The organism is Enterobacter cloacae complex sp. SHL009 (assembly GCF_049237205.1).
In the GTDB taxonomy this organism is placed as follows: Bacteria; Pseudomonadota; Gammaproteobacteria; order Enterobacterales; family Enterobacteriaceae; genus Enterobacter; species Enterobacter cloacae_M.
Genome location: NZ_JBMKIW010000004.1, coordinates 1 through 56682, shown reverse-complemented (window position 1 = coordinate 56682; position 56682 = coordinate 1). Strand labels below are relative to the sequence as shown.

57 protein-coding genes and 1 rRNA gene (1 of these 58 only partly in view) are annotated in these 56682 nt (G+C 56.3%); 16 read left to right on the top strand and 42 right to left on the bottom strand.

All coding sequences use genetic code 11. The annotated features are described in order from the left end of the window. Positions 1–231: the 3' portion of a MurR/RpiR family transcriptional regulator gene (locus ACOTZC_RS11330; RefSeq protein ID WP_045399628.1), read on the top strand. 540 nt of this gene lie to the left of the window's left edge; the window shows 231 of its 771 coding nt (coding positions 541–771); the start codon falls outside the window, past its left edge; it ends in the stop codon at positions 229–231. A gap of 17 nt (positions 232–248) precedes the next feature. On the opposite strand, the gene sseB is transcribed toward ACOTZC_RS11330, so the two are convergent. The 11 genes from sseB to trmJ form a co-directional block, all read right to left on the bottom strand. Beyond that, on the bottom strand, positions 249–1025 hold the full coding sequence (gene sseB / locus ACOTZC_RS11325) for an enhanced serine sensitivity protein SseB (protein WP_045399624.1): 777 nt from the start codon (positions 1023–1025) through the stop codon (positions 249–251). Between the two features lie 74 nt (positions 1026–1099). Further along, entirely contained in the window at positions 1100–2386 is a 1287-nt protein-coding gene (gene pepB, locus ACOTZC_RS11320; RefSeq protein WP_047173878.1) for an aminopeptidase PepB, read from the bottom strand. A gap of 60 nt (positions 2387–2446) precedes the next feature. Then, complete coding sequence (gene iscX / locus ACOTZC_RS11315; RefSeq protein ID WP_003860650.1) at positions 2447–2647, bottom strand: Fe-S cluster assembly protein IscX; 201 nt, start codon at positions 2645–2647, stop codon at positions 2447–2449. A gap of 1 nt (position 2648) precedes the next feature. After that, positions 2649–2984: an ISC system 2Fe-2S type ferredoxin gene (gene fdx / locus ACOTZC_RS11310; RefSeq protein ID WP_003860652.1), complete on the bottom strand. Its 336-nt coding sequence runs from the start codon at positions 2982–2984 to the stop codon at positions 2649–2651. 1 nt (position 2985) lies between these two features. Continuing rightward, entirely contained in the window at positions 2986–4836 is a 1851-nt protein-coding gene (gene hscA / locus ACOTZC_RS11305; RefSeq protein WP_163354076.1) for a Fe-S protein assembly chaperone HscA, read from the bottom strand. Positions 4837–4850: 14 nt separating this feature from the next. After that, positions 4851–5366, bottom strand: a complete 516-nt coding sequence (gene hscB / locus ACOTZC_RS11300; protein WP_024908642.1) for a co-chaperone HscB — start codon at positions 5364–5366, stop codon at positions 4851–4853. 79 nt (positions 5367–5445) lie between these two features. Continuing rightward, positions 5446–5769, bottom strand: a complete 324-nt coding sequence (gene iscA / locus ACOTZC_RS11295; protein ID WP_003860659.1) for an iron-sulfur cluster assembly protein IscA — start codon at positions 5767–5769, stop codon at positions 5446–5448. Positions 5770–5782: 13 nt separating this feature from the next. After that, on the bottom strand, positions 5783–6169 hold the full coding sequence (iscU, locus tag ACOTZC_RS11290) for a Fe-S cluster assembly scaffold IscU (RefSeq protein ID WP_003860661.1): 387 nt from the start codon (positions 6167–6169) through the stop codon (positions 5783–5785). Positions 6170–6193: 24 nt separating this feature from the next. Next, on the bottom strand, positions 6194–7408 hold the full coding sequence (iscS, locus tag ACOTZC_RS11285) for a cysteine desulfurase (protein WP_008502157.1): 1215 nt from the start codon (positions 7406–7408) through the stop codon (positions 6194–6196). A 119-nt stretch (positions 7409–7527) separates the two neighbouring features. After that, entirely contained in the window at positions 7528–8019 is a 492-nt protein-coding gene (gene iscR, locus ACOTZC_RS11280; protein ID WP_045399615.1) for a Fe-S cluster assembly transcriptional regulator IscR, read from the bottom strand. Between the two features lie 216 nt (positions 8020–8235). Next, entirely contained in the window at positions 8236–8961 is a 726-nt protein-coding gene (gene trmJ / locus ACOTZC_RS11275; RefSeq protein ID WP_111965142.1) for a tRNA (cytosine(32)/uridine(32)-2'-O)-methyltransferase TrmJ, read from the bottom strand. A gap of 131 nt (positions 8962–9092) precedes the next feature. Here trmJ and suhB point away from each other — a divergent pair, with 131 nt between their 5' ends. After that, positions 9093–9896, top strand: coding sequence for an inositol-1-monophosphatase (suhB, locus tag ACOTZC_RS11270; RefSeq protein WP_023308828.1), 804 nt, complete (start codon positions 9093–9095; stop codon positions 9894–9896). A gap of 59 nt (positions 9897–9955) precedes the next feature. Here the strand turns inward: suhB and ACOTZC_RS11265 are convergent, their stop codons facing one another. Both ACOTZC_RS11265 and ACOTZC_RS11260 read right to left on the bottom strand, forming a co-directional pair. Continuing rightward, positions 9956–10936, bottom strand: a complete 981-nt coding sequence (locus ACOTZC_RS11265; protein ID WP_126303535.1) for a nickel/cobalt transporter — start codon at positions 10934–10936, stop codon at positions 9956–9958. After that, entirely contained in the window at positions 10927–11565 is a 639-nt protein-coding gene (locus ACOTZC_RS11260) for a DUF1007 family protein (RefSeq protein WP_126303536.1), read from the bottom strand. The genes ACOTZC_RS11265 and ACOTZC_RS11260 overlap by 10 nt, the downstream gene beginning before the upstream one ends. A gap of 125 nt (positions 11566–11690) precedes the next feature. Between ACOTZC_RS11260 and csiE the strand changes: the two genes are divergently transcribed. After that, positions 11691–12968 (top strand): stationary phase inducible protein CsiE, encoded by a 1278-nt coding sequence (csiE, locus tag ACOTZC_RS11255; protein WP_045399600.1) that lies wholly within the window; start codon positions 11691–11693, stop codon positions 12966–12968. Here the strand turns inward: csiE and ACOTZC_RS11250 are convergent. After that, the gene (locus ACOTZC_RS11250; protein WP_045399597.1) at positions 12963–14108 is read right to left on the bottom strand and encodes a 3-phenylpropionate MFS transporter; all 1146 of its coding nucleotides are present in this window, start codon (positions 14106–14108) and stop codon (positions 12963–12965) included. The two genes, csiE and ACOTZC_RS11250, sit on opposite strands and share 6 nt — an antisense overlap. Positions 14109–14224: 116 nt before the next feature. Beyond that, a complete protein-coding gene (locus ACOTZC_RS11245; protein ID WP_045399594.1) occupies positions 14225–14716 on the bottom strand; it encodes a DUF2569 domain-containing protein in 492 nt (163 codons plus the stop codon). A gap of 149 nt (positions 14717–14865) precedes the next feature. Between ACOTZC_RS11245 and ACOTZC_RS11240 the strand changes: the two genes are divergently transcribed. Beyond that, the gene (locus ACOTZC_RS11240) at positions 14866–15288 is read left to right on the top strand and encodes a DoxX family protein (RefSeq protein WP_032667909.1); all 423 of its coding nucleotides are present in this window, start codon (positions 14866–14868) and stop codon (positions 15286–15288) included. A 53-nt stretch (positions 15289–15341) separates the two neighbouring features. Here the strand turns inward: ACOTZC_RS11240 and glyA are convergent, their stop codons facing one another. Continuing rightward, positions 15342–16595 carry a serine hydroxymethyltransferase gene (glyA, locus tag ACOTZC_RS11235; RefSeq protein ID WP_008502165.1) on the bottom strand — a complete coding sequence of 418 codons (1254 nt, stop codon included), beginning with the start codon at positions 16593–16595 and terminating at the stop codon, positions 15342–15344. Positions 16596–16899: 304 nt separating this feature from the next. On the opposite strand from glyA, the gene hmpA reads away from it, so the two are divergent. Further along, the gene (gene hmpA / locus ACOTZC_RS11230) at positions 16900–18090 is read left to right on the top strand and encodes an NO-inducible flavohemoprotein (RefSeq protein WP_023308834.1); all 1191 of its coding nucleotides are present in this window, start codon (positions 16900–16902) and stop codon (positions 18088–18090) included. A gap of 79 nt (positions 18091–18169) precedes the next feature. Here hmpA and glnB read toward each other — a convergent pair whose 3' ends face one another. From glnB to purL, 5 genes are all read right to left on the bottom strand, one after another. Beyond that, positions 18170–18508 (bottom strand): nitrogen regulatory protein P-II, encoded by a 339-nt coding sequence (gene glnB, locus ACOTZC_RS11225; protein ID WP_003860685.1) that lies wholly within the window; start codon positions 18506–18508, stop codon positions 18170–18172. 65 nt (positions 18509–18573) lie between these two features. After that, entirely contained in the window at positions 18574–19911 is a 1338-nt protein-coding gene (gene glrR, locus ACOTZC_RS11220) for a two-component system response regulator GlrR (protein WP_023308835.1), read from the bottom strand. Next, positions 19898–20635, bottom strand: coding sequence for a two-component system QseEF-associated lipoprotein QseG (gene qseG, locus ACOTZC_RS11215; protein ID WP_023308836.1), 738 nt, complete (start codon positions 20633–20635; stop codon positions 19898–19900). Before qseG ends, glrR begins: the two co-directional genes overlap by 14 nt. A gap of 1 nt (position 20636) precedes the next feature. Beyond that, the gene (gene qseE / locus ACOTZC_RS11210) at positions 20637–22064 is read right to left on the bottom strand and encodes a two component system sensor histidine kinase QseE/GlrK (protein ID WP_045355302.1); all 1428 of its coding nucleotides are present in this window, start codon (positions 22062–22064) and stop codon (positions 20637–20639) included. A 534-nt stretch (positions 22065–22598) separates the two neighbouring features. Next, a complete protein-coding gene (gene purL, locus ACOTZC_RS11205) occupies positions 22599–26486 on the bottom strand; it encodes a phosphoribosylformylglycinamidine synthase (RefSeq protein WP_421635771.1) in 3888 nt (1295 codons plus the stop codon). Positions 26487–26753: 267 nt separating this feature from the next. Between purL and mltF the strand changes: the two genes are divergently transcribed. Beyond that, positions 26754–28304, top strand: a complete 1551-nt coding sequence (mltF, locus tag ACOTZC_RS11200; RefSeq protein WP_045399587.1) for a membrane-bound lytic murein transglycosylase MltF — start codon at positions 26754–26756, stop codon at positions 28302–28304. On the opposite strand, the gene tadA is transcribed toward mltF, so the two are convergent. From tadA to murQ, 4 genes are read right to left on the bottom strand one after another with little or no spacing between them, the layout of a single operon-like run. After that, positions 28192–28698 carry a tRNA adenosine(34) deaminase TadA gene (gene tadA / locus ACOTZC_RS11195; protein ID WP_045399585.1) on the bottom strand — a complete coding sequence of 169 codons (507 nt, stop codon included), beginning with the start codon at positions 28696–28698 and terminating at the stop codon, positions 28192–28194. The genes mltF and tadA overlap by 113 nt on opposite strands. 56 nt (positions 28699–28754) lie before the next feature. After that, the gene (yfhb, locus tag ACOTZC_RS11190) at positions 28755–29390 is read right to left on the bottom strand and encodes a phosphatidylglycerophosphatase C (protein ID WP_023308841.1); all 636 of its coding nucleotides are present in this window, start codon (positions 29388–29390) and stop codon (positions 28755–28757) included. A gap of 3 nt (positions 29391–29393) precedes the next feature. Further along, the gene (locus ACOTZC_RS11185) at positions 29394–30755 is read right to left on the bottom strand and encodes a PTS transporter subunit EIIC (RefSeq protein WP_045399583.1); all 1362 of its coding nucleotides are present in this window, start codon (positions 30753–30755) and stop codon (positions 29394–29396) included. An 11-nt stretch (positions 30756–30766) separates the two neighbouring features. Beyond that, positions 30767–31660 (bottom strand): N-acetylmuramic acid 6-phosphate etherase, encoded by an 894-nt coding sequence (murQ, locus tag ACOTZC_RS11180; protein ID WP_045355297.1) that lies wholly within the window; start codon positions 31658–31660, stop codon positions 30767–30769. Between the two features lie 117 nt (positions 31661–31777). Between murQ and ACOTZC_RS11175 the strand changes: the two genes are divergently transcribed. Together ACOTZC_RS11175 and ACOTZC_RS11170 are read left to right on the top strand one after the other, a co-directional pair. Further along, positions 31778–32626 carry a MurR/RpiR family transcriptional regulator gene (locus ACOTZC_RS11175; protein ID WP_023308844.1) on the top strand — a complete coding sequence of 283 codons (849 nt, stop codon included), beginning with the start codon at positions 31778–31780 and terminating at the stop codon, positions 32624–32626. Between the two features lie 46 nt (positions 32627–32672). Next, complete coding sequence (locus tag ACOTZC_RS11170) at positions 32673–32933, top strand: YfhL family 4Fe-4S dicluster ferredoxin (protein WP_008502177.1); 261 nt, start codon at positions 32673–32675, stop codon at positions 32931–32933. Here the strand turns inward: ACOTZC_RS11170 and acpS are convergent. The 12 genes from acpS to rseD all read right to left on the bottom strand — a co-directional run bounded on the left by acpS (position 32930) and on the right by rseD (position 42385). Further along, positions 32930–33310 carry a holo-ACP synthase gene (acpS, locus tag ACOTZC_RS11165; RefSeq protein ID WP_047173869.1) on the bottom strand — a complete coding sequence of 127 codons (381 nt, stop codon included), beginning with the start codon at positions 33308–33310 and terminating at the stop codon, positions 32930–32932. The two genes, ACOTZC_RS11170 and acpS, sit on opposite strands and share 4 nt — an antisense overlap. Then, positions 33310–34041 (bottom strand): pyridoxine 5'-phosphate synthase, encoded by a 732-nt coding sequence (gene pdxJ, locus ACOTZC_RS11160; protein WP_047173868.1) that lies wholly within the window; start codon positions 34039–34041, stop codon positions 33310–33312. Before pdxJ ends, acpS begins: the two co-directional genes overlap by 1 nt. Before the next feature lie 75 nt (positions 34042–34116). Continuing rightward, positions 34117–34824: a DNA repair protein RecO gene (gene recO, locus ACOTZC_RS11155; RefSeq protein ID WP_023308846.1), complete on the bottom strand. Its 708-nt coding sequence runs from the start codon at positions 34822–34824 to the stop codon at positions 34117–34119. Positions 34825–34841: 17 nt separating this feature from the next. Next, positions 34842–35747 carry a GTPase Era gene (era, locus tag ACOTZC_RS11150; protein WP_023308847.1) on the bottom strand — a complete coding sequence of 302 codons (906 nt, stop codon included), beginning with the start codon at positions 35745–35747 and terminating at the stop codon, positions 34842–34844. Then, on the bottom strand, positions 35744–36424 hold the full coding sequence (rnc, locus tag ACOTZC_RS11145; RefSeq protein WP_003860711.1) for a ribonuclease III: 681 nt from the start codon (positions 36422–36424) through the stop codon (positions 35744–35746). Before rnc ends, era begins: the two co-directional genes overlap by 4 nt. A gap of 222 nt (positions 36425–36646) precedes the next feature. Next, positions 36647–37621: a signal peptidase I gene (gene lepB, locus ACOTZC_RS11140; RefSeq protein WP_023308848.1), complete on the bottom strand. Its 975-nt coding sequence runs from the start codon at positions 37619–37621 to the stop codon at positions 36647–36649. A gap of 15 nt (positions 37622–37636) precedes the next feature. Next, positions 37637–39436: a translation elongation factor 4 gene (gene lepA / locus ACOTZC_RS11135; RefSeq protein WP_109845519.1), complete on the bottom strand. Its 1800-nt coding sequence runs from the start codon at positions 39434–39436 to the stop codon at positions 37637–37639. A gap of 185 nt (positions 39437–39621) precedes the next feature. Then, positions 39622–40098 (bottom strand): SoxR-reducing system protein RseC, encoded by a 477-nt coding sequence (gene rseC / locus ACOTZC_RS11130; protein WP_045399436.1) that lies wholly within the window; start codon positions 40096–40098, stop codon positions 39622–39624. Further along, complete coding sequence (gene rseB / locus ACOTZC_RS11125; RefSeq protein ID WP_023308851.1) at positions 40095–41048, bottom strand: sigma-E factor regulatory protein RseB; 954 nt, start codon at positions 41046–41048, stop codon at positions 40095–40097. Before rseB ends, rseC begins: the two co-directional genes overlap by 4 nt. Continuing rightward, entirely contained in the window at positions 41048–41698 is a 651-nt protein-coding gene (gene rseA / locus ACOTZC_RS11120; RefSeq protein ID WP_008502186.1) for an anti-sigma-E factor RseA, read from the bottom strand. The genes rseB and rseA overlap by 1 nt, the downstream gene beginning before the upstream one ends. Positions 41699–41729: 31 nt before the next feature. Next, positions 41730–42305 carry an RNA polymerase sigma factor RpoE gene (gene rpoE, locus ACOTZC_RS11115; protein ID WP_006176728.1) on the bottom strand — a complete coding sequence of 192 codons (576 nt, stop codon included), beginning with the start codon at positions 42303–42305 and terminating at the stop codon, positions 41730–41732. After that, entirely contained in the window at positions 42302–42385 is an 84-nt protein-coding gene (gene rseD, locus ACOTZC_RS11110; RefSeq protein WP_223605340.1) for a rpoE leader peptide RseD, read from the bottom strand. Before rseD ends, rpoE begins: the two co-directional genes overlap by 4 nt. 344 nt (positions 42386–42729) lie before the next feature. Here rseD and nadB point away from each other — a divergent pair, with 344 nt between their 5' ends. Then, a complete protein-coding gene (nadB, locus tag ACOTZC_RS11105; RefSeq protein WP_047173867.1) occupies positions 42730–44349 on the top strand; it encodes an L-aspartate oxidase in 1620 nt (539 codons plus the stop codon). Here the strand turns inward: nadB and trmN are convergent. Continuing rightward, positions 44334–45071: a tRNA(1)(Val) (adenine(37)-N(6))-methyltransferase TrmN gene (gene trmN, locus ACOTZC_RS11100; RefSeq protein WP_045399428.1), complete on the bottom strand. Its 738-nt coding sequence runs from the start codon at positions 45069–45071 to the stop codon at positions 44334–44336. The two genes, nadB and trmN, sit on opposite strands and share 16 nt — an antisense overlap. Positions 45072–45203: 132 nt before the next feature. Between trmN and srmB the strand changes: the two genes are divergently transcribed. Continuing rightward, entirely contained in the window at positions 45204–46532 is a 1329-nt protein-coding gene (srmB, locus tag ACOTZC_RS11095; RefSeq protein WP_023344704.1) for an ATP-dependent RNA helicase SrmB, read from the top strand. Between the two features lie 50 nt (positions 46533–46582). Here the strand turns inward: srmB and grcA are convergent, their stop codons facing one another. Next, positions 46583–46966: an autonomous glycyl radical cofactor GrcA gene (gene grcA, locus ACOTZC_RS11090; protein ID WP_029741127.1), complete on the bottom strand. Its 384-nt coding sequence runs from the start codon at positions 46964–46966 to the stop codon at positions 46583–46585. A 314-nt stretch (positions 46967–47280) separates the two neighbouring features. On the opposite strand from grcA, the gene ung reads away from it, so the two are divergent. After that, entirely contained in the window at positions 47281–47970 is a 690-nt protein-coding gene (gene ung / locus ACOTZC_RS11085; RefSeq protein ID WP_023308856.1) for a uracil-DNA glycosylase, read from the top strand. Between the two features lie 48 nt (positions 47971–48018). On the opposite strand, the gene ACOTZC_RS11080 is transcribed toward ung, so the two are convergent. Then, positions 48019–49149 (bottom strand): tRNA/rRNA methyltransferase, encoded by a 1131-nt coding sequence (locus tag ACOTZC_RS11080; RefSeq protein WP_029741125.1) that lies wholly within the window; start codon positions 49147–49149, stop codon positions 48019–48021. Between the two features lie 204 nt (positions 49150–49353). On the opposite strand from ACOTZC_RS11080, the gene trxC reads away from it, so the two are divergent. From trxC to ACOTZC_RS11055, 5 genes are all read left to right on the top strand, one after another. Beyond that, positions 49354–49773, top strand: a complete 420-nt coding sequence (trxC, locus tag ACOTZC_RS11075) for a thioredoxin TrxC (RefSeq protein ID WP_023308858.1) — start codon at positions 49354–49356, stop codon at positions 49771–49773. A 69-nt stretch (positions 49774–49842) separates the two neighbouring features. Next, on the top strand, positions 49843–50541 hold the full coding sequence (tapT, locus tag ACOTZC_RS11070) for a tRNA-uridine aminocarboxypropyltransferase (RefSeq protein WP_421635770.1): 699 nt from the start codon (positions 49843–49845) through the stop codon (positions 50539–50541). A gap of 35 nt (positions 50542–50576) precedes the next feature. Continuing rightward, complete coding sequence (locus ACOTZC_RS11065; RefSeq protein ID WP_045399420.1) at positions 50577–53240, top strand: bifunctional acetate--CoA ligase family protein/GNAT family N-acetyltransferase; 2664 nt, start codon at positions 50577–50579, stop codon at positions 53238–53240. A 110-nt stretch (positions 53241–53350) separates the two neighbouring features. After that, positions 53351–54706 carry a CDP-diacylglycerol--serine O-phosphatidyltransferase gene (pssA, locus tag ACOTZC_RS11060; protein ID WP_047173864.1) on the top strand — a complete coding sequence of 452 codons (1356 nt, stop codon included), beginning with the start codon at positions 53351–53353 and terminating at the stop codon, positions 54704–54706. Between the two features lie 45 nt (positions 54707–54751). Next, positions 54752–55075, top strand: coding sequence for a YfiM family lipoprotein (locus ACOTZC_RS11055; protein ID WP_032659514.1), 324 nt, complete (start codon positions 54752–54754; stop codon positions 55073–55075). Here ACOTZC_RS11055 and ACOTZC_RS11050 read toward each other — a convergent pair. Together ACOTZC_RS11050 and rrf are read right to left on the bottom strand one after the other, a co-directional pair. Next, a complete protein-coding gene (locus tag ACOTZC_RS11050) occupies positions 55072–56367 on the bottom strand; it encodes an MFS transporter (RefSeq protein ID WP_045355288.1) in 1296 nt (431 codons plus the stop codon). The two genes, ACOTZC_RS11055 and ACOTZC_RS11050, sit on opposite strands and share 4 nt — an antisense overlap. 209 nt (positions 56368–56576) lie before the next feature. Next, positions 56577–56682, bottom strand: a 5S ribosomal RNA gene (gene rrf / locus ACOTZC_RS11045); the annotation flags it as partial.

The window sequence follows — 56682 nt, the reverse complement described above, 5'->3', positions numbered from 1 at the left end:
AGCGGCGAAACGGAGCAGGTGCTGGATAAAGCGCGGATTGCCAAAAACGTCGGTATGACTATTGTCGCGTTTACCCGCGCCTCGGCCAATACGCTGGCGGGGATGGCGGACGTGCATTTTGCCCTCTATGACGAAGCGGTACACTTCGCCGCCGAAGCCGCGGGGGTGACGTCGTTTGAGTCGAATCTGGTGCTGCTGATGGATTTACTGCTGCTGGAAGCAACGGGGTGATATTCACCCCGCCGTAATCAGATGATGCGGTTGGTTTTGAGATCGCGCAGGAAGCCGCCCCAGCGACGCTCGTAGAACGGGGTGATGTGCTCGGTAATAAAGTGGCTGATGCCCTTTTCACCGTTCTTCACCTGGCAGATATCAATCGGCTCGTCGCCCGGCAGCGTGTCGGTCGCCACGCTTCCCGCCGCCTGAATGATGTCGTCGATATCGCCGTCCGCCTCAATACCAATCAGCAGCACCGGCTGCTCGTCCGCACGCTCTTTAATGGAGCAGAGAAACGCGCGCCGGACGGGCTTGAGCGTTTTGAACAGCGTCGTCAGGGAATCAATCATCTGCGCGGGTGGCTCGGCCACCTCAGAGAGCAGCAGCGTTTCGCCCCCTTCCAGCACTTCCTGCGTGCTGAGCGGGTTGCCCTCTTCGCCAATCAGGTGGCTGATTTCACGCGGCGTAAACTCTTTCCCGGTCGGCAGCTTCGCGTTGAGGAATAGCGTCTGGCCGAGCGTCATTTCAAACAGAGTACGCACCGGCATCACCACGAACGCCTGTTCATCTTCTACCGCTTTCTGAAGCGCTTCCAGCGAGGTGAAGAACGGGATCACCGACGTGCCGTCATCTTTCTCCCAGTGCAGCAGATCCAGCGCGCTGTCTTCTACGACCTGCTCACCTTCCGCGGCGGTACCCGGCACCCAGACGGTGGATTCCAGCAGGGTACGGAAAAATGCCGGACGGTGGGCGGGCTCGGTCGCCGCCTGCTCCAGCAGGGTTTCTAATTCGTTTTTGGTTTCGGACATAGCAATTCCAGATGATGCATTTCCCCACCCAACCCTCTCCCCGTGGGAGAGGGTTGGGGTGAGGGCAATGAAGATTACTCAGCCGTCAGCAGGTTCGCCACGGTACGCACGCCCAGACCGGTCGCGCCCGCGGACCACTGCTCTACCGCCGCTTTACGATACGTCGCGGAGCAGTCAATGTGCAGCCAGCCTTCGTGATAATTCTCAACGAAGTGGGACAGGAACCCTGCCGCCGTACTTGCACCCGCCGGGTACGCCGCGCTCGCGGTGTTGTTCAGCTCGGCAAAGTTGGACGGCAGCTGGCTGCGGTGGAACTCGGCCAGCGGCAGACGCCAGAACGGTTCGTTTTCCGCAGCGGCGCTTGCCAGCAGGCGAGCAGCCAGCTTGTCGTCAAAGCTGAACAGCGCATGGTAATCGTTGCCCAGGGCGGTTTTCGCCGCGCCGGTCAGGGTCGCCATGTCGATGATCAGCTCAGGCTTCTGGGCAGACGCGTCGATCAGGCCATCGGCCAGCACCAGGCGGCCTTCGGCGTCGGTGTTCATCACCTCAACGTTTTTACCGTTGCGGTAGCGAATGATGTCGCCCAGCTTGAAGGCGTTACCGCTCACCATGTTGTCCGCGCAGCACAGATACAGCTTCACGCGCTTTTTCAGACCGCGGGTGATGGCAAACGCCAGCGCGCCGGTGATGGTTGCCGCACCGCCCATGTCGGACTTCATGGAGTCCATGAACGCGCTCTGCTTCAGGCTGTAGCCGCCGGTGTCGAAGGTGATGCCTTTACCTACCAGGCAGGCAAAGACTGGCGCTGCTTTATCGCCGGTTGGGTTGTAATCCAGCGCCAGCAGGACCGGAGGACGCTCGGAGCCGCGGCCCACGGTGTGGATACCCATGTAGTTCTGCTCGCGCAGGTCTTCACCCTTGGTGATGCGGTAGGACATTTTGTCGCCCGCCACGCCGCACAGCAGGTCAACCGCGCGCTGCGCCAGCTGCTCAGGGCCTAACTCTTCCGCCGGAGCGTTAATGGTGTCGCGCACCCAGTCGATGATTTGCAGGCGGCTTTCCAGCTCTTTTTGACCGGCTTCGTCGAGGTTCGCCCACTCAATTTTGCGGCTGCCTTTCGGCCCTTTGTAACCTGCCCAGAATGCCCAGCTGCGGTCGGTGTCCCACCCTTCGCCTTCCAGCGAGACATGCTTAATGCCCAGACCGTCAATTTTACGCGCGGCGCGCTGGATCAGGCCCAAATCATCGTTGCCCGTCAGGTGCAGGGTAATACCGTCGTTGTTGATGCTGTAGCTGGCTTTTTCGCCCCAGCGCGCGTCGGCGGGCTGCGTAGAGAGCGTAATCTTCATCGCTTCGGTCATTTTATTTTTCCTTATTAGCAACTAGCAAACGGGCCGCCTGAAGGCAGCCCGTTTTGTTATTTATTCTGCTTCATCTAACCAGACTAACAGAATCGCCTCCAGAATTTTTTCATTGGATGCGTTTGGATCGTCGTCGAAATCCTCTAAATCGCAGATCCACTGATGCATATCGGTGAATCGTACGGTCTTCGGATCGAGATCCGGGTTCGCGTCGTAGAGCGCTTCGCCGATTTCACGGCTGTCTGTCCACTTCAGTCCCATATTAATGCTCGCGTGCGTGGTTGATGGTGTAGCGTGGGAATTCCACGACCAGATCTTCATCGGTCACCGCGGCCTGGCAGCTCAGGCGGCTGTCTGGCTCCAGACCCCATGCTTTATCCAGCATGTCGTCTTCGTCTTCGGTGCTCTCGGCGAGAGAGTCAAAACCTTCACGCACGATGCAGTGGCAGGTGGTGCAGGCACAGGATTTTTCACAGGCGTGTTCCACTTCGATACCTGCACGCAGGGCAACATCGAGAATGGTTTCACCGGTCTTCGCTTCCAGAACAGCGCCATCCGGACAGAGGTCCGCATGAGGCAAAATAACAATCTTTGGCATATTAAACCTCGTCCACGGACTGGCCTTTCAGCGCGACGCGGACAGATTTGTCCATGCGGCGAGCAGCGAAGTCCTGGGTTTGTTTATCAACGTTTTTAATGGCTTCTTCTATTGCGTCAGCGTCATTGCCTTCGGCCACGGCGCTTAAGCGCGCGGCAGCGTCGTCAATCACCTGGCGCTCAGCGGCGCTTAACAGCGCGGCGTCGGCAGCGAGCGCGCCGTTCAGGCTCTCCAGCACGCGTGCGGCTTCCACTTTTTGTTCCGCCAGCATACGCGCCTTCACATCCTGCTCGGCGTAGCTCATTGAGTCCTGAATCATGGAGGCGATTTCGCCATCGGTCAGGCCGTAGGACGGCTTAACCTGAATAGACGATTCCACGCCGGTGGATTTTTCCATCGCCGTGACGCTCAGCAGGCCGTCGGCGTCCACCTGGAAGGTGACGCGAATGTGCGCCCCGCCCGCAGGCAGCGCTGGAATTCCGCGCAGCGCAAAGCGCGCCAGAGAGCGGCAGTCCTGCACCAGCTCGCGCTCACCCTGCATCACGTGGATGGACATCGCGGTCTGGCCGTCTTTAAAGGTGGTGAACTCCTGCGCGCGCGCCACCGGAATGGTGGTGTTACGCGGGATCACTTTCTCCACCAGGCCGCCCATGGTTTCTAAGCCCAGCGACAGCGGGATGACGTCCAGCAGCAGCATTTCGCTGTCCGGCTTGTTGCCGACCAGAATATCGGCCTGGATCGCGGCGCCCACGGCAACCACTTTGTCCGGGTCGATGGAGGTCAGCGGCGTGCGGCCAAAGAATTCGCCCACGCGCTCGCGCACCAGCGGCACGCGGGTCGAACCGCCCACCATGACCACTTCCAGCACCTCGTTCGCCTCAACGCCCGCATCTTTCAATGCGCGACGGCAGGCCAGCAGGGTGCGTTTCACCAGCGGGGCGATCAGATCGCTGAACTGGTCGCGGGTGATCTCACCCTGCCAGCCCGCAACATTGACGGTAACCGTCTGCGCATCGCTCAGGGCGATTTTGGCGTCGATGGCCGCATCCAGCAGTTCACGCTGTACGCGCGCATCGCTGCGATCGCTGATACCCGCCTGCTCGCGGATGTAGTCCGCCAGCAGGTGGTCGAAGTCATCGCCGCCCAGCGCGGAATCCCCGCCGGTCGCCAGCACTTCAAATACCCCGCGGCTCAGGCGCAGGATGGAGATATCAAAGGTCCCGCCGCCAAGATCGTAAACCGCGATCACCCCTTCCTGACCGGAATCGAGGCCGTAGGCAATCGCCGCCGCCGTCGGTTCGTTCAACAGACGCAGCACGTGCAGGCCCGCCAGACGCGCGGCGTCTTTGGTGCCCTGGCGCTGTGCGTCGTCAAAATAGGCCGGAACGGTAATGACTACGCCGTCCAGATCGCCGCCGAGCGTCGCCGTAGCGCGCTCAGCCAGCGCTTTGAGGATGTCGGAGGAAACGCGAATCGGGTTCAGCAGACCGGCCGCGGTCGCAATCATCGGCAGGCCGTTTTCACTGGCCTGCAGCTGATACGGCAGATGCGGGTAGCGGGTCTGAATATCGGCCAGCGAGCGGCCCATCATGCGCTTGACGGAGCTGATGGTGTTGGCCGGATCGCGCGCGGCGTTAGCGCGGGCGTCATAGCCTACCGCGTGACCCTGCTGCTGGTAGTGGACCACGGAAGGCAGCAGATGGCGGCCCTGCTCGTCAGCCAGCGTTTCCGCCTGGCCGCTGCGCACGGTCGCCACGAGGGAATTGGTGGTGCCCAGATCGATACCCACCGCCAGACGACGCTGGTGCGGTGCGGCACTTAAGCCAGGCTCACTAATTTGTAATAAGGCCATAATTGCTTCCGAAATTAAAAATCGAGCAGCTTTTCTTCGAGTTGTTCAGCACTGCTTCGCAGTTTATCGAGAAAACGGAGTTTGCGCACAGTGTCTGCCGCCACGTCCCAGGTCTCGTTGTTCAGTTGCTCCACCATCTGCTGATGGCGGGTATCGAACATGCCCTTCACGCGCGTGATAAAGCTTTCCAGACGCGCTTCGTCTTTGGCCTGTTCAATCTCATCGAGCTCTTCGCGAAGCTCCAGCTGCTCCATCAGAAACGCCGTGTCGCGCACGGTGTGCTGTTCGCTCGCCAGATCAAAACCGTGGAGCGAGAGCAGATATTCAGCGCGCGCCAGCGGGTGGCGCAGCGTCTGCCAGGCCTGGTTGATGGTGGCAGAGTGGGAAACCGCAGCCAGCTGCTCTGCCTGAGTACCGCTCGCGAATTTGTCCGGATGGTACTGACGCTGCAGATCCTGAAAACGGATCGTCAACGCCTGGAGATCGATCGGGTATTGAGCGGGTAGTCCGAAGAGAGTGAAGTAATCCATAACAATCTCAGGGGTAGCCTGTTAGAACAAACCCCACGCGCAGCGGGTACGCCACGGTGGGGTTTCGGATGACGCGCGGTTAAACGTGGAAGCTTTCGCCGCAACCACACTCGTCTTTGACGTTCGGGTTCGTGAATTTAAACCCTTCGTTCAGGCCTTCTTTAACGAAGTCCAGCTGAGTGCCGTTGAGGAATTGCAGGCTTTTGCCATCGACCACCACCTTCACGCCCTTGTCTTCAAACACGGTGTCGTCAGACGCCGGTTCGTCAACAAACTCCAGTACGTAAGCCATACCAGAACAGCCGGAGGTACGTACGCCCAGTCGCAGGCCAAAGCCTTTACCACGGTTCGCCAGAAAAGAGCTTACTCGCGCGGCAGCGCTGTCGCTAAGGGTAATCGACATACTCAAACCTCAATTATTTTGCTTCACGTTTGCTTTTGTAATCCGCAATGGCGGCTTTGATCGCGTCTTCTGCCAGAATTGAACAGTGAATTTTCACCGGTGGCAGTTCGAGTTCTTCAGCAATATCCGTGTTCTTAATTGCCTGTGCTTCGTCCAGAGACTTGCCCTTAACCCATTCGGTAACCAGGGAGCTGGACGCAATTGCAGAACCGCAGCCGTAGGTCTTGAAGCGCGCGTCTTCAATGATACCTTCATTGTTGACTTTAATCTGCAACTTCATCACGTCACCACACGCCGGTGCGCCAACCATGCCGCTTCCAACAGATTCATCGCTGTTGTCAAAAGAGCCAACGTTGCGTGGGTTTTCGTAATGATCGATGACTTTTTCGCTGTATGCCATGATTGAATTCTCCTTATGTACCGATTAGTGATGTGACCATTCAATGCTGTTCAGATCCACGCCCTGCTTGAACATTTCCCACAGTGGAGAAAGGTCGCGCAGACGGCCAATGGAGTTGCGAACCAGCTTGATGGTGTAGTCAATCTCTTCTTCGGTAGTGAAACGACCTAAAGAGAAACGGATAGAACTGTGTGCCAGCTCGTCAGTCATACCCAGCGCACGCAGCACGTAGGATGGCTCAAGGCTTGCAGACGTACAGGCAGAACCGGAAGAAACCGCCAGGTCTTTCAGCGCCATGATCAGCGATTCGCCTTCAACATAGTTGAAGCTGACGTTGAGGATGTTCGGAGCACCCTGCTCGAGATCGCCGTTCAGATACACTTCTTCCATATCTTTCACGCCGTCCCACAGACGGTTACGCAGCGTGCGCAGGCGTGCCATCTCGGTTTCCATCTCTTCTTTTGCAATGCGGTAGGCTTCGCCCATGCCCACGATCTGGTGAACAGGCAGCGTACCGGAACGCATGCCGCGCTCGTGACCGCCGCCGTGCATCTGTGCTTCGATACGGATACGCGGTTTACGACGAACGTACAGCGCGCCGATCCCTTTCGGGCCATAGATTTTGTGGCCGGAGAAGGACATCAGGTCCACTTTCAGCTGGCTCAGGTCGATAGGCAGTTTGCCCACGCTCTGAGTCGCGTCCACATGATAGATGATACCGCGCGCGCGGCACATTTCGCCGATGGTCGCGATGTCCTGAACGACGCCGATTTCGTTGTTAACGTGCATGATGGAGACCAGAATGGTGTCATCACGCATGGCCGCTTCGAGCTCTTTCAGATCGATAATGCCGTTGCTCTGTGGCGCCAGATAGGTGACTTCGTACCCTTCACGCTCCAGTTGACGGCAGGTGTCCAGCACGGCTTTGTGTTCGGTTTTGCTGGTGATGATGTGCTTGCCTTTTTTCTGATAAAAGTTGGCTGCACCTTTGATCGCCAGGTTGTCGGATTCGGTCGCGCCGGAGGTGAAAACAATTTCACGCGGGTCGGCACCGACCAGGTCGGCAATCTGATTACGGGCGATATCAACCGCCTCTTCAGCATGCCAGCCAAAACGGTGTGAACGGGAAGCTGGGTTACCAAAGTTTCCGTCCAGGGTCAGACACTGCATCATTTTCTCGGCAACACGCGGGTCCACCGGCGTGGTTGCGGAGTAGTCGAGATAAATCGGTAATTTCATTGCTCTATAAACTCCGTACATCGCTTCAATGCAAGGAATCAGGCAACCGGCTGGATGTACGACCGAGTACACGGGGCGAGTCTTCGCCCCGGCCTGATTCTGAAATACTTATCGTTTTATTACGCGCGCAGTTTGACGTCGATAGCGTCCTGCGCGCGGGTGCTGCGTTGGGAATCATGGCCGTGCTGACGGCCCGATACGTCCAGAACTTCCTGGTTATTCACCAGCTCACCGAGGGTGATGTTGTTGAGGAAGCCGGTCAAACGGTCGCTCAGATCGCGCCACAGCGCGTGGGTCAGGCATTTGTCGCCGCCCTGACAGCCGCCTTTACCCTGGCAACGGGTCGCGTCAACGGATTCGTCAACTGCGCTGATCACTTCGCCAACTGCAATACTGCCCGCGTCTTTACCCAGCAGATAACCGCCGCCTGGGCCACGAACGCTGGAAACCAGTCCATTTTTACGCAGTCTGGAGAACAGCTGTTCCAGGTAAGAGAGGGAGATCCCTTGTCGTTCAGAAATATCAGCCAACGGAACCGGGCCCGCTTCGGAGTTGAGCGCAACGTCCAGCATCGCGGTCACGGCATAACGCCCTTTAGATGTCAGTCTCATGTCTTACTTAACCTCAAACTCGCCCCTGCCCGGGGTTTTTTATTGTAAAATGGGGGTATTGCATAGCAGGGCCAAGTCTGACATTCCTGACTAAAATGGTCAACTATTTACTTGACTGTTTTAGTCAGGTATTTAACCTTCTGTGCCTTCATAACCCAGGTGCGGGCTGATGCCCTCACCCCGCCCTTCTCCCACAGGGAGAGGAGGAAATCGACACTACTCTTTATTCTTCTGCTCAATCGACGCAAGAATCCCGCGCAGGATGTTCAGCTCCTGACTTTCCGGACGCGCGCGGGTAAACAGACGGCGCAGCTTGTTCATCACCTGCCCCGGGTGGCCTTCGCGAATAAAGCCGGTTGAGAGCAGCGTCTGCTCCAGATGACCGTAGAAGCGCTCAAGGTCATCCACCAGCGGGTAAGCCGTCTCTTCTTTTGGCTCGACCTCTTTCTCCTGCGTCGCCAGCCACGCCATTCGTACTTCGTAAGCGATAACCTGCACCGCCATCGCCAGGTTCAGCGAGCTGTACTCCGGGTTTGCCGCAATCGCGACGTGATAATGACACTTCTGCAGCTCGTCGTTAGTCAGGCCTACGCGCTCGCGGCCAAACACCAGCGCAACCGGTGCCTGTGCTGCTTCCGAGACACTTTTCAGGCCGCATTCACGCGGATCGAGCATTGGCCACGGCAGCGTGCGTGAACGCGCGCTGGTACCGACAACGAGGCTGCAGCCGGCCAGCGCTTCGTCAAGGGTATCGACGATCTGGGCATTGCCGATTACGTCGCTGGCACCAGCCGCCAGAGCAATCGCCTGAGAGTCAGGCTTCACCAGCGGGTTAACCAGCCACAGGTTCGTTAAGCCCATGGTTTTCATAGCGCGGGCAACGGAGCCCATGTTGCCGGTATGCGATGTTTCAACCAGCACAATTCGAATGTTTTGCAGCATAATTTTTAATGTCTGAATTCAGCGTCTGAAGAATATTCCGGCATATTATCATAAACGGGAGACATAATCCGATCCCACTGCTATACTCTGCGCCGATTTTCCTGTTCTTTAACATCCAGTGAGAGAGACCGATGCATCCGATGCTGACCATCGCCGTGCGCGCAGCGCGCAAGGCGGGTAATGTAATTGCCAAACACTACGAAACGCCAGACTCCGTAGAAACCAGCCAGAAAGGCAGCAATGATTTCGTGACTAACGTCGATAAAGCCGCAGAAGCGATTATTATCGAAACGATCCGCAAATCTTACCCGCAGCACACCATCATCACCGAAGAAAGCGGTGAACATGAAGGTACCGATCAGGATGTTCAATGGGTTATCGATCCACTGGATGGCACCACCAACTTTGTTAAACGCCTGCCACACTTCTCTGTGTCTATCGCAGTACGCATTAAAGGCCGTACTGAAGTCGCCGTTGTTTACGATCCAATGCGTAATGAACTGTTCACCGCTACCCGCGGTCAGGGCGCACAGCTGAACGGCTACCGTCTGCGCTGCAGCAACGCACGCGATCTGGACGGCACCATCCTGGCGACCGGTTTCCCGTTCAAGGCGAAACAGCACGCGACCACCTATATGAATATCCTGGGCAAACTGTTTACCGAATGCGCTGACTTCCGCCGCACCGGTTCTGCCGCGCTGGATCTGGCCTACGTGGCGACCGGCCGCGTTGACGGTTACTTCGAGCTGTCTCTGAAGCCGTGGGACTTTGCTGCGGGCGAGCTGATCGCACGTGAAGCAGGCGCCATCGTGTGTGATTTCACCGGCGGCCATAACTATATGTCTACCGGTAACGTCGTTGCGGGTAATCCACGCGTTGTTAAAGCCATGCTGGCAAACATGCGTGATGAACTGAGCGATGCGCTGAAGCGTTAATCCAGTTAGTTAAGCCCGGTGGCGCTACGCTTACCGGGCCTACAAAATCCCTCAGTACGCTAGAAAGGCCGCAATCCCCTTCCCACCGGCACCGCGCTCATCCACATCGTCACCGCCGCCACCAGCAGAATCACTCCGCCCGCCAGCGCAAGCGTTGTCCACCCTACCTGCCGCCACAGCACCGGCGTTTTATTGCCGCTCAGTTTGACCGCCAGCTGACGGAAGCTGTGAACCAGCAGCGCTAAAGACGAAATGGTGAGAGACGTTCCTGCCGCCATCGCCAGCGCAGAGAGCATTCCCCAGCCAAACACGCCAATCACCTTACTGAACAGCAGCACCATGATGGCCCCCGAGCACGGGCGCATGCCCATCGAGAGAACAATCATCAGCCGCGCGCGCCAGTCGTCGCCGTTCTGCAACTGTTCCTGCGTGGGCAAATGCTGATGTCCGCAGCCGCAGTGTTCATCATGAACGTGGTGCGGCGTAAATGTTTTGAATTTCGGTTTTTGCAGCAGCACGCGCAGCTTTTTCAGCGCCCGCCAGCAGAGGATCACCCCCAGCACGCCAACCAGCGCGTAGCTCCCCTTCTCCAGCCAGAAACTGCTCATGTGCAGCTGGCGCGCGGGAAGCTGCAACAGCGAAAGCACGACAACGACGAGCGCAATCGCCACGCTGCCCTGAAGCAGCGAGGAGGCCAGCGTCAGCCCGATACTCGATTTCAGCTTCGACGGATGGGTGGCGAGCCAGGTCGCGATCACGATTTTGCCGTGCCCCGGCCCCAGCGCGTGCAGAACGCCATAGATAAAGCTGAACGCCAGCAGGGATCCGCCCGCTTTGGTCGGGTTCTCCGCCACCGCCTTCAGCAGGCCGCTCATCTGCTGGTTGACCTCACGCTGCCAGACGATGCTTTTCATCATCACCTGCGGCCAGGCCTGCCATAGCCAGAGCGAACCGCAAACGGCGAGCAGGAGAAAGAGCGCAAGCGGCCAGAGGTGCAGCCAGCGGCGCGGTTTACGAACCGAAGAGGAGATCACTGACATTGTAACGTCACCTCCTGCGCGAACTGTTTACCCAACTCCATGTCCTCAGGGGGTGCATCTTCTTTATCAAGCGAGATAGCAAAGTTCAGCATCTCTTCGCTGGGCTTCGGGGTATGAACGCCAATTTTGCAGTTTTTTTGCAGAGCGTCCGGTAGCCGTACGTCGCCGTCTTTGTCATAGCGCATGTCGACATAGTAGGTAGGATCAAAGGTAGAAAAGCGGTACGTTTGCCCCGCCAGCGGCTGCGGATGCGCCAGCGGAAGCACAAACGTCAGCACCGCCTGATGCCCGTCACGCGTCATACCATATTCCGTTGGCCGGTTCAGAAATTTGACCTTCTGCCCGTTGTGCCAGAATTCCGTGAAGTAGTGCTGGCCGAGCACGTTAGCCATCACTTCCGCCGCCAGCTTTTTCCAGATTTCATCGCCAGGCTTAGCGTTTCCCGCATCATAGAGCAGATCGGCCGAGGTGATTTCATCCATCGTCCAGCGCATCTTCAGGCCGCTCAGCTGCGTGCCGTCGGTAACCAGCTCGGTCTGGAGGTCAATAAAACTGTGAGGATGTGCGCTGGCGGTGAAGCTGATAACCGCCAAAAATAACGCCATCGCACTTTGTTTAACTGTTTGCATCAATTCCTCACGTCAAAAATTCTGTGATGTTCCCCAGCAATCCTGAGTGAAAGGCCTGCCGGCGCGCTTTTCAGCGCTCATCCTTTAGCTATTCTTATCAAACATTCACACTGGATACCCGACAGATGATGACGACGCTTGAAATTCCATCTGTGCTTTCCAGTTCGCAGCGCCGCTGCCAGGTGCTTTTGATGCTTTACCTGCCCGATGCTGCCGTCACCGCACAGAGCATAATTGCTGCCAACGGGGTGGACGACGCGATGGCACGGCAAGATATAGCCGAGACGCGCGATGAAATCCAGCGCTATCACCGGCTGGACATCGTCACGCACCACGACGGCAGCTACCGGATTGAAGGCACAGCCCTGAATCAGCGTTTATGCCTGCTGCACTGGCTGCGCCGGGCGCTGCGGCTTTGCCCGCAGTTTGTCTCGCACCAGTTTACCCCCGCATTAAAAACCGCGCTTAAACAACACGGCATTGCGCGGCCGCTTTACGATGATGCGAACCTGCGGGCGCTGATCGGCTTCTGCTCCCGCAAGCTGCAGCGCCAGTTTGAATGCCGCGACGTCCAGTTTTTACAGCTCTATCTGCAATACTGTCTTATTCAGCACCAGCTCGGGAATACGCCGCAGTTTTCTCACGTTCAGCGCAGCTGGACCCAGTCGAGAGGGGAGTATTTTACGGCCCAGGAGATCGTGCGTCACTGGAGACGTCGCGTGCCGCAGGGTGCGCACGGGGATGAACAGCTGTTTCTGGCCCTGCTGTTTATGATGCTCCGCACGCCCGATCCGGTGCTCGATAAACACCAGCAGGATCAGCGCTTGCGTCGGGCCATCGTGCGCATGGTCGCTCGTTTTCGCGCGCAGACCGGGATGAACTTCAGCGATGAGCAAGGGCTGACCGATCAGCTGTATATCCATCTGGCTCAGGCGCTGGACCGCTCGCTGTTTGAGATCGGCATCGACAATAGCCTGCCGGAGGAGATCCATCGCCTTTATCCCCGGCTGTTACGCACCACAAAGGAAGCGCTGTTTGAGCTGGAAGCGGAGTTTGGGCTGCGTTTTTCAGATGAAGAGATGAGTCTTGTCGCGGTGATTTTCGGTGCCTGGCTGATGCAGGAGACCGATCTGCACGAAAAACAGGTGATCCTGCTGACGGGAGACGATAAAGCCAGCGAGGATCTGATTGAACAGCAGCTTCGCGAGCTGACGCTGCTGCCGCTCAACATTCGCTATCTGACGCTGCAGGCTTTTCAGAAAGAGGGGGCACCGCGCGAAGCCGCGCTGGTTATCACCCCCTACCCTACCGTCCTGCCGCTGTTCTCGCCGCCGCTGATACATGCCGTTGAGACATTGAACGCGCAGCAGCAAGAACATATTCGCGCCATGCTGGAATCATAGCGAGGCGCGAGCGGCCACTTTAGGACGAACAACGATGGCGGGTAAGGCGACCATCGCCATCACCCAGAAGACCCCATGCCCCAGATGCTGGTAGAGGAACCCCGCAAAGACCGTCATGATCGCGATACTGCCCCCCATCGCGACCGCCGAATAGACGGCCTGCAGGCGAATAACGTCTCCGCCCTCGCGCGCTGCGATATAGCGCATGGCCGCCAGATGGCACACGGTAAAGGTGCCGCAGTGAAGGATTTGCGCCACTATCAGCCATGGCAGATCGGTCGTCCAGCCCATAATCCCCCAGCGCGCCACGCCGCACACGGCGGAAAGCAGCAGCAGGTCTCGCGCGCCAAAGCGGCGGAACAGCTTCTTGCTCAGGGCGAAGATAATGACTTCGGCCACTACCCCCAGCGACCACAGATAGCCCACTGCGGAAGCTGAGTATCCCGCCCCCTGCCAGTAGATGGCGCTGAAGCCATAGTACGCCGCATGCGCCCCCTGAAGCAGACAGACACACGCCAGAAAACGCCAGCTCTGGGCCACCAGGCTCCGCCAGGCGGGCCAGCCTGCGCTCTCCTGATGGCGGCTTTCCCCTTGCGGCATCACCGACGGACGCAGCAGCATGCCCAGCAGCATTGAGGCAATACCGATACTCAGCAGGGCGAGAATGGCGCGGTAATCGTAAAGGCTGACCAGTTTGCCCACCAGCGCGGAACCTATCACAAAGGCAATAGAGCCCCACAGGCGCACGCGGCCATAGTCCATGGTGATCTGCTTTTGCCAGGTGTTCGCCAGGGCATCCGTTAGCGGTACCAGCGGTGAGAAGAACAGGTTAAAGCCGACCATCACCACCATCAGCCAGGCAAACTGGTGGCTGACCCAGAAGCAGGCAACAAAGACCAGCGTCAGCAGAGCAAGAATACGCACGGCCTTGATCAGCAAGGAGGGATCGCTGACGCGCGGGGCAATTAGCAGGCTGCCGAGGAAACGCGCTACCAGCCCGGCCCCCAGCAGGACACCGATAGTCTCAGGAGTCAGGCCGATACCCTTGAGCCAGACGCTCCAGAAGGGCAGAAAAATACCGTAGCTAAAGAAATAGGTGAAATAACTGAGCGCCAGCCAGCGCGTGGAATGCAAGACCATGAATCCCTCCCGAAATCGAGGCCATAGTCTGGCGTTAAATCAAAGCCTGCGCAAGCAACTATTAACAAGTGAATAACACGCATATTTTACAGGGCCATGACGGCCCTGCGAAACGTCTAGCGTACAAAGACCTGATTAATGCGTTTGGAAACCAGGAAGTAGGGGATCCAGATCGATGCGCCAACAATGGAGGAAAGCGCATTGCGAATATCAGCCGTATCCAGCCTTGCGTCGAAGAGCCAGGCTGGTATGCCCACAAAATAGAGCATAAAGACAACGCCCATTAAATAGTAGGGAATGATGATCTTACGGATACCCGACTTTCTTTTAAAAAAATACCAGCCTGCGGCCGCGGTCAGTGCCACATCAATTATCATTACCGCGATACCCACGGCCCCAAACAGGTTAATTCCCCCTGACTGGAAAAAGTGGAACATCGCCGCAAAGTAATTCCATGCTCCAATAGGCGTCATGATGAGGTTAATCATCAGGCCCGCCGCCGGGAGATAAAGCAGCCCGTTAATTTTCTTTTCGTCTACACGCTCACACTGATTACACAGCCCGGATTCTTTATTTGCCTCTTCTTGCTGACATGATATGCACTGCATAAATTTCCCTTGCCAAAGAAAAGAGACAATTTTACACGAAGTCTGAATTTAACATCACGCGAACGCCTGATTTATGAAGAAAAGCTGAATGGAAGACTATGGATTTGTGTATTAATTTTAGATTGGGTCCCCTGAAAAATGAGCCAGCTATGAACACTCTACGTTATTTAGATTTCGGTCAGTCACGTCACCTGCTGCTGCTGATTGGCCGCATCGCGCTTGTCGTGCTGTTTATTATCTTTGGTTATCCAAAACTGACGGGGTTTAGCGGCACCGTGCAATATATGACCTCGCTGGGTGCGCCGATGCCCATGCTGGCGGCCATTATTGCGGTGGTAATGGAAGTGCCTGCCGCTATCCTGATCGTCCTGGGCTTTTTCACCCGTCCTCTCGCGGTACTGTTTGTATTCTATACCCTCGGAACCGCGGTGATTGGGCACCACTACTGGGATATGACCGGTGATGCGGTCGTGCCGAATATGATTAACTTCTATAAGAACGTCAGTATTGCTGGCGCCTTTATTTTGCTGGCGATTGTCGGACCTGGAGCCATTTCCCTCGACCGGCGTTAAGCCATAAAAAAGGCCGCAAGCGCGGCCTTTTTTATTTCTGCCAGGCAGAGGAATTATGCGTAAACCGGGAAGCGTGCGCAGATATCCAGAACTTTACCTTTGACGCGCTCGATAACCGCTTCGTCATTGATGTTGTCCAGAACGTCACACATCCAGCCAGCCAACTCTTTCACTTCCGCTTCTTTAAAGCCGCGGCGAGTTACGGCCGGAGAACCGATACGGATACCGGAGGTCACGAACGGGCTCTTAGGATCGTTTGGCACGCTGTTTTTGTTCACGGTGATGTTGGCGCGGCCCAGGGCAGCGTCAGCTTCTTTACCGGTCAGGTTTTTATCAACCAGATCCAACAGGAACAGGTGGTTTTCAGTACCGCCGGATACCACTTTGTAGCCACGGTTCAGGAACACTTCCACCATCGCTTTGGCGTTCTTAGCAACCTGCTGCTGGTAAACCTTGAACTCTGGCTCCATCGCTTCTTTCAGCGCTACCGCTTTTGCCGCGATAACGTGCATCAGCGGGCCACCCTGCGCGCTTGGGAATACAGCGGAGTTCAGTTTTTTGTACAGCTCTTCGTCACCGCCTTTCGCCAGGATCAGGCCACCGCGTGGACCCGCCAGGGTTTTGTGGGTGGTGGTGGTCACAACGTGAGCGTGTGGAACCGGGTTCGGGTAAACGCCTGCGGCAATCAGACCCGCAACGTGCGCCATGTCAACGAACAGGTAAGCACCGATGCTGTCTGCGATTTCACGCATTTTTGCCCAGTCAACGATACCGGAGTAAGCAGAGAAGCCACCGATGATCATCTTCGGCTTGTGCTCTTTAGCCTGCTTCGCCATGTCTTCGTAGTCAATTTTACCGGACTCATCAATACCGTAAGGGATGATGTTGTAAAGTTTGCCGGAGAAGTTAACCGGGGAGCCGTGAGTCAGGTGGCCGCCCTGCGCCAGGTTCATACCCAGAACGGTATCGCCCGGCTGCAGCAGCGCGGTGTAGACCGCGAAGTTAGCCTGAGAGCCAGAGTGCGGCTGCACGTTTGCGTAGTCAGCGCCAAAAAGTTCTTTCGCACGGTCGATAGCCAGCTGCTCAACGATATCAACGTACTCGCAACCGCCGTAATAGCGTTTGCCCGGGTAACCTTCAGCGTATTTGTTGGTCAGCTGAGAACCCTGCGCCTGCATAACGCGCGGGCTGGTGTAGTTTTCGGAGGCGATCAGTTCGATGTGCTCTTCCTGACGTACTTTTTCCTGCTCCATAGCCTGCCACAGTTCGGCATCATAATCGGCAATGTTCATTTCACGCTTTAACATCCGCATCTCCTGACTCAGCTAACAAGTAAATTTTGGCCTGAAAAGGCAGTCCTGTTGGACGACGGGCAACAGTATAACTGATTAGTTCTGTGATAACAGGTCTTGACAAACGATTTTACGCAAACGTTTTCCTACCCGCCACGCAAGGGTTTGAGGAATAAAGCTCTCGCTCTTTCCAGCGGATTTCTTTTCAGGTTTGTGATGCATATTTTTCATCTTGCAAAGAACCATTTACAACGCAGGGGTATTTTTTATAAGATGCATTTAAAATACATCATTAAAGTCACATCAGAAGGATGCGCTCATGCTCGACGCTCAAACCATCGCTACCGTTAAAGCCACCATTCCCCTGCTGGTGGAAACCGGCCCTAAACTCACCGCCCATTTCTACGATCGCATGTTCACGCACAACCCGGAGCTCAAGGAAATTTTCAACATGAGCAACCAGCGTAACGGCGATCAGCGCGAAGCGCTTTTCAACGCCATCGCGGCCTACGCCAGCAATATTGAAAACCTGGCGGCACTGCTGCCCGCGGTGGAAAAAATCGCGCAGAAGCACACCAGCTTCCAGATCCAGCCCGAGCAGTACAACATTGTGGGTGGCCACCTGCTGGCAACGCTGGACGAGATGTTCAGCCCGGGCCAGGAGGTGCTGGACGCGTGGGGGAAAGCCTACGGCGTGCTGGCAAACGTGTTTATCAACCGCGAAGCGCAGATCTACAGCGAAAATGCCAGCAAGAACGGCGGCTGGGAAGGCACGCGCGCCTTCCGCATCGTTGAGAAAACGCCGCGCAGCGCGCTGATTACCAGCTTTGAATTTGAGCCAGTGGACGGACAGCCGGTTGCCGATTACCAGCCGGGCCAGTATCTGGGCGTGTGGCTGAAGCCTGAAGGTTTCCCGCATCAGGAGATCCGCCAGTATTCTCTTACCCGCAAGCCAAACGGCAAAGGCTACCGCATTGCGGTGAAGCGTGAGGACGGCGGTCAGGTATCCAACTGGCTTCACAGCGAAGCTAACGTGGGCGACGTGGTTCATCTGGCCGCGCCGGCGGGCGATTTCTTCATGGCCGTTGAAGCGAATACCCCGGTTACGCTGATCTCTGCGGGCGTAGGCCAAACGCCAATGCTGGCGATGCTTGATACGCTGGCGAAAGCCAACCACGGTGCGCAGGTCAACTGGTTCCACGCTGCGGAAAACGGTGACGTGCACGCCTTTGCTGATGAAGTGAAAACGCTCGGGGCGTCCCTGCCGCGCTTCACCGCGCACACCTGGTATCGCCTGCCGACGGATGCAGACCGCGCGGCCGCACGATTTGACAGCGAAGGTCTGATGAATTTAAGCCTGATGGAAGGGGCGTTTAGCGCGCCGGACATGCAGTTCTACGTCTGCGGGCCGGTGGCGTTTATGCAGTATGCCGCGAAGCAGCTGGTGGAGCTGGGTGTGAACAAAGACAACATTCATTATGAATGTTTCGGGCCCCATAAGGTGCTGTAATGAAAAAGCCCCTCGTTCGAGGGGCTTTTTTTTCGCCGGGTGGTTGCACCTTACCCGGCCTACAAAACCGTTGGCATTGTTAAATCGCGGCGTCGTCTTCTTCGCCGGTACGAATACGGATCACGCGCGCCACGTCAAAGACGAAGATTTTACCGTCGCCGATTTTGCCCGTCTGCGCCGTGCGGATAATGGTATCCACGCAGGTATCGACGATATCGTCGCTGACCACGATTTCAATTTTTACTTTCGGCAGAAAGTCGACCATGTACTCTGCGCCACGGTAAAGCTCGGTGTGGCCCTTCTGACGACCAAAACCTTTCACTTCCGTCACGGTCATCCCGGTGATGCCGACTTCCGCCAGCGCTTCACGCACGTCATCCAGTTTGAAAGGTTTAATAATCGCATCAATCTTTTTCATGGTGGGTCCTTAAACTCTTGCCTGTAAGCTGCCTCGTAATCGATTGCTCACAGTACCATACGGCATTACTCTTTAAAATCGTTTGCTTCCAGCTCGTGGCGCGACAGCAGCTTGTAGAACTCGGTGCGGTTGCGTCCGGCCATGCGCGCCGCGTGGGTCACGTTGCCTTTGGTGATCTGCAATAGCTTACGCAGATAGTTCAGCTCAAACTGATTCCGCGCTTCCGCAAACGTCGGCAGGGCCGTGTTTTCCCCTTCCAGCGCCTGCTCCACCAGCGCATCGCTGATCACCGGTGAGGAGGTCAGCGCCACGCACTGCTCAATCACGTTCACCAGCTGGCGCACGTTACCCGGCCAGCCTGCGGCCATCAGCCGCTTCATCGCGTCGGTGGAAAACGCGCGCACGAATGGTTTATGGCGATCGGCCGCCTGGCGCAAAAGATGGTTCGCCAGCAGCGGAATGTCTTCCGCACGCTCCGCCAGCGCCGGGATCTTCAGATTCACCACGTTCAGACGGTAGTAGAGATCTTCGCGAAACTCGTTGCGGGCCATCACTTTTGGCAAGTCGCGGTGGGTAGCGGAAATAATGCGTACGTTAATATCAATGTCGCGATTGCTGCCCAGCGGGCGAACTTTTCGCTCCTGCAATACGCGCAGCAGTTTGACCTGCAGCGGCGCGGGCATGTCGCCAATCTCGTCCAGGAACAGCGTGCCCCCTTCCGCGGCCTGGAACAGCCCTTCCCGGCTGCTCACCGCGCCGGTGAATGCGCCGCGGGCGTGACCAAACAGTTCAGATTCGAGCAGCTGTTCTGGAAGCGCGCCGCAGTTAATGGCGATAAAGGCGTTTTTACTGCGCGGGCTGGCGTTATGGATCGCCTGCGCCAGGATCTCTTTCCCGGTTCCGCTCTGGCCGTTGATGAGCACGCTGACGTCGGACTGCGCCACCATCCGGGCCTGTTCAAGCAGACGCAGCATAATGGGGCTGCGGGTGACGATGGACTCCCGCCACGCTTCATCCCCCGCCGGGGCGGCGTGTTCCAGCGCGCTGTCGATAGCCTTATAAAGCGCGTCTTTGTCCACCGGCTTGGTCAGGAAGCTGAAGACCCCCTGCTGCGTCGCGGCAACCGCATCCGGGATCGACCCGTGCGCCGTCAGGATAATCACGGGCATACCCGGCTGCTGCTTCTGGATCTCCGCGAACAGCTGCAGACCATCCATTTCGTCCATCCGCAGGTCGCTTATCACCAGATCGATTTTCTCGCGGCTGAGGATCTTCAGTCCTTCCAGCCCGCTTTCAGCGGTGACGACGCTGTAGCCTTCGCTCACCAGACGCATCCCCAGCAGCTTTAACAGTCCGGGATCGTCATCCACCAGTAAAAGATGGGCAGGTTTACGGCTCGTCATGCTTCACATCCTCTTGTTTCGGCGTATCGCTGTCCGGTGCAGCGGATGAACTCCCCGGCTGATATTTACGCGACGAGAGCTGCCTTTCGATATCCGTCAGGTTTTCCAGCTTGCGCGTCGTGGTATCCAGCTGCGTACGTAAATGTTGCTGCTGTTGACGCAGCGTATCAAGCTCGCTGTCGGTTGACTGCTGCAGCTTGCTGTAGCGGGAGCGCTCTTCAGAAAGCTGAAGCTGTAATGTCTGTCCATCGCGCCAGAGCTGGTATACCGGGCGTACCTGCACAGGAAGATTGACTACAAACGTGTCCAGCCGGGTGACATTGACGCGGCGTTCAACGGGGGTGATTTTCGCATCTGCGAGTAAAATTCCGCGCTTGAAAGCGTCCTGCCAGGTGTCGTCATCCAGCATCGCCGCCTTCGAGCGGGCGTCTACCGGCGCAAGACGCTGGGCGCAATCTATTCCTCGCAGCCAGAACAGCGGGTTGCTTTCAACGTCATGTCCTGACAGGTTCCAGATGTCGTCGCAGCGGGTTGAGAGGAAATCTGCCAGCTGGTTATCGGGCCATTTATCTTCTTGTTTATCGCTAATTGCACTTTGTGGCGCATGGGAAACACACCCTGCCAGAAATAAACAGGGCAGGCTCAGGCGAAGCGTGTTGCAGGAAAACACCGCGCGTACGGCGCGGAAAAAGACGTGTGACATACTCACCAGACATAGATTCATTTTATTGATTTTTCCGGCTCACGGGCAGTTCGATACGGAAGCAAACGTCTGAACGTTCGTCCGCGGCAATGTTTAGCTCACCCTGCATGCGTCGTATGCAGTCCCGGGCGATGCTCAAGCCCAGCCCGCTTCCTTTAACCGCGCCTTTCCGCTGATGACTCCCCTGGAAAAAGGGTTCGAAGATCATGGTTTTTTCGTCATCGGGGATCGGGGTGCCGGTGTTTGCGACGTCAATAAACACCCGTGAACCATTCGTATTACTTCGGATATAAATGTTACCGGATTCAGTACCATAGTGCACCGCATTGGAGTAAAGATTATCCAGAACGCTCATCAGCAACATGGGTTCAGCCAGGCACGCAGGCGCATTCAGCTCAACGCCGGTATGCATCATTTTAGCTCTTGCTGGCAAGCTGTGGGCGGAGATCACCATATCCACCAGCGGCTCAATTTCAACGTTTTCCAGTACGACCGCCCCGTCAGCCAGCTTGCGGTTGTAATCCAGAAGTTGCTCAATCAGCTTTTGCAGATTGCGGCTGCTGTTATCCAGGATCTCGACAATTTCTTTCTGTTCTGGCGTAAGGGGCCCGGCTACTTCGTCCGCCAGCAGTTCCGTCCCTTCGCGCATGCTGGCCAGCGGCGTTTTAAGCTCATGGGAGATATGGCGCAGGAACTGATGGCGCTGTGATTCGAGCCACGCCAGGCGCTCGGACAGCCAGATAATGCGCTGGCCTACGGATCGCAGCTCGCGGGGACCTTTAAAGGCTACCGTATCCCCGAGCGATTTCCCCTCCCCCAGACGGTTGATCATACGCTGAATGCCCTTCACCGGGCCGATGATCATGCGGGTAAAGAGCAGAACCAGCCCCAGGCTCACCAGGAACAGCACCAGCGCCTGCCAGCCGAAGAACTGGCCACGCTCGGCAATCTCCTGCTGGAGCTGCTGGCCGCGAGAGAAAATCACCGCGCGCGTTGACTGCACCATCTCGGTGTTGGCGCTGGCAAATGCTTCGAGGCGCGCGGCGGCGGCGGCATCCGGGCCGCTGTTGCTGCACTGCAGCTGCGCGAGATCGTTCAAATCCTGACGTAACGCCTGATACAGCTTGTCATCAGGCAAGACCCCCGCGTGAGCGTCCAGCATTTCGCTGTAGCGTTTACGCTGACTCTGATAAACCTTTTCCAGCGTCCGATCGTCAAGCACGCAATACTGACGATAGCTACGCTCCATCTCCAGCGCGGCGTTGGTCATTGCTTCACTGCGTCTGGCGTCGATGAGCGTCGTGCGGTTGGTCAAAGCCGCCTGCGCGCTCAGTGCGTTCAGGCTTTGCCACGCCTGCCAGGCAAGGATCAGCAGCGGCAGCAGGATCAGCAGGAAGGCCATCATGACGAGCTGCCGCAGGGAGCGGGGGAAAACGGGCCAGCGTTTCAACGCATTACTCTCTTTATGGGGATTTACGCAGAGCGTAACTGAGTCTGCCCTTCAGATACAACAAAGCCGGGTAAAAACCCGGCTTTGTCATGGAATGAGGCGGTGCCTAACTCGACGTTTCGCCCTGGCCTGATAAAGCATCGCTATGATCAGTAGTTGGACGGCAGGCACCTTTTTGTGCGTCATTCGAAGTTTATGTAGCGCGTCCCGAAGGGGCTGACATAAGAAGGTGAATGAGCCACTGGTTAATATTATGCAACACCCATGCCAGAATGCAAAACAAAATATTAACAGTTTGAAATATATGAGTTTTACTCGTTTAGCCTGTTAATTATCGGTTGAATGATTTCCAGGCTAAGTGTCGCTGTTAAGCAACACCTTAACGGGAACCTTTACTGCCACATATAAATCAATGAGTTAAATGTCGCCTTTTGGAGACAGTTGGATTACGGGTCTGTCGCGTAATTGCGACACAAATAAAAAAGCCCGGTGGAGCTTTCGCTTACCGGGCCTGGAAGGGTGTGTGGCTAAAACTTAACCCAACTGCTTACGCGCGTTGCGGAAGATACGCATCCACGGGCTGTCCTCGCCCCAGTTGTCCGGGTGCCAGGAGTTGCTCACGGTACGGAATACGCGTTCCGGGTGCGGCATCATGATGGTCGCGCGACCGCTTTCGCTGGTCACCGCCGTAATACCGTTGGCGGAGCCGTTCGGGTTAGCCGGGTAAGTTTCAGTCACCTTGCCGAAGTTATCGACAAAGCGCAGCGCCACCAGGCCTTTGCTCTCCAGCTGAGCCAGATGCGCAGCATCACGTACTTCTACCTGACCTTCACCGTGGGAAACGGCGATTGGCATCTGAGAACCGACCATTCCCTGCAGCAGCAGAGACGGGCTTTGGGTCACTTCCACCAGGCTGAAGCGCGCCTCGAAGCGGTCAGACTGGTTGCGCACAAAGCGCGGCCAGGCTTCGCTGCCCGGGATCAGCTCGCGCAGGTTAGACATCATCTGGCAGCCGTTACACACGCCCAGCGCCAGGGTCTGCGGACGGTGGAAGAAGGTTTCGAACTCGTCGCGCACGCGGCTGTTGAACAGGATGGACTTCGCCCAGCCTTCGCCCGCGCCCAGCACGTCGCCGTAGGAGAAGCCGCCGCACGCCACCAACGCCTGGAAATATTCCAGACCGGTACGTCCGGCCAGCAGGTCGCTCATGTGGACGTCGATAGCGTCAAAGCCCGCGCGGTGGAAGGCAGCCGCCATCTCAACGTGGGAGTTGACGCCCTGCTCGCGCAGCACGGCCACTTTTGGACGCGCGCCGGTCGCAATGTACGGCGCAGCGATATCTTCGTTAATGTCGAAGGAGAGCTTCACGTTCAGGCCTGGATCCTGGTCATTCGCTTTCGCGTTATGCTCCTGATCGGCACATTCCGGGTTATCACGCAGGCGCTGCATCTGCCAGGTGGTTTCCGCCCACCACATGCGCAGCGTGGTGCGGCTTTCGCTGAATACCGCGTGACCGTCTGCTTCAATCACGAAGCGGTCGCCCTGAACGGCTTTACCCAGATAGTGCACGCAGTCTGCCAGACCGTGCTTCGCCAGAATCGCTTCAACCGCGTCGCGATCCGCCGCGCGCACCTGAATCACGGCGCCCAGCTCTTCGTTGAACAGCGCCGCCAGACGGTCTTCGCCCAGCGTCGCAATGTTCGCTTCCACGCCACAGTGGCCGGTGAAGGCCATCTCTGCCAGGGTCACCAGCAGGCCGCCGTCGGAACGGTCGTGGTAGGCCAGCAGCTTACGCTGCGCCACCAGCGCCTGAATCGCGTCGTAGAAGCCTTTCAGCTGGGCCACGTCACGCACGTCGGCTGGCTTATCGCCGAGCTGGCGGTAAACCTGCGCCAGCGCGGTGGCACCCAGCGCGTTGTGGCCTTTACCCAGGTCAATCAGCAGCAGGGCGTTGTCTTCGGTCGCAAGCTGCGGCGTAACGGTGTGACGCACGTCTTCCACGCGGGCAAACGCGGTGATGACCAGCGACAGCGGAGAGGTCATCTCGCGCTGCTCGCTGCCTTCCTGCCAGCGGGTTTTCATCGACATGGAGTCTTTGCCCACCGGAATGGTCAGGCCGAGGGCAGGACACAGCTCCTCGCCCACCGCTTTCACGGCTTCATACAGGCCAGCATCTTCGCCAGGGTGGCCGGCAGCGGCCATCCAGTTGGCGGAGAGCTTGATACGTTTGATATCGCCAATCTGCGTCGCGGCGATGTTGGTCAGCGCTTCACCGACCGCCAGACGGGCAGAAGCAGCGAAGTCCAGCAGCGCCACCGGGGTACGTTCGCCGAGAGCCATCGCTTCGCCGTAGTAGCTGTCGAGGCTCGCGGTGGTCACGGCGCAGTTAGCGACAGGGATCTGCCACGGGCCGACCATCTGATCGCGCGATACCATACCGGTCACGGTGCGGTCGCCGATGGTAACCAGGAAGGTTTTCTCTGCCACAGCAGGCAGGTGCAGCACGCGGTTGACCGCTTCTGCCACGGTGATGCCCTGGCGATCCAGCGCTTTGCCCGCCGCTTTACGGGTGGTTACGTCGCGGGTCATCTTCGGCGTTTTACCGAGCAGAACGTCGAGCGGCAGATCGATTGGCTGGTTGTCAAAGTGGGTGTCGCTTAAGGAAAGGTGCTGCTCTTCGGTCGCTTCACCGATGACGGCATACGGCGCGCGCTCGCGGCGGCACAGCTCGTCAAACAGCGGCAGCTGGTCGGCAGCAACCGCCAGCACGTAACGCTCCTGGGATTCGTTACACCAGATTTCCAGCGGGCTCATGCCCGGCTCATCGCTCAGGATATCGCGCAGGTTGAAACGCCCGCCGCGGCCGCCGTCGCTTACCAGCTCCGGCATGGCGTTGGACAGGCCGCCCGCGCCCACGTCGTGAATGAAGAGGATCGGGTTAGCGTCGCCCAGTTGCCAGCAGCGGTCGATCACTTCCTGGCAGCGGCGCTCCATCTCAGGGTTGTCGCGCTGCACGGAGGCGAAGTCGAGATCCGCATCAGACTGGCCGGAGGCCATAGAAGAGGCCGCCCCGCCGCCCAGGCCGATGTTCATCGCCGGGCCGCCCAGTACGATCAGCTTCGCGCCGACGACGATCTCGCCTTTCTGCACGTGATCGGCACGGATGTTGCCGATCCCGCCCGCCAGCATGATCGGTTTGTGGTAGCCGCGCAGCTCTTCGCCGTTGTGGCTGTCCACTTTCTCTTCATAGGTGCGGAAGTAACCGTTCAGCGCCGGACGACCAAATTCGTTGTTAAACGCCGCGCCGCCCAGCGGGCCTTCGGTCATGATATCCAGCGCGGTCACGATACGCTCTGGCTTGCCGAAATCTTCTTCCCACGGCTGTTCAAAGCCCGGGATACGCAGGTTAGAGACGGAGAAACCGACCAGACCCGCTTTGGGTTTAGCGCCACGACCGGTCGCACCTTCATCACGGATTTCACCGCCGGAGCCGGTCGCCGCGCCCGGCCACGGGGAGATCGCCGTCGGGTGGTTGTGGGTTTCCACTTTCATCAGGATATGCGCGGGCTCCTGATGGAAGTCATAGCGCCCTGCTTCGCGATCGGCGAAGAAGCGGCCCACCTCGGAACCTTCCATTACCGCGGCGTTGTCCTTATAGGCAGACAGCACGTGGTCAGGGGTTTGCTCCATGGTGTTTTTGATCATTTTGAACAGCGACTTCGGCTGCTGTTCGCCGTCAATAATCCAGTCGGCGTTGAAAATCTTGTGGCGGCAGTGCTCAGAGTTAGCCTGCGCGAACATGTAGAGTTCGATGTCGTTCGGGTTACGGTTGAGCTTAACAAACGCATCCTGCAGGTAATCAATTTCGTCTTCAGCCAGCGCCAGGCCGAGACGCAGGTTGGCGTCAATCAGCGCCTGACGGCCCTGCCCCAGCAGGTCTACGCTCTGTACCGGCGCAGGCTGATGGTGAGAGAAAAGCTTCTGCGCGTCATCGAGAGAGGCAAATACGCTCTCCATCATGCGATCGTGCAGTTCAGCCGCAACCGCCTGCCACTGCGCGTCGCTCAGGGTAGAGGCTTCCACGTAGTACGCCACGCCGCGTTCCAGACGGTTAATCTGGCTCAGGCCACAGTTGTGGGCGATGTCAGTGGCTTTGGAAGACCAGGGGGAGATGGTGCCCGGACGAGGCGTCGCAAGGATCAGTTTGCCGGTTGGCGTATGGCTGCTCAGGCTTGGGCCATACTTGAGCAGGCGTTCCAGCTGTACGCGCTCCTCTGCATTCAGGGGGGCATTCAGGTCAGCAAAATGGACATACTCAGCGTAAATATTGCTTACCGGAAGGTCGGCCGCCTGAAAACGTGCCAGCAGTTTAGTGATACGGAAGGCAGACAGTGCAGGCGAACCACGCAGAATTTCCATCATAAGTCTCTCGTCTTCGAAGCGCCGGGGCGCTTACAGTGTGCGCAAGGGGGGAAAACGGGCGTCATTATAGAGAATCCTGAGCGCCGACGAAACCGTTTGCGTCGAAATAAAATTTGCACAGAGATTTAACAATAGATGTGACCTGTCTCTCTAATTGGTTGCCAAGTGGCGTAAGTTTACGCAAAATGCCGCTCATTCAATGGCAAACCTTATGATTAACATGGCTACAGCAAACTGAGGCAACCGGCGTCGCAGAGAATTAACTAATTGAAAAAATTAAAGATTAATTATCTGCTCATCGGCATTGTAACGTTGCTGCTGGCAGTGGCCCTCTGGCCTTCCATCCCCTGGTTCGGCAAAGCCGAAAACCGTATCGCCGCCATTCAGGAGCGGGGGGAATTGCGCGTCAGTACCCTCAACTCCCCGCTGATTTACAGCGACGTCAACGGCAAAATCATTGGTCTGGATTATGAACTTGCACAACAGTTCGCCGACTATCTTGGCGTGAAGCTTAAAATCACCGTCCGCCAGAATATCAACGAGCTGTTTGACGACCTCGATAACGACGATGCCGATATGCTCGCCGCCGGGCTGGTGTATAACAGCGAGCGCAGCAAGAACTACCAGCCAGGCCCGACCTACTACTCCGTTTCTCAGCAGCTGGTTTACCGCGTCGGGAGCCTGCGCCCGCGCTCGCTGGCTTCAATTAACGATCGGCAGCTGACGATTGCGCCCGGCCACGTGGTGATTGACGATCTGCGGGAGCTCAAGGAGAAGAAATATCCCGACCTGAGCTGGACGGTGGATCCGAAACTCGGCACGACGGAGCTGCTGGAGCAGGTAAAAGATCAGAAGGTGTCCTACACCATCGCCGATTCGGTCGCGATCAGCCTGTTCCAGCGGGTGCATCCTGAAATCGCCGTGGCGCTGGACGTCACCGACGAGCAGCCCGTGACCTGGTTTAGCCAGCTTGATGACGATCAGACCTTCTCTGCCGCGATGCTTGATTTCTTCAACACCATCAATGAAGACGGTACCCTGGCGCGTCTCGAAGAGAAGTACCTCGGGCACGGCGATGACTTTGACTACGTTGATACCCGCAGCTTCCTGCGAGCAGTAGACAGCGTCCTGCCGGATCTGCAGCCGCTGTTCGAAAAATACGCCCAGGAGATTGACTGGAAGCTGCTGGCGGCTATTTCGTATCAGGAATCCCACTGGGATACCCAGGCCACGTCGCCCACGGGGGTACGCGGTTTGATGATGTTAACCAAAAATACCGCGCTGAGCCTTGGCGTCAATGACCGTACCGATGCCGAACAGAGCATCAGCGGCGGTGCGCGCTACCTGCAGGATATGATGGCCAAAGTACCGGAAACGGTGCCGGAAGAAGAGCGGATCTGGTTTGCGCTGGCGGCCTACAATATGGGCTACGCGCATATGCTTGATGCGCGAGCGTTGACGGCCAAAACGAAAGGTAACCCGGACAGCTGGTCAGACGTTAAGCAGCGCCTGCCGCTGCTGAGCCAAAAGCCATGGTATAACAAGCTGACATACGGCTACGCGCGCGGGCATGAAGCCTACGCCTACGTGGAAAATATCCGTAAATATCAGATTAGCCTGGTCGGGTATCTGCTGGAGAAAGAGAAAGAGGCGACGGAGGCCAAACAGCTGGCTCAAAGTTACCCGGTCGTGGCGCCGGACGAGCTTAATCGTCCGACAGCTTCAATTCTGCCTTTTGCTGCTTTTTCTGCTGACGGCGCATTCGAAAGAAATCGCTTAATAGCCCCGAACACTCTGGTGCAAGCACCCCACCGATAGTCTTCACCTGGTGGTTCATACCAGGGTGACCCAGCACGTCCATCAGCGAACCGGCCGCACCGGTTTTTTCATCCCGCGCGCCGAAAACCAACGTCCCGATCCGGCTGTGCACCATCGCGCCGGAGCACATCACGCACGGCTCCAGCGTCACATACAGCGTGGTATCAAGCAGACGATAGTTTTGCAGCACCAGACCGCCCTGGCGAAGCGCCATAATTTCGGCATGCGCGGTAGGATCGTGGCGACCAATAGGCCGGTTCCACCCTTCGCCAATCACCTGATTGTTATGGACCAGCACCGCGCCCACGGGCACTTCGCCCTCGTCCCAGGCGCGTTGAGCCAGCGTCAGCGCGTGGCGCATCCAGTATTCATGATTGTGTACAGGGTTGGACAAAGGCGATACTCCAGTCGAAAAGCGGGCGGCATTATACACGCCAGTTTTAGAGAAGACTATTCGAGTTGCTGAAGTTCGCCTGATGGCGTGACGCGCCAGCGGTGCTGGCAAAAATAGAGCAGCGGGTTGTCCTGCTTGCTGTCGCTGTAGCCGCTGTAGAGGCGCAGCGGCGTACCGATGCGTTTTTCCAGCTGAACCACTTTTTCATGCCCCAGGCAGCGCAGGGTCAGCACCCAGCCGCCGTAGCCGCGGCTAATTTGCGTGGCGATAAGATTCACGCGCGGAAGCCAGGGGGTATCAAAATAGACCTGCTCCACCAGCGTCTGCGGGGAGCCCGTAATCAGCCAGATGTCGGCATCGTTAGCGTCGAGGTAGCTGGTCAGGCGCGCCTGCACAACCGGAAAGGCGGCGACGTGGCCGCGAAACCAGTGCGCAAAATCCTTTTCGAGCTGCTTGAGCCGCGCTTCGCTGTGCCCAAAGGTACATCCCCACAGCAGCAAACTCATCGGCCATCGCGCCGCACGGCCTTTCACCAGCAGCGCGATACCGATAACCGGTAAGAGCGGCAGCACGAGCAGCGCATTCAAAGGCTGACGCCGCAGCAGGTAACGCATAAACGTACCAAACATATCCTGCTGATGCAGCGTTCCATCCAGATCGAAAAAGACAACGCGACGCGCGTGATTTGCCAAACCTTACTCCTCTGGGTCGTTGAAACCTAACAGCCAGGTAAACAGGAACCCGGCGATCACCGCTACTAAATAGCCTAACAGATAGAGCATCACTTTTCCGGTCACGATGGTTAATGCCAGCGGTAAACCGGAAAGCCCAAAGGTGATAACGGTAGCGACTTTCCAGTAGCTGATCAGCGCCCCGCCTACCGCGCCCCCCAGACAGGCGGCGAGGAACGGTTTACCCAGCGGCAGCGTAACGCCGAAAATCAGCGGCTCGCCGATGCCGAGCAGTCCGACCGGGAGCGCGCCTTTAATCATTTTTTTCAGACGCGCGTTGCGGGTTTTCATCAGTACGGCAATTGCCGCGCCGACCTGCCCCACCCCCGCCATCGACAGGATAGGCAGCAGCGCGTTATAGCCGTGCGCCTGTACAAGCTCGACGTGGATCGGCACCAGCCCCTGGTGCAGGCCGGTCAGCACCAGCGGCAGGAAGGTACCGGAAAGCACAGCGCCAACCAGCAGCCCGCCTCGGTCGATAGCCAGAGACGCACCGTGAGCGATGGCTTCAGAGATCCACCCGCCTAGCGGCTGGAGGGCCACAATCGCTACGCTACCGGTAATGAGCGTGGTCAACAGCGGGTTGAGAATCAGCTCGATCGAGCCAGGCAGAACCGCGCGCAGCCTTTTCTCGATCCAGCTCATCAGGATGACCACCAGCAGCACGGCGATCACCCCGCCGCGGCCCGGTTGGAGCGCCTCGCCAAACAGCGTGATCTGCGCCAGCTGCGGGCTGGACAAGATGCCCGCCATTACCCCGCCCATCGCCAGCGATCCGCCAAACACCTTCGCGGTATTCACCCCGACCAGAATGTTCATGATGGCGAAAACAGCGCTGCCGAAGATCCCGAGAATCCCCAGCAGGTTCGGATACTGCGTGGCGAAATCCCCCACAATATCCGGTCGCTTGAGGATGTTGATGATCCCGGTGATCAGGCCTGAGGCAATAAACGCCGGGATTAGTGGAATAAAGACGTTTGCCAGCTGACGCAGCGCATCGCTCATGGGGGCTTTGTATTTGGCCTTTGCCTGCGCCCTGGTGCGCTCCGCATCGTCCATCGACGCGCTCGCGCTAACGCCCATCAGCGCGCGCATGGCATCGACAACCTGCGCCGCTTTCCCCGGACCGACGATCAGCTGATGCTGCTGCCCTTGTTTCACGTAGCCGCTGACGCCGGACAGCTGCTTAAGGCGCGGTACGTCAAGCTGGTCGTCGTTATGTACCTCGACTCGCACGCGCGTCATGCAGTTTTCGAGACGCTGAATATTTTTTTCCCCACCGATCCCCTGCAGGATATCGCTGGCGAGCGCTGCTGTTTTGTCCATAGACGCCTCTGTTAGTTTTCTAATGCCGCCCGTAAGAAGCCGTTATGCGCAGCGAGTTTGGCCCTCGCGGCCGCCGCATCCAGCCCGCTCAGGATCATCAGAATGGCCGGTTTAACATCGTGAGCGGTCTGCCTGAGCACCGCTTCTGCCTCTTCACGGCCTGCGCCTGTCGCCTCCATCACCATGCGGCAGGCTCTGTCCACCAGCTTGACGTTGGTGGCCTGCATATCCACCATCAGGTTCTGATAAACCTTGCCGAACTTCACCATCGCGCCGGTGGAGATCATATTGAGCACCAGCTTTTGCGCGGTCCCGGATTTCAGGCGCGTGGAGCCGGTGAGCGCTTCCGGCCCGACTACCGGAGAGATAGCGATAGCGGCCACCTGCGCAATCGGGGAACCCGGATTACAGGAGATGGCGACCGTCGTGCAGCCCGTCCGGTTGGCGTATTCCAGCCCGCCAATGACGTACGGGGTGCGCCCGGATGCCGCCAGCCCGACCACCAGATCCTTCGCGGTCAGATTCAGATCCTTCAGGTCATCCTCGCCCAGCTGTTTATTGTCTTCCGCTCCCTCAACGGCTTTCAGCAGCGCGCCGGGTCCACCGGCAATCAGCCCAACGACCAGACCGTGCGGCACCCCAAAGGTGGGCGGACATTCTGACGCATCCAGAACCCCAAGACGCCCGCTGGTACCCGCTCCCATGTAGATAATGCGACCGCCGGCCTTAAGGGCTTCCGCCGCCGCATCGACCGCTTTCGCCACCTCGGGTAAAGTCTCTTTCACTGCCTGCGCGACCAGCGTATCCTGTTGATTAAAGCGGTTAACCAGCTCCAGGGTGGAGAGCGCATCCAGATCCATGGTTTGTGGGTTACGCGTTTCAGAAACAAGTGAGCCAAGATTCATTTTTGTACCTCAAGAATTTTTAATTCATAATAATCACACTATAATGGAATATAAAATTCATTCAGGCGAGCAAAATTCGTATTTGCGCAGATAATCACATTTTCGCCAGGAGACCCTATGAACTGTTTAATTCGCATTCGCCAGCGTTATGCAGGCTTTGCCCAAAGCGACAAGAAGCTGGCGGATTTTCTGCTTTCTCAACCCGATCATGCACGCCACCTCAGCTCGCAGCAGCTGGCGAGTGAAGCCGGCGTGAGCCAGTCCAGCGTGGTGAAGTTTGCCCAGAAGATTGGCTTTAAGGGGTTCCCCGCCCTCAAGCTGGCGATCAGCGAAGCGCTGGTGAGCAACCCCAACCCGCAGTCAATGCCGGTGCATAATCAGATCCGCGGCGATGACCCGATGCGGCTGGTTGGCGAAAAGCTGATCAAAGAGAACGTGGCGGCTATGCACGCGACGCTCGACGTGAATACGGAAGAGAAGCTGCTGGAGAGCGTAGCGATGCTGCGCGGCGCGCGGCGCATCATCCTGACCGGTATCGGGGCGTCCGGACTTGTGGCGCGTAACTTTGGCTGGAAGCTGACGAAAATTGGGCTTAACGCCATCGTCGAGCAGGATATGCACGCCCTGCTGGCGACCGTACAGGCGATGGATCCTGACGATCTGCTGCTGGCTATCTCCTACTCCGGCGAGCGTCGAGAGATCAACATGGCAACCGATGAAGCGCTACGCGTCGGCGGTAAAATTCTGGCGATCACCGGTTTTACCCCGAATGCCCTGCAGCAGCGGGCCACGCGCTGTTTATATACCATTGCCGAAGAGCAGGCCACGCGCAGCGCGGCTATCTCGTCCACCAGCGCGCAAATGATGCTGACGGACCTGCTGTTTATGGCGCTGGTGCAGCAGGATCTGGAGCGCGCGCCCGAACGCATTCGTCACAGCGAAGAACTGGTAAAGAAACTGGTTTGACGCTTATAATGCCCGCCCGGTTTGTGTTGTTTCTGAGAATTTCCTGATGGCGCTGTTAATTACCAAAAAATGCATTAATTGCGATATGTGCGAGCCCGAATGCCCGAACCAGGCGATTTCGATGGGCGACAGCATTTATGAGATTAACAGCGACCGCTGCACGGAATGCATCGGCCACTATGAAACGCCGACCTGTCAGAAAGTGTGCCCGATCCCGAATACCATCCTGAAGGATCCGGCCCACGTTGAGAGCGAAGAGCAGCTATGGGATAAGTTTGTCCTGATGCACCACGCGGACAAACTTTAACTTTCGATGATCACCGTCGCGCTGGCATAGTGGCGTTCATCCGCGATCGTCACGTGCATGTGATTCACCCCCAGCTTTTCCGCCAGCTTTTGCGCTTCTCCCCACAGACGCAGGCTCGGTTTGCCCAGCTCATCGTTAAACACTTCGAACTGATTAAACGCCAGGCCGTTACGAATGCCGGTTCCGAAGGCTTTGGCCGCCGCCTCTTTTACCGCAAAGCGCTTTGCCAGAAAACGCACCGGCTGCTGATGCGCTTCCCAGATGGCCCACTCGTTATCGCTCAGCACGCGTTTTGCGAGGCGATCGCCGCTACGGGCGATCACCGCTTCAATACGGGCTATTTCAACGATATCGGTGCCTAAGCCCAGAATGGCCATTACTGACGCGCTTCCTGCATCAGGCGTTTCATTTCTGAAACCGCCTCTTTCAGGCCGCTCATCACCGCGCGGCCAATGATGGCGTGGCCGATGTTCAGCTCGTGCATTTCCGACAGCGCGGCAATGGCCTTCACGTTATGGTAGGTCAGGCCGTGACCGGCGTTAACCTTCAGGCCCAGGCTTGAGGCGTACGTGGCCGCTTTGGCAATACGCTCCAGCTCTTTGGCCTGCTCGGCGTCGTTTTTGGCATCGGCATAGCAGCCGGTGTGGATTTCGATATACGGTGCACCCACGTCGGCCGCCGCTTTAATCTGGGCGAAATCGGCGTCGATAAACAGAGAAACCAGGATACCGGCATCCGCCAGGCGCTTGCAGGCATCGCGCATTTTGTCGAGCTGACCGGCCACATCCAGACCGCCTTCGGTGGTTACTTCCTGGCGTTTTTCCGGCACCAGGCAGCAGAAATGCGGCTGGGTCTCGCAGGCAATCGCCAGCATCTCTTCGGTGACCGCCATCTCCAGATTCATACGGGTGTCCAGCGTCTGACGCAGAATGCGCACGTCGCGATCGGTGATATGGCGACGGTCTTCACGCAGGTGAACGGTAATGCCGTCAGCGCCAGCCTGTTCAGCGATAAACGCTGCCTGAACCGGATCGGGATACGCCGTGCCGCGCGCATTACGCAGCGTGGCGATGTGGTCGATGTTGACGCCTAACAGTAATTCAGCCATGACAATCCTCGGTATTTTGGTTCATTTCTCTTCCCCTCTTCCCTCCGGGAGAGGGCTGGGGTGAGGGGTAAAACATTAACGTTTCGGCACAAACTGCCTGAATAATTCGCGGCTCTTTAAGGGCTTGCCGCCAAGATAAGGCTTGAGGGCAATCCGGGTAAAGCGTTTTGCTGCGCGCAGGGTGTCCAGATCGGGAAACTCGCGCTCATACAGCGCCCGGAGCTGGCGCCCGGTAAAGGTGCTGTTGTCTATCACGATACTGGCAATGAAGCCTTTTTCTTCGCGGTAGCGGTAGGTCATGGTGTCTTCTATCTCGTCACCGCTGCCCGCGCAGTGCAGAAAATCTACGCCGTATCCGAGGTGGCCCAGCAGCGCCAGTTCAAAACGACGCAAGGCGGGTTCGGGCGTGCCGGTTCCGCCAGCCAGCGCCTGGATACAGTGCAGATAATCGAAGAAAAGTTCAGAGAAGCGGGTCTCATGTTCAAGAACGCGTGAGATGAGTTCGTTGACATACAGACCGCTATAGAGCGTGATGCCGGAAAGAGGAAGCGCCAGGGAGACGGCTTCAGCGCTGCGCAGGGTTTTCACTTCCCCTCGCCCACCGAAGCGTACCAGCAGCGGCGTGAAAGGCTGTAGGGCACCTTTCAGGTTAGAACGTTTGGAACGTGCGCCTTTCGCAACAAGGCGCACGCGGCCCGACTCTTCCGTGAAGACGTCCAGCATAAGGCTGGTTTCGCTCCAGGGACGACTATGCAGGACAAAGGCGCGCTGCCATCCATCCATATGCTCGTCGTCTTAAGTTACTGGTCTTCGCCGTAACCGAGGCTGCGCAGAGCACGCTCATCATCGGCCCAGCCAGATTTCACTTTCACCCACAGTTCGAGGTGAACCGGCGCTTCGAACATCTCCATCATGTCCTTACGGGCTTCAATGCCGATGGTTTTGATCTTGGCCCCTTTGTTGCCGATCACCATCTTCTTCTGCCCTTCGCGCTCAACGAGGATCAGGCCGTTGATATCGTAGCCACCGCGCTCGTTGGTCTGGAAACGCTCGATCTCCACCGTTACGGAGTAAGGCAGTTCAGCACCCAGGAAACGCATCAGCTTTTCACGGATGATTTCAGACGCCATAAAGCGCTGAGAGCGATCGGTGATGTAGTCTTCCGGGAAGTGATGAATCGCTTCCGGAAGGTGCTTACGCACGATGCCCGCGATGGTATCAACGTTCAGACCGGTCTCAGCAGACAGCGGAACAATGTCGAGAAAGTTCATCTGGCTACCGAGCCACTGCAGATGCGGCAGCAGGTCGGCCTTTTCCTGCACGTTATCAACTTTGTTGACCGCGAGGATGACAGGCGTTTTGCCGTCACGCAGCTTGTTCAGCACCATCTCGTCATCCGGCGTCCAGCGGGTGCCTTCCACAACGAAAATCACCAGCTCTACATCGCCGATCGAGCTGCTCGCCGCCTTGTTCATCAGGCGGTTGATGGCACGCTTCTCTTCCATGTGCAGGCCAGGGGTATCGACGTAGATCGCCTGATACGCGCCTTCAGTATGGATGCCGACGATGCGGTGACGCGTGGTCTGCGCCTTACGCGAAGTGATAGAAATCTTCTGCCCAAGCAGATTATTCAGCAGGGTGGATTTGCCAACGTTCGGACGTCCGACGATGGCAATAAATCCGCAATAGGTTTTATCTTCGCTCATTCCAGCTCCAGCATTTTTAACGCCTGTTCGGCGGCAGCCTGTTCAGCCTTACGACGGCTTGAACCTGTGCCCACCACCGGTTCACTCAGGCCACTGACCTGGCAATGGATGGTAAATTCCTGATCGTGCGCTTCGCCACGCACCTGTACCACCAGATAAGACGGCAGCGGCAGATGACGACCCTGCAAATATTCCTGCAGACGCGTTTTCGGATCTTTTTGTTTATCGCCCGGGCTGATTTCGTCCAGACGGGTCTGATACCAGTTCAGGATCAGCTTTTCTACGGTCTGGATATCGCTGTCCAGGAACACACCACCAATTAATGCTTCGACCGTATCGGCAAGAATAGATTCACGACGGAAGCCGCCGCTTTTCAGTTCACCCGGTCCAAGACGCAGACATTCGCCCAGTTCAAACTCGCGCGCGATTTCCGCAAGGGTATTACCCCGAACCAGCGTGGCACGCATGCGGCTCATATCACCCTCGTCCACACGCGGGAAACGATGATAAAGCGCATTCGCAATCACGAAACTTAAAATAGAGTCGCCTAAAAACTCGAGACGCTCATTATGTTTGCTGCTGGCACTGCGGTGGGTTAATGCCTGTTGCAACAACTCCTGATGATGAAAAGTGTAGCCCAGCTTCCGTTGAAGCCGATTAATTACGATGGGGTTCATGCGATACCAATAAATGAATGCGTCAAAAATGCAGCACACGAAACCGACCTGAGAAAACCAACGCGGTTTCGTGTGCCGTGGCACCCTTGCAGGGCCAACCTTAAACTTCGGGGGAATATTCTATACACAACGACAGGGGATGTCGTTAGTTCGAAGAGATTTATCGTGGAAATAATTCACGTAGCCGCTAATAAAAGCGGCTACGCGTTCATTTATTGAGAATTAATGGATTCCGCCGATACGATTCAGGCGTACACCGGTCGGCCATTCGCCTTCCTGCTTCTCAAAACTCATCCAGATGGCGGTGGCTTTGCCGACCAGATTCGCTTCCGGCACAAAGCCCCAGTAACGGCTGTCCGCAGAGTTATCGCGGTTGTCACCCATCATGAAGTAATGTCCTGGCGGTACAATCCAGCTAGCCAGCTGCTGGCCCGGCTGGCGATAGTACATACCCAGCTGATCCTGCGCGATTGGCACGGTGAGGATTCGGTGCGTCACATCGCCCAGCGTCTCTTTGCGCTCAACCAGACGGATGCCGTCCTCTTTGGTTTCACCTTTCGGTACCTGGAAGAATCCGCTGGTCGCTTCGCCGCCGTTACGACGGGCAAAGGTCTGCACAAAATCACTTGGCTCAACGTTTGAGTAGGTGATTGGCAGCGCGTTTTCACATGCGGTACCGGAGCTGCAGCCCGGCTGAACGGTGACTTCTTTCGCAACCGGATCGTAAGTCACTTTATCACCCGGCAGACCTACCGCGCGCTTGATGTAGTCCAGGCGCGGATCTTCCGGATATTTGAACACCACGATGTCGCCACGTTTCGGATGACCGGTTTCGATCAGCGTTTTCTGGTAGATAGGATCTTTAATGCCGTAGGCAAACTTCTCTACCAGAATAAAATCACCAATCAGCAGCGTTGGCATCATTGACCCTGATGGGATTTGGAACGGCTCATAAATAAACGAACGCACCACCAGAACAATTGCCAGCACCGGAAATACCGAGGCGCCCGTTTCCAGCCAGCCCGGTTTCGGGCCGACTTTCTTCAGGGTTTTCGCGTCAATCCCATCTCCAGTGGCTGCCTGTGCGGCAGCCTGACGTTCACGACGTTTTGGGGCGAAGATAAACTTATCCAGACACCACAGCAGACCTGTCACCAGGGTAGCAATGACCAGGATCAGGGCAAACATGTTCGCCATGCCAACTCCTTAGGGTTATTTGCCGTCTTTACCAACATGAAGGATGGCAAGGAATGCTTCCTGCGGCAGCTCGACGTTACCGACCTGCTTCATACGCTTCTTACCTTCTTTCTGCTTCTGCAGCAGCTTTTTCTTACGGCTGACGTCACCGCCATAGCACTTCGCCAGAACGTTTTTACGCAGCTGTTTCACGGTTGAACGCGCGATAATGTGGTTGCCAATCGCCGCCTGAATCGCGATATCGAACTGCTGACGCGGGATCAGATCTTTCATCTTCTCAACCAGCTCGCGGCCACGGTACGGCGCATTGTCGTTGTGGGTGATCAGCGCCAGCGCATCCACGCGCTCGCCGTTGATCAGCACGTCCACACGCACCATGTTGGAAGCCTGGAAGCGTTTAAAGTTGTAATCCAGTGACGCATAGCCACGGGAGGTCGACTTCAGACGGTCGAAGAAGTCGAGTACCACTTCCGCCATCGGGATTTCATAGGTCAGCGCCACCTGGTTACCGTGGTAAACCATGTTGGTCTGCACGCCACGCTTCTCAATACACAGCGTAATGACGTTACCCAGGAATTCCTGCGGCAGCAGCATGTGACACTCTGCGATAGGCTCACGCAGCTCCTGAATGTTGTTCAGCGGCGGCAGCTTGGACGGGCTATCGACGTAGATCACTTCTTTCGAGGTGGTTTCAACTTCATAGACTACGGTCGGCGCCGTGGTGATCAGATCCAGATCGTATTCACGCTCCAGACGCTCCTGAATGATCTCCATGTGCAGTAGACCAAGGAAGCCACAGCGGAAACCGAAGCCCAGCGCCGTTGAGCTTTCTGGCTCGTAGAACAGTGAAGCATCGTTCAGGCTCAGTTTACCGAGCGCGTCACGGAAGTTTTCGTAGTCGTCAGAGCTGACCGGGAACAGACCCGCGTAAACCTGCGGTTTCACCTTTTTAAAGCCTGGCAGCGCTTTGTCCGCCGGGTTACGTGCGCCGGTCAGGGTATCGCCCACCGGCGCGCCGAGGATGTCTTTGATGGCGCAGACCAGCCAGCCTACCTCGCCGCATCTCAGCTCGGTACGGTCAACCTGTTTTGGCGTGAAGATGCCCAGACGGTCGGCGTTGTAGACCTGTCCGGTACTCATTACCTTGATTTTGTCGCCTTTGCGCATGGTGCCGTTTTTAATACGCACCAGGGAGACAACGCCCAGATAGTTATCGAACCAGGAGTCGATAATCAGCGCCTGCAGCGGGGCATCCGGATCGCCTTCCGGGGCCGGAATATCACGCACCAGACGTTCCAGCACGTCGGTGACGCCGACACCGGTTTTCGCGGAGCAGCGCACGGCATCGGTCGCGTCAATGCCGACAATATCTTCAATCTCTTCCGCTACGCGCTCAGGATCGGCGGCTGGCAGGTCGATCTTGTTCAGAACCGGCACAACTTCGAGATCCATTTCCATCGCGGTGTAGCAGTTTGCCAGGGTCTGGGCTTCAACGCCCTGCCCGGCATCCACCACCAGCAGCGCGCCTTCACAGGCCGCGAGCGAGCGTGAAACTTCATAGGAGAAGTCAACGTGGCCTGGGGTGTCGATAAAGTTCAGTTGATAGGTTTCACCATCAGCCGCTTTGTAATCAAGCGTAACGCTCTGCGCTTTAATGGTGATACCGCGTTCGCGTTCCAGGTCCATGGAGTCCAGAACCTGGGCTTCCATTTCACGATCAGACAGGCCACCGCAAATCTGGATAATACGGTCAGACAGCGTCGACTTACCGTGGTCAATGTGAGCAATGATCGAAAAGTTACGTATGTTCTTCATATAGTTAAATAATTATGCCTTACGAATTCCTGGAGGCCGCTGTTCTTAGCCTGACGTTTTTCAGTGCGAAAACGCAGCATTCTACACTACATCCTCGCTACCTGGAAATGCACTTAGAGACTGGTATAGCGTGAAGAAAGGACGTTTTCTGTTTTAGGGTGTAAAAAAAGATAAAGCCCGATGGATCACCGGGCCTCAGAAGAGAGCGTTTCAACACGAAGCTGGTCTGGCGCCAGCCCAACGCTGAGAATGACAGGCTGCCACTCTTCGCGTGCGGCGAGCGTCGGAGAGAGCCCTTTGGCAAGCCAGAATCCCCCCACGCCACCCAATGCGGCACCGCACATAGCGGCCACATCGGTACCAAACAGCATCTGAAACAGGCCGCCCATGATAAACAGGCCGACCAGCGGAGAGAGATACACAAGCATAGCGGAGCCGAGCAGGCTGCCTTCCGCGATGCCCAGTTCCACCTTCTGCCCCGCCATCAGCGGCTGTTCGCTTGGCACAGAAATCGTGTGCGATGTTTGCGGCCCGAGCTTATTCAGCACGCGACTGCCGCAGCCGGCGCGGGATGCGCAGCTATTACATGAGGCTTTAACATCGCAGCTCACCAGCGCAATGCCGTTCTGCCATGAGACAACCGTCGCCCACTCTTTGATCATTGTGCAGCCCTGAATTTAATGCTGTCGGAGATGCGCTTCGCCGTCTGCGGAGGGAGTTCTCCCACAATGGTGATCTCTGCGTTATCGCGTACCGTTGTACTCACCGTACGGCGCCCGGTACGCAGCATTTGTTCAGCGCTATTTGCCGTTGCGCGATTAATATTCACCGAAAAGCTGAACAAACCATCCGAATAGAGGCGCGATTCTACCGGCGTTTCAATCGTTGGCAGCTGACGTCGGCTGCTGGACACTTCGCTAAACCCTTGCGGGATCCAGGCAGGTACCCAGTTGAAATTAACGGAATCCCCGGCAGGAACAGAAAGCAGCGGCGGCAGGCTGGCCTTAGCCAGATTCTGCATGCTGTTGCCAACCTGATTGTTCACGCTGAAGGAGATAACCCGGAACTGTTCCAGCGTTTCACCGTCACGGTCGAGCAGGTCAACACGCATGGGGAGTTTGGTTTCGGCATCAATCCAGACGATATAGCTGTAGCGCGTTCCGTCCCGGGCAACAACGCGAATTACCTCGCACAGTCTGTCCGCGATGCGGGTACGCCCTACCGAAATAAAATCGTAGTAAGGGGCAAGCCGTTTAAAGTCGGTGTAAATGAGTGACGGCAGGGAATCAACGATATAGTCGCCATTCAGCGTGAAAGGCTCCAGCCCTGGCTCGAAATAGCTGATTTCGTTACCACGCTGGACAACTTCCCGACGCGGGCCATCCATCTGTAAAAGCTGGGCGAGCGGCTGGTTATCAAGACGGGCATGGCGATAGCGTAACGACTCGACGCCCTGCTTGTTGATGCTGATAAATGCCAACTCGTAATTGAGTGACTGGCTGGCCAGATTCATTTGCTGCAACAACGCCCCGGATGATACATCAGCCGAGGCGTTGGCAGAGAAGAACAGGCTACCCGCCATCAGAGACATGGCGAACCAAAGTTGCTTCATTACTGCGATTGCGTTCCTAAAGTTTGGTTTCCGGGCACCTGCACAGCAGCTTGCTGTGTCTGCGCCTGCTCAAACTGAAGCTGTTCAGAGTGCAGACGACGCTGCAACTCATAATCCTGCAACATCGCATTAATGCGACGGCGCTGCTCCTGAACCTGCTGTTGCTGGCCGCCGCTGGCGGAAGCATCAGCCGGTACGCCCAGGCTTACCGGGCTAGCTTTGCCCATCATCGGCAGTGTGTTAAACACTGGCGCTTCTGGCTGCTGATTAGTTTCAGACTGAGTATTATAGTGCTGGACGCCAACAATAACTGCAAGCGATACGCATGCAGCCACACCCATTTGGGTAAGCTGGCTGGCCCACGGGCGCACCTTTTGCCAGAATGGCATTTTCTGCCACTGGTGAGGCGCGGGTTGAGCTTCAGGAATCAGCGGAGTGGTCTGATGAACAGGCTCATTCTCGATCGCCGCCATGACGCGGGCTGAGATATCGAAATGGAGAACCTCGCCGGTGTCACCGCGAAGGGTGTCACGGATGAGATGGTAACTCTCCCAGGTCTCTTGCATTTCGGGTGAATGAGACAGCTCGTTGAGCAGCTCACTATCCACCGTTTCACCATCCATTAAAGCGGAAAGTTTTTCTTTCTGCATGCCTAATACCTTTTCCAGTATCCCGCTATCGTCAACGCCTGATAAGCGGTTGAACTTTATTATCAATAGCTTCTCGCGCACGGAAAATTCGTGAACGTACCGTGCCGACCGGACAATCCATGATAGCGGCTATCTCTTCATAGCTCAGACCATCCAGCTCCCGTAACGTAATTGCCATACGTAAATCTTCCGGGAGCGACTCGATCGTGCGAAAAACGATTTGTCTCAGTTCTTCTGACAACATTAAGTTCTCAGGGTTCGAAATTTCTTTCAATGCGCCGCCACTTTCGAAGTTTTCGGCGTCGATTGCGTCCACATCACTTGAAGGCGGACGACGGCCCTGAGCGACCAGATAATTCTTTGCCGTATTGACCGCAATACGGTACAGCCAGGTATAAAAAGCACTATCTCCCCGGAAAGAATCCAGCGCGCGATAGGCCTTAATAAAAGACTCTTGCACCACATCAGGCACATCGCCTGACGGTACATAGCGGGAAACCAGGCTCGCCACCTTATGCTGGTAGCGCACCACCAGTAGGTTAAAGGCTTTCTGATCTCCCTTCTGGACCCGTTCAACCAGGACCTGGTCCGTTAACTGCTCGCTCATCCGAGGTAATGTCTCCCCAAACCTAAATTCCACGCGTTATCGAAACGCCACTCTAAAAATACCGCACTTTGAGCAAGCACCGTATTAGAGTGTCTGATCTTCAATAAGTTCCGTAACGCCTTTGTTTTTGTTCATCGCGCCGCAGACCGTTCATTTTCTCTCATTATAAGTCTGTTCACGATACGCACCACTTTCTGACAAGAAACATCTTTTTCCCGCCAGAAGAGTAACGCAACACAGGCTTTATTTCACCACAAAATCTGACGCTAACGATCTGCTTCGCAAAATAATTTCACTCATTTACCCTCCATTTACCTCCGCTTACGCGTTTAGCCATTGCGACAGCCTCTAAAAAAATACGTGCGATATATCGCATTCAGGTGCTATTCTGCCCCAACACTGTTTAGTAAATTAAACAACAATCATGAACACAACACCTGAACTCCATTGTGATGTACTGATTATCGGTAGCGGCGCTGCCGGTCTCTCTCTGGCGCTGCGCCTGGCCGAGCATCAAAACGTAATCGTTCTGAGTAAAGGACCGATAAGTGAAGGTTCCACGTTTTATGCCCAGGGTGGCATTGCCGCCGTGTTTGATGAGACAGACAGCATTGCGTCTCACGTCGAAGATACGCTCATTGCCGGAGCAGGGATCGTGGATGCACACGCCGCAGAGTTTGTCGCCAGCAATGCCCGTCACTGCGTTCAGTGGCTCATCGACCAGGGCGTCTTGTTCGATACTCAGGTTCAACCCAACGGTGAAGAGAGCTACCACCTGACTCGCGAAGGCGGCCATAGCCACCGCCGCATCCTGCACGCAGCGGATGCCACCGGCAAAGAAGTAGAAACCACGCTGGTCAGCAAAGCGCTGAGCCATCCTAATATTCGGGTTCTCGAGCGAAGTAATGCCGTTGACCTGATCATTTCTGACAAGATTGGCCTGCCCGGCACGCGTCGCGTGGTGGGCGCCTGGGTCTGGAACCGCAATAAAGAGAAGGTGGAGACCTGTCAGGCGAAGGCTGTGGTGCTGGCGACGGGCGGCGCCTCCAAGGTGTATCAATACACCACGAACCCGGACATTGCCTCCGGCGACGGTATCGCGATGGCCTGGCGCGCTGGCTGCCGGGTGGCGAATCTCGAATTTAATCAGTTTCACCCCACCGCCCTGTTCCATCCCCAGGCGCGCAACTTCCTGCTGACGGAAGCCCTGCGCGGTGAAGGCGCTTATCTGAAACGCCCTGACGGCTCCCGCTTTATGCCCGACTTTGACGCCCGGGGTGAACTGGCCCCGCGTGACATCGTTGCCCGCGCCATCGATCATGAAATGAAGCGTCTTGGCGTGGACTGCATGTATCTCGATATCAGCCATAAGCCAGCAGAGTTCATTCGCCAGCATTTCCCGATGATTTACGAGAAGCTGCTCAATCTTGGCATTGATTTAACGCGCGACCCGGTGCCCATTGTGCCAGCGGCCCACTATACCTGCGGTGGCGTAATGGTTGACGATCATGGACGTACTGACGTAGACGGTCTGTATGCTATCGGTGAGGTCAGCTATACCGGACTTCACGGCGCGAACCGTATGGCCTCTAACTCGCTGCTTGAGTGTCTGGTGTACGGCTGGTCGGCGGCGGAAGATATCACAAAGCGCATGCCTTACGCCCGCGAGACAGAGCACCTGCCAGCCTGGGATGAAAGCCGGGTGGATAATCCGGACGAGCTGGTCGTGATCCAGCATAACTGGCATGAGCTACGGCTATTTATGTGGGACTACGTGGGGATTGTGCGCACCACGAAACGCCTGGAACGCGCCTTGCGCCGCATCACCATGCTGCAGCAGGAAATTGATGAGTATTATGCCAACTTCCGCGTATCCAATAACCTGCTGGAGCTGCGCAATCTGGTGCAGGTGGCCGAGCTGATTGTCCGCTGCGCGATGATGCGTAAAGAGAGCCGCGGGCTGCACTATACCCTGGACTACCCGGATCAGCTTGCTGAGTCCGGCCCGTCGATACTCGCCCCGCAGGTTTACATAAACAGATAAAACGCCTGGGTCAGAGCAGTGTAATCTTCGGAATAACGCTGGTCTGGCCCACGGATCACCATCCGGTCATTAAAGCATTCACCCTCTTTTGGCGAGAGCGCCAGCAGCACGCGGTGCGGCAGTCGTCCTTCCGTATCCGAAATATCGGTACGCAGACGTAACGTCCAGCCGATCTCCTGCGCGATGCCGATAAACATGTTGCCGGTACTCTCAGGCAGGACCACACAGAAAAAACCTTCTTCGGAGATGAGTTCTGCCGCACTGGTGAGCAGCGCTTTATGATCGAGGGAGCCGGTATAACGCGCCTGTTCACGCTCGGGTGTCCCGCACTCAACGCCGGGTTCGTAGTAGGGAGGGTTGCTGACGATCAGATCGTAACGCGCGGTTTGTTCAGGCGCCCAGGCGAGCACATCTGCGCATTCCACTTTCATTCGGGCTGCCCAGGGAGATTCGGCCATATTGTCACTCGCCTGCTCTGCGGCCTGCGCATCCAGTTCGACGGCATCAATGATGACATGTTCTTCCGTACGCTGCGCCAGCATCAGCGCCACCAGCCCGCTACCGGTACCGATGTCAAGAATACGCTTAACACCTGCGACAGGCGCCCACGCTCCCAGTAAAATACCGTCTGTACCGACCTTCATGGCACAGCGATCGTGAGCGACAAAAAATTGTTTGAACGTAAAACCATCGCGGCGCAGCTGCGCTTTGAGTTGAGACATGTCAGGGCAACCTTCTAAGTGAAACTGGAGTAGCATAGGGGAAAGCGAAGTGGCCGAAAAGCGATATCCATACAAACAGATGAAGATTACAGCCGTAACGTCTATAATCAGCGCCCCACACAGAGGTAGAACATGACTGTAACGACTTTTTCCGAACTTGAACTCGATGAAAGCCTGCTCAATGCACTTGAGAGCAAAGGCTTTACACGCCCGACCGCCATTCAGGCAGCGGCCATTCCGCCTGCGCTTGAGGGCCGCGATGTGCTCGGTTCTGCGCCAACCGGCACGGGGAAGACAGCAGCCTATTTGCTGCCTGTGTTGCAGCATCTGCTCGACTTTCCGCGTAAAAAATCTGGCCCGCCGCGTATTTTGATCCTGACGCCGACGCGCGAACTGGCAATGCAGGTTGCCGATCACGCGCGTGAACTCGCGGCAAATACTCATCTGGATATCGCCACCATCACCGGCGGCGTTGCGTACATGAACCACGCCGAAGTGTTCAGCGAAAACCAGGACATCGTCGTTGCGACGACGGGCCGCCTGCTGCAGTATATTAAAGAAGAGAACTTCGACTGCCGCGCGGTTGAAACGCTGATCCTCGACGAAGCCGACCGCATGCTGGACATGGGCTTCGCTCAGGATATCGAGCACATTGCTGGCGAGACGCGCTGGCGCAACCAGACAATGCTGTTCTCTGCCACCCTCGAAGGGGAAGCGATCAAAGACTTCGCGGAGCGTCTGCTGGAAGATCCGGTGGAAGTATCGGCGACGCCGTCCACCCGTGAGCGTAAGAAGATCCACCAGTGGTACTATCGCGCGGATAATCTCGAGCACAAGGTCGAATTGCTGAAACACCTGCTGAAGCAGGAAGATGCGCTGCGCACAATCGTGTTTGTGCGTAAGCGCGAGCGCGTGCACGAGCTGGCAGAAATGCTGCGTAACGCCGGGATCAATAACTGCTATCTTGAAGGCGAGATGGCGCAGATCAAGCGTACCGAAGGCATTAAGCGCCTGACCGATGGCCGCGTTAACGTGCTGGTTGCCACAGACGTGGCCGCTCGCGGGATCGACATTCCGGACGTCAGCCACGTGATCAACTTCGATATGCCGCGCAGCGGCGATACCTACCTGCACCGTATTGGCCGTACCGGTCGCGCGGGCCGCAAAGGTATTGCTATCTCACTGGTTGAAGCGCATGACTACCTGCTGCTGCAGAAAATTGGCCGCTATGTTGACGAGCCGCTGAAAGCGCGCGTTATTGATGGCCTGCGCCCAACCACGCGTGCGCCGAGTGAAAAAATGACGGGTAAACCGTCCAAGAAAGCGCTCGCAAAACGTGCTGAGAGAAAAGAGAAAGAAAAAGAGAAACCGCGTGTGAAGCAGCGCCACCGCGATACCAAAAATATTGGTAAGCGCCGTAAGCCAAGCTCTGCCGCACCAGAGACGAAAACTGAAGAGTAAAAAAAAGCCGGGGAAATCCCCGGCTTTTTTATTCCCCCCTGCTGAAGCCGTTACAGGCTTTCAGTAAAGGTACGGGCGATAACGTCGCGCTGCTGTTCTGGAGTCAGTGAGTTAAAGCGAACCGCATAGCCAGACACGCGGATGGTCAGCTGTGGGTATTTTTCTGGGTGCTCAACGGCATCCATCAGCGTTTCGCGGCGCAGCACGTTAACGTTCAGATGCTGACCCCCTTCCACGCGCACTTCAGGCTGCACTTCCATAGGAACTTCACGGTACTCAATTTCGCCCAGTTTGTTTACCGGTACGATTTCATCTTCAGCAAAACCCGCTTTCGCAACGACGCAGCGCGCTTCGTTCTTCTCGCTGTCCAGCAGCCAGAAAGAATTGAGCAGATCGTCATTTGCAGCTTTAGTAATCTGGATACCTGTAATCATGTGTTGCCTCCCTTAGGCTACATTAACTGGTGTCGGCCTGTTGCGGCCAATTGGTAAAACCATTGTTTCTTGTGTGTATATATAACATTCACACCCCGGTGATTTATTGATTTAAATCAACAAAAACACCAACCATATAAAGAGTGTGGTTTGAATTTATTGCTTCAGATCAATTTCACAGTTTTACCAATTCAACTTACCCTGCATCTTTTCAAAATAAATTTAGCCACTTAGCACGTATTTCAGCGCGTAATTTTGCTCACCGGAGTGAAACAGGTAAGCTAGTCAGAGATTGAGATTCGCAGGAGAGCGAGATGACGACACCTTTAACCTGGCATGACGTGCTGGCAGAAGAAAAGCAGCAGCCTTATTTTATCAATACGCTCAGCACCGTTGCCGCTGAGCGTCAGTCCGGACAGACGATTTACCCGCCGCAGAAAGACGTGTTCAACGCCTTTCGCTACACCGAACTGAGCGATGTGAAAGTGGTCATTCTGGGTCAGGATCCCTATCACGGCCCCGGGCAGGCGCATGGGCTGGCGTTTTCCGTTCGTCCGGGCGTGGCTATACCCCCTTCTCTGCTCAACATGTATAAAGAGCTTGAAGCAACAGTGCCCGGTTTTACCCGGCCAAACCACGGTTACCTGGAAAGCTGGGCGCGCCAGGGCGTGCTGTTGCTGAATACGGTGCTTACCGTACGGGCGGGTCAGGCGCACTCGCACGCCAGTCTGGGCTGGGAGACGTTTACCGATAAAGTCATCAGCCTTATCAACGAGCATCGTGAAGGGGTGGTGTTTTTACTCTGGGGTTCTCACGCGCAGAAGAAAGGGGCGATTATTGACCGTCAGCGTCATCACGTGCTGAAAGCACCGCACCCGTCACCGCTGTCTGCGCATCGCGGTTTCTTTGGCAGTAATCATTTTGTTCTGGCGAATGAATGGCTGGAAAAACGTGGCGAAAAGCCAATTGACTGGATGCCTGTATTACCGGCAGAGAGCGAGTAGTTTGAGTTTGTATGCCCGGTTCACCGGGCATACAAAAAGCACAATGGATTATGCCTTATTCTGGCGCCACCATTCGGCCAGCAGTACGCCGGTCGCAACGGATACGTTCAGGCTTTCCACATTGCCTGTTCCGTCGATAGAGACGCTCAGATCCGCACTGGAGAGCGCCGCGTCAGACAGACCATCACGTTCCTGACCCAGCACCAGCACCATTTTGCGCGGCAGCGTCGCTTTAAACAGCGGCGTACCGGCATGGCTCGAGGTGGTCACGATGGAATAACCTGCTTTACGGAACTGCTCGAGGGCGTCCAGAACGCTGTCGCCGGTGATCGGCTGTACGTGCTCGGCTCCGCCTTCCGCAGTACGGATCGCTGCGCCGGATTCCAGCAGCGCGGCATCCTGCAACAGCACGCCTTTCACGCCAAAGTGCGCGCAGCTGCGCATCATTGCGCCCAGGTTGTGCGGGTTGCCCACATCTTCCAGCGCCAGCACGCAGTCATCGGCATCCGCCTGGCTGACCCACTGCTGCACGGTCGTGCCGTTACGCTTTTTGATCAGGAAGCAGACGCCGCCGTGGTGTTCAGTACCGGACGCTTTGGTCAGCTCAGCATCATCAACCACGTGGTAGGCTTTACGGTTCGCAGCCATCCAGCGCAGCGCTTCTTTGAAGCGCGGGGTCACGCTCTGGATAAACCAGGCGCGGACGATACACTCAGGACGGCTCAGGAACAGCGCCTGGCAGGCGTTCTCGCCGTACACGCGGGTCTCTTCCGCACGCTGACGGCGCAGCACTTCCGGGTCGATGAAGCTTTTACCGCTGATACCGCCGTGATCGGCTTTTTCCGGTGTCTCATCGCCAGGGGCGCGAGAAACGGTGCGCCACGGGGAGGCGTTATCACGTGAGAAGTCATCGCGCGGACGATCGTCGCGTGGACGGTCACTGCGTGGGCGGTCGGAACGCGGACGGTCATCGCGTTTGCGATCGTCACGTTTGCGGTCATCACCGCGGTTATTTCTGTCATCGCGGGCGGGGCGACGGCCACCGTCTGCACGAGAAGACGCCGGACGCCCGCCACCTTTTCCGGTACGCGGATTTTGGGTGCGTTTATCAGAGTCATCATCACTGCGGACATACATCACTTTGACCTTGCCGCTTTTGTTTTTCATTTCGTCGTTCATGCTTTTCTCCACCAGCGCTGCGCGAAGCGCGCAGATTACCCGATGTGCCAGCGCATAGCCATAATTTCGTACAAAAGCCTGTGACTATTGTTCTCATTGAATAAAACGCATTGTTGTTTCAAACAGGCTCATTGATAATATGTAACATATTAGAAACATTATCGGCGTTGTGCCGCTGTCCCACGGCTCTATCAGAGGTTAGTTATGAATACCGTATGTGCCAACTGTCAGGCTCTTAATCGCATTCCGGACGATCGGATGGAAGATGGTGCGAAATGTGGACGTTGTGGCCATGAATTATTTGATGGCGATGTCATTAACGCGACGGGTGCTACGCTGGACAAACTCCTCAAGGACGATCTTCCTGTCGTGATCGATTTCTGGGCGCCATGGTGCGGCCCATGCCGTAGCTTCGCGCCGATTTTCGAAGATGTGGCCGAAGAGCGCAGCGGAAAAATGCGATTCGTTAAGGTCAATACCGAAGCCGAACCCGAACTGAGCGCCCGTTTTCGTATTCGCAGCATACCGACCATTATGATTTTTAAAAATGGTGAAGTAATCGATATGCTCAACGGCGCGGTTCCAAAAGCGCCTTTTGAAAGCTGGTTAAACGAGTCTCTGTAACATTCTCGGGGCACGTCTTGTGCCCCGCTCCCGCCTCTGCGAAAATAGCGTTTTTCCTGCATTTCGCCCATGACTGATAACGCCGTTCTTAAATTACGCGCCGAACGCCTTGCGCGCGCCACCCGACCGTTCCTCGCCCGAGGCAACCGTATTCGCCGCTGTCAGCGCTGCCTGCTGCCGCTGAAGGTTTGTCTGTGCGAGACGCTGGCACCGAGTACGGCACAAAGCCGTTTTTGTCTGGTCATGTTCGATACCGAGCCGATGAAACCCAGCAATACGGGGCGTCTTATTGCCGATATTCTGCCGGATACCGCCGCGTTTCAGTGGTCTCGTACAGAACCCCCTCAGGCGCTGCTCGATTTAGTTACAAACCCCGACTACCAGCCAATGGTGGTATTTCCGGCGTCCTACACGGGAGAACAGCGTCAGGTTCTTTCTGCGCCGCCGTACGGTAAACCACCTCTGTTTATCATGCTGGACGGTACATGGACCGAAGCGCGAAAAATGTTTCGCAAAAGCCCCTATCTCGACGCGCTGCCGGTCATTTCTGTCGATCTTTCCCGCGTCTCCGCCTACCGCCTGCGTGAAGCGCATGCTGACGGGCAATACTGCACCGCCGAAGTGGCAATTGCGCTTCTGGATTTAGCGGGAGATACCGCTGCGGCTGGGGCTCTGGGCAACCATTTCTCATGCTTCCGGGAGCGCTATCTGGCGGGAAAAACCGTTCATAAGGGCAGCGTCACAGCGCCCGAGCCAGAAAGCGTTTAAAATCATCAGGTCGCTTGCATTCACAGGAGGCCTGCATGAGCCAGCGAGGGTTAGAAGCGCTACTTCGTCCTAAATCCATTGCCGTTATCGGCGCATCAATGAAACCGGATCGTGCTGGCTATCTGATGATGCGCAATCTGCTGGCCGGGGGATTTAATGGCCCCGTCCTGCCCGTCACACCGGCATATAAGGCGGTTCAGGGAGTGCTTGCATGGCCTGATGTACAGAGCCTGCCTTTCGTGCCGGATCTTGCCGTACTCTGTACGAACGCGAAGCGCAACCCGGAGCTGCTGGAATCGCTCGGCAAGAAAGGGTGTAAAACCTGCATTATTCTCTCGTCTCCGCCTGAACAGAAAGCCGAGCTTCTGGCCTGCGCCAGCCGCTATCAAATGCGCATTCTCGGGCCAAACAGTCTGGGCCTGCTCGCCCCCTGGCAGGGGCTGAATGCCAGTTTCTCCCCGGTTCCAATCCGCAAAGGCAAACTGGCGTTTATCTCGCAGTCGGCTGCGGTATCGAACACCATCCTCGATTGGGCGCAGCAGCGTGAAATGGGATTCTCCTACTTCATTGCCCTGGGCGACAGCCTGGATATCGACGTTGATGAGCTACTGGATTTTCTGGCGCGTGACGGCAAAACCAGTGCGATCCTGCTTTATCTTGAGCACCTCAGCGACGCGCGTCGTTTTGTCTCGGCTTCGCGAAGCGCTTCGCGCAATAAGCCGATCCTGGTGATCAAAAGCGGACGCAGCCCTGCGGCACAGCGTCTGCTGCATTCTCATTCCGGCATGGATCCCGCCTGGGACGCCGCCATTCAGCGCGCGGGGTTGCTGCGGGTACAGGATACGCACGAGCTTTTTTCCGCCGTTGAGACGTTAAGCCATATGCGCCCGTTGCGCGGTGAGAAGCTAATGATTGTCAGTAACGGTGCGGCCCCTGCCGCGCTCGCGCTGGACGAGCTGTGGCGGCGCTTCGGCAAGCTGGCAACGCTGAGTGAAGAGACGCTGCAGCGCCTGAAAGAAGCGCTTCCGACCAGCGTGACGCCCGGCAATCCGCTTGATTTGCGCGATGACGCCAGCAGCGACCGCTATATCAGGGCGATATCCATTTTGCTGGATAGCCAGGATTTCGATGCGCTGATGATTATCCACTCCCCCAGCGCGGTCGCGCCGGGCAGTGAAAGCGCGCGCTCGCTTATTGATGCCGTGCGCAACCATCCACGCGGTAAATACGTTACCCTGCTCACCAACTGGTGCGGTGAGTTTTCCTCTCAGGAGGCACGGCGCTTGTTCAGCGAGGCCGGGCTGCCAACCTACCGCACGCCGGAAGGCACCATCACCGCATTTATGCATATGGTGGAATATCGCCGCAACCAGAAACAGCTGCGTGAGACGCCGGCTTTGCCGGGGAATCTGACGGCGAACACCGTCGACGTTCACCGGCTGTTGCAGCAGGCCATTGAAGAAGGCGCGACCTCGCTTGATACCCATGAGGTCCAGCCCATTCTGGGCAGCTACGGGATGCAAACCCTGCCGACCTGGATCGCCAGCGACAGCGCAGAGGCCGTGCATATAGCCGAACAGATTGGCTATCCGGTGGCTCTGAAGCTCCGCTCCCCGGATATCCCGCATAAGTCTGATGTTCAGGGGGTTATGTTATACCTGCGTACGGCGACTGAGGTGCAGCAGGCAGCTGATGCTATTTTCGACCGGGTAAAAATGGCCTGGCCGCAGGCAAGGATCCACGGATTGCTGGTGCAAAGCATGGCCAACCGCGCAGGAGCCCAGGAATTACGGGTGGTGGTTGAACACGATCCCGTCTTCGGACCGCTCATCATGCTGGGGGAAGGTGGCGTTGAGTGGCGCCCGGAGGAGCAGGCCGTGGTGGCGTTACCGCCGCTGAACATGAACCTGGCGCGGTATCTGATCATCCAGGCGATCAAAAGTAAAAAGATCCGTGGCCGGAGCGCGCTGCGCCCGCTTGATATTGCCGGGTTAAGCCAGTTCCTGGTGCAGGTCTCTAACCTGATTGTGGATTGTGCCGAAATCCAGCGGCTGGACATTCATCCGCTGCTCGCCTCGGGCAATGAGTTTACGGCGCTGGACGTGACCCTGGATATCGCACCATTCGAAGGAGACAGAGAGAGCCGTCTGGCGATCCGCCCGTATCCTCTGCAGCTGGAGGAGTGGGTTGAGATGAAGAATGGAGAACGCGCCTTGTTCCGCCCTATTCTGCCGGAAGATGAGCCCCAGCTGCGGGCCTTTATCTCTCAGGTCACGAAAGAGGATCTTTATTATCGCTATTTTAGCGAAATCAACGAATTTACCCACGATGATTTAGCCAATATGACCCAGATCGACTACGATCGAGAAATGGCGTTTGTTGCCGTTCGTCGCTCCGATAAGGGGGATGAGATCCTCGGCGTCACGCGTGCGATTTCTGACCCGGATAACGTCGATGCGGAGTTTGCGGTGCTGGTGCGCTCCGATCTTAAAGGCCTGGGTCTGGGGAGACGGCTGCTGGAAAAACTCATCAGTTATACGCGAGATCACGGATTGTTACGCCTTAATGGCATTACTATGCCTAACAATCGCGGTATGGTGACCCTGGCGCGAAAACTTGGGTTTGACGTTGATATTCAGCTGGACGAAGGTATTGTGGCCTTGTCCCTCAGTCTGAGATCATCAGACAAACGCGAGTAAGCTACTGGAAATGTTACCCACTTTGGACGGGACTGGTGGTATCATTGTCCGCTTATGTTGTTTGCATGGTACAGACAACCCTTCAATGAACAGAGAAGAAACGCACTGTGATGTTGTCAAAATTTAAGCGTAATAAACATCAACAACACCTTGCTCAACTACCGAAGATTTCTCAGTCAGTTGATGATGTAGAGTTCTTTTACGCTCCCGCTCATTTTCGGGAGACGCTTCTGGAAAAGATTGCCAGCGCCACGCGACGCATTTGCATTGTGGCGCTCTATCTTGAACAGGATGAAGGCGGGCGCGGGATCCTGAACGCGCTCTATGAAGCCAAACGTCAGCGACCAGAACTTGATGTTCGCGTGCTGGTAGACTGGCATCGCGCTCAGCGTGGCCGTATTGGCGCTGCCGCCTCAAACACTAATGCCGACTGGTATTGCCGTACGGCGCAGGAAAATTCTGGCGTTGATGTGCCTGTTTATGGCGTCCCGGTAAATACCCGTGAAGCGCTCGGCGTCCTTCATTTCAAGGGGTTCATCATTGATGACAGCGTGCTGTACAGCGGTGCAAGTCTGAATGATGTTTACCTGCATCAACTCGATAAATATCGCTACGACCGCTACCATCTGATCCGTAATCCGCAGATGGCCGATATCATGTTTAACTGGGTTGATAAAAATCTGGTCCATGGACGCGGTGTTAATCGCCTTGACGATCCCGAGCGTCCTAAAAGCCCGGAAATCAAAAACGATGTTCGCGCCTTCCGTCAGGAGCTGCGTGATGCGGTCTATCATTTCCAGGGCGATGCGAACAACGAAGAGTTATCCGTTACCCCGCTGGTAGGGCTCGGCAAATCAAGCCTGCTTAACAAAACGATCTTCCATCTGATGCCGTGTGCAGAGCAGAAACTTACCATCTGTACGCCGTACTTCAACCTTCCTGCCGTGCTGGTGCGTAATATCATTCAGCTGCTGCGCGACGGTAAAAAAGTGGAAATCATCGTTGGTGATAAAACTGCAAACGACTTCTTCATTCCTGAAGATCAGCCGTTCAAAATCATCGGTGCGCTGCCTTATCTCTACGAGATTAACCTGCGCCGTTTCCTGAGCCGTTTACAGTATTACGTAAACACTGACCAGTTGGTTGTGCGTCTCTGGAAAGATGAAGACAACACTTACCATCTGAAAGGAATGTGGGTCGACGATGAGTGGATGCTGCTGACCGGTAACAACCTGAACCCACGCGCGTGGCGACTGGATCTGGAAAACGCTATCCTAATCCATGACCCGCAGCATGAGTTAGCCGCAAAACGTGAACGTGAGCTGGAGCTGATTCGCACACATACCACTGTGGTGAATCATTACCGCGAACTGCAGAGCATTGCCGATTACCCGGTGAAAGTCCGCAAGCTTATCCGCCGCTTGCGTCGTATTCGTATCGACCGACTTATCAGCCGTATTCTGTAATGTCCAGGCCCTGCCACACGCAGGGCTTTTTTATGGAGCCCGTTGATGCGTATTCCTCTGTTACTGAGCGTCCTTTTTCTGAGTGGCTGTAGCCATATGGCCAACGATAGCTGGTCAGGACAGGATAAAGCCCAGCATTTCCTCGCTTCCGCGATGTTGTCTGCAGCCGGTAATGAATATGCGCAGCATCAGGGATACAGCCGGGATCGCAGTGCGGCAATTGGGTTGATGTTCTCAGTCAGTCTTGGAGCATCCAAAGAACTGTGGGATAGCCGCCCCGCAGGGAGCGGCTGGAGCTGGAAAGATTTCGCCTGGGATGTCGCCGGCGCAACGACCGGCTATGCCGTGTGGCAGATGGCGCGCTATTAAAGTCGAATGCCTTTCCCTTTGCGATGCAGCATCAGGGAAACAACAAAGGCCAGTGCACCCATTATCGTTACGTACCAGAAGAATGTCGTTTCACTTCCCCATGATTTAAGCGATAACGCAACGTACTCCGCCGATCCGCCAAACAACGCATTAGCTACCGCATAAGAGAGCCCTACCCCTAAAGCACGTACCTGCGCCGGGAACATTTCGGCTTTCAGTATTCCGCTAATAGAGGTATAGAAACTGACAATCACCATCGCCAGCATCACCAGCGCAAACGCGGCATACGGCGAAGTCACGTGCTGAAGGGCAGACAGAATAGGTACGGTACATAACGCCGACAGCCCGCCAAAAATCAGCATCGACGTTCGTCGACCGATTTTATCCGAGAGCGCACCGATAATAGGTTGTATGAGCATAAAGACAAATAGCGCCACGGTCATGACTACGCTGGCAACGTTTGCATGCATGCCGGTGGTGTTCACAAGGTACTTTTGCATATAGGTGGTGAACGTGTAGAAACTAAGAGAGCCGCCCGCAGTAAAGCCCAGTACCATAAGGAAAGCTTTGCGGTTACGCCATAACCCTTTGAATGTTCCAGCCTCCTTCAGCGTTCTGACTTCCTTCTGAGAGGTTTCATCTAACTGACGGCGTAGCCAAAGTGCGACAACCGCCAGTACTGCGCCCATCGCGAAAGGAATTCGCCATCCCCAGGCGTGAAGTTGTTCGTCCGTCAGGATTTGCTGCAGGATCACCACCACAAGAATGGCCAGCAGTTGACCACCAATCAGCGTGACATACTGGAATGAGGCGTAAAAACCTTTACGGCCTTCCAGTGCAATCTCACTCATGTAGGTCGCACTGGTACCGTATTCTCCGCCCACCGATAATCCCTGAAATAAGCGGGCCAGTAAAAGTAGCGCCGGTGCCCAGGTACCTATCGATTCATATCCCGGTAAGCAGGCGATCACCAGAGAACCAAAGCACATCATGCACACCGAGATCAGCATAGAAGTCTTACGGCCACGACGATCCGCAATGCGACCGAACAACCAGCCCCCGATGGGCCGCATTAAAAACCCTGCGGCAAAAACCCCCGCCGTTTGTAGCAGCTGCGTTGTGGTGTTGCCAGATGGGAAAAAAATATGTGCGAAGTAGAGTGAACAGAATGAGTAGACGTAAAAGTCGAACCATTCAACCAGATTCCCTGAAGAGGCGCTGACTATTGCCCATACCCTTCTTCGGGTATCACTGTTAGCCAGCGTCCCGTTTGATGTAATGCTTTCTGTCATTGTGATTATGCTCCTGCCATAAACAGCGGCGTATTGAGTCAGGAGACTCAATTACCTCGTAAATGAAATGTTATAATTTTGTTATAAATAACATTGCGACAGGGATCACACATTCCATTAGCAGGATAAGGGATTAAGAGGAAGGCCAGAGAGGATAAGCACAAAGCAAAAAACCCCGCACCTTACGGTGCGGGGTTCTTCTATTTGGTGCCTGGCAGTTCCCTACTCTCACATGGGGAGACCCCACACTACCATCGGCGCTACGGCGTTTCACTTCTGAGTTCGGCATGGGGTCAGGTGGGACCACCGCGCTAA

Bases quoted from the DNA above. Each gene is read 5' to 3' on its own strand.
- ACOTZC_RS11065 (WP_045399420.1), top strand. From the start codon at position 50,577: ATGAGCCAGCGAGGGTTAGAAGCGCTACTTCGTCCTAAATCCATTGCC.
- ACOTZC_RS11080 (WP_029741125.1), bottom strand. From the start codon at position 49,149: ATGAACGACGAAATGAAAAACAAAAGCGGCAAGGTCAAAGTGATGTAT.
- hscB (WP_024908642.1), bottom strand. From the start codon at position 5,366: ATGGATTACTTCACTCTCTTCGGACTACCCGCTCAATACCCGATCGAT.
- ACOTZC_RS11185 (WP_045399583.1), bottom strand. From the start codon at position 30,755: ATGGACAAAACAGCAGCGCTCGCCAGCGATATCCTGCAGGGGATCGGT.
- tapT (WP_421635770.1), top strand. From the start codon at position 49,843: ATGACTGATAACGCCGTTCTTAAATTACGCGCCGAACGCCTTGCGCGC.
- ACOTZC_RS11250 (WP_045399597.1), bottom strand. From the start codon at position 14,108: ATGGTCTTGCATTCCACGCGCTGGCTGGCGCTCAGTTATTTCACCTAT.
- lepA (WP_109845519.1), bottom strand. From the start codon at position 39,436: ATGAAGAACATACGTAACTTTTCGATCATTGCTCACATTGACCACGGT.
- nadB (WP_047173867.1), top strand. From the start codon at position 42,730: ATGAACACAACACCTGAACTCCATTGTGATGTACTGATTATCGGTAGC.
- csiE (WP_045399600.1), top strand. From the start codon at position 11,691: ATGATGACGACGCTTGAAATTCCATCTGTGCTTTCCAGTTCGCAGCGC.
- iscS (WP_008502157.1), bottom strand. From the start codon at position 7,408: ATGAAATTACCGATTTATCTCGACTACTCCGCAACCACGCCGGTGGAC.
- qseG (WP_023308836.1), bottom strand. From the start codon at position 20,635: ATGAATCTATGTCTGGTGAGTATGTCACACGTCTTTTTCCGCGCCGTA.
- iscX (WP_003860650.1), bottom strand. From the start codon at position 2,647: ATGGGACTGAAGTGGACAGACAGCCGTGAAATCGGCGAAGCGCTCTAC.
- iscU (WP_003860661.1), bottom strand. From the start codon at position 6,169: ATGGCATACAGCGAAAAAGTCATCGATCATTACGAAAACCCACGCAAC.
- ACOTZC_RS11240 (WP_032667909.1), top strand. From the start codon at position 14,866: ATGAACACTCTACGTTATTTAGATTTCGGTCAGTCACGTCACCTGCTG.
- murQ (WP_045355297.1), bottom strand. From the start codon at position 31,660: ATGAATCTTGGCTCACTTGTTTCTGAAACGCGTAACCCACAAACCATG.
- ung (WP_023308856.1), top strand. From the start codon at position 47,281: ATGACGACACCTTTAACCTGGCATGACGTGCTGGCAGAAGAAAAGCAG.
- rseC (WP_045399436.1), bottom strand. From the start codon at position 40,098: ATGATCAAAGAGTGGGCGACGGTTGTCTCATGGCAGAACGGCATTGCG.
- grcA (WP_029741127.1), bottom strand. From the start codon at position 46,966: ATGATTACAGGTATCCAGATTACTAAAGCTGCAAATGACGATCTGCTC.
- glrR (WP_023308835.1), bottom strand. From the start codon at position 19,911: ATGACGAGCCGTAAACCTGCCCATCTTTTACTGGTGGATGACGATCCC.
- suhB (WP_023308828.1), top strand. From the start codon at position 9,093: ATGCATCCGATGCTGACCATCGCCGTGCGCGCAGCGCGCAAGGCGGGT.
- recO (WP_023308846.1), bottom strand. From the start codon at position 34,824: ATGGATGGATGGCAGCGCGCCTTTGTCCTGCATAGTCGTCCCTGGAGC.
- rseA (WP_008502186.1), bottom strand. From the start codon at position 41,698: ATGCAGAAAGAAAAACTTTCCGCTTTAATGGATGGTGAAACGGTGGAT.
- rseB (WP_023308851.1), bottom strand. From the start codon at position 41,048: ATGAAGCAACTTTGGTTCGCCATGTCTCTGATGGCGGGTAGCCTGTTC.
- ACOTZC_RS11170 (WP_008502177.1), top strand. From the start codon at position 32,673: ATGGCGCTGTTAATTACCAAAAAATGCATTAATTGCGATATGTGCGAG.
- pdxJ (WP_047173868.1), bottom strand. From the start codon at position 34,041: ATGGCTGAATTACTGTTAGGCGTCAACATCGACCACATCGCCACGCTG.
- iscA (WP_003860659.1), bottom strand. From the start codon at position 5,769: ATGTCGATTACCCTTAGCGACAGCGCTGCCGCGCGAGTAAGCTCTTTT.
- acpS (WP_047173869.1), bottom strand. From the start codon at position 33,310: ATGGCCATTCTGGGCTTAGGCACCGATATCGTTGAAATAGCCCGTATT.
- pssA (WP_047173864.1), top strand. From the start codon at position 53,351: ATGTTGTCAAAATTTAAGCGTAATAAACATCAACAACACCTTGCTCAA.
- iscR (WP_045399615.1), bottom strand. From the start codon at position 8,019: ATGAGACTGACATCTAAAGGGCGTTATGCCGTGACCGCGATGCTGGAC.
- hmpA (WP_023308834.1), top strand. From the start codon at position 16,900: ATGCTCGACGCTCAAACCATCGCTACCGTTAAAGCCACCATTCCCCTG.
- rnc (WP_003860711.1), bottom strand. From the start codon at position 36,424: ATGAACCCCATCGTAATTAATCGGCTTCAACGGAAGCTGGGCTACACT.
- ACOTZC_RS11175 (WP_023308844.1), top strand. From the start codon at position 31,778: ATGAACTGTTTAATTCGCATTCGCCAGCGTTATGCAGGCTTTGCCCAA.
- glnB (WP_003860685.1), bottom strand. From the start codon at position 18,508: ATGAAAAAGATTGATGCGATTATTAAACCTTTCAAACTGGATGACGTG.
- lepB (WP_023308848.1), bottom strand. From the start codon at position 37,621: ATGGCGAACATGTTTGCCCTGATCCTGGTCATTGCTACCCTGGTGACA.
- trmJ (WP_111965142.1), bottom strand. From the start codon at position 8,961: ATGCTGCAAAACATTCGAATTGTGCTGGTTGAAACATCGCATACCGGC.
- trmN (WP_045399428.1), bottom strand. From the start codon at position 45,071: ATGTCTCAACTCAAAGCGCAGCTGCGCCGCGATGGTTTTACGTTCAAA.
- pepB (WP_047173878.1), bottom strand. From the start codon at position 2,386: ATGACCGAAGCGATGAAGATTACGCTCTCTACGCAGCCCGCCGACGCG.
- fdx (WP_003860652.1), bottom strand. From the start codon at position 2,984: ATGCCAAAGATTGTTATTTTGCCTCATGCGGACCTCTGTCCGGATGGC.
- ACOTZC_RS11260 (WP_126303536.1), bottom strand. From the start codon at position 11,565: ATGCAAACAGTTAAACAAAGTGCGATGGCGTTATTTTTGGCGGTTATC.
- rpoE (WP_006176728.1), bottom strand. From the start codon at position 42,305: ATGAGCGAGCAGTTAACGGACCAGGTCCTGGTTGAACGGGTCCAGAAG.
- era (WP_023308847.1), bottom strand. From the start codon at position 35,747: ATGAGCGAAGATAAAACCTATTGCGGATTTATTGCCATCGTCGGACGT.
- ACOTZC_RS11245 (WP_045399594.1), bottom strand. From the start codon at position 14,716: ATGCAGTGCATATCATGTCAGCAAGAAGAGGCAAATAAAGAATCCGGG.
- ACOTZC_RS11265 (WP_126303535.1), bottom strand. From the start codon at position 10,936: ATGTCAGTGATCTCCTCTTCGGTTCGTAAACCGCGCCGCTGGCTGCAC.
- trxC (WP_023308858.1), top strand. From the start codon at position 49,354: ATGAATACCGTATGTGCCAACTGTCAGGCTCTTAATCGCATTCCGGAC.
- glyA (WP_008502165.1), bottom strand. From the start codon at position 16,595: ATGTTAAAGCGTGAAATGAACATTGCCGATTATGATGCCGAACTGTGG.
- purL (WP_421635771.1), bottom strand. From the start codon at position 26,486: ATGATGGAAATTCTGCGTGGTTCGCCTGCACTGTCTGCCTTCCGTATC.
- hscA (WP_163354076.1), bottom strand. From the start codon at position 4,836: ATGGCCTTATTACAAATTAGTGAGCCTGGCTTAAGTGCCGCACCGCAC.
- srmB (WP_023344704.1), top strand. From the start codon at position 45,204: ATGACTGTAACGACTTTTTCCGAACTTGAACTCGATGAAAGCCTGCTC.
- sseB (WP_045399624.1), bottom strand. From the start codon at position 1,025: ATGTCCGAAACCAAAAACGAATTAGAAACCCTGCTGGAGCAGGCGGCG.
- ACOTZC_RS11055 (WP_032659514.1), top strand. From the start codon at position 54,752: ATGCGTATTCCTCTGTTACTGAGCGTCCTTTTTCTGAGTGGCTGTAGC.
- ACOTZC_RS11050 (WP_045355288.1), bottom strand. From the start codon at position 56,367: ATGACAGAAAGCATTACATCAAACGGGACGCTGGCTAACAGTGATACC.